At 30.8% G+C, this 56,677-nt stretch carries 67 protein-coding genes, 1 tRNA gene, 1 other RNA gene, 2 pseudogenes and 1 riboswitch (2 of these 72 running past the window's edge); of the genes and pseudogenes, 47 read left to right on the top strand and 24 right to left on the bottom strand.

All coding sequences use genetic code 11. The features are described 5' to 3' along the window. The 10 genes from NSQ15_RS09570 to NSQ15_RS09525 form a co-directional block, all read left to right on the top strand. Nucleotides 1–1,115, top strand: partial view of a phage distal tail protein gene (locus NSQ15_RS09570; RefSeq protein WP_017636887.1) — the 3' portion only. Its footprint begins 376 nt before the window's first position; the window shows 1,115 of its 1,491 coding nt (coding positions 377–1,491); its start codon lies beyond the left edge, outside the window; the stop codon is at nt 1,113–1,115. Between the two features lie 12 nt (nt 1,116–1,127). Then, on the top strand, nt 1,128–4,658 hold the full coding sequence (locus NSQ15_RS09565; protein WP_017636886.1) for a phage tail spike protein: 3,531 nt from the start codon (nt 1,128–1,130) through the stop codon (nt 4,656–4,658). After that, a complete protein-coding gene (locus NSQ15_RS09560) occupies nt 4,648–4,794 on the top strand; it encodes a hypothetical protein (RefSeq protein WP_017636885.1) in 147 nt (48 codons plus the stop codon). The genes NSQ15_RS09565 and NSQ15_RS09560 overlap by 11 nt, the downstream gene beginning before the upstream one ends. Before the next feature lie 43 nt (nt 4,795–4,837). Next, the gene (locus NSQ15_RS09555; protein WP_017636884.1) at nt 4,838–5,125 is read left to right on the top strand and encodes a hypothetical protein; all 288 of its coding nucleotides are present in this window, start codon (nt 4,838–4,840) and stop codon (nt 5,123–5,125) included. Nucleotides 5,126–5,163: 38 nt separating this feature from the next. Continuing rightward, nucleotides 5,164–5,580 (top strand): hypothetical protein, encoded by a 417-nt coding sequence (locus NSQ15_RS09550; protein ID WP_017636883.1) that lies wholly within the window; start codon nt 5,164–5,166, stop codon nt 5,578–5,580. Next, a complete protein-coding gene (locus tag NSQ15_RS09545; RefSeq protein ID WP_340747124.1) occupies nt 5,567–5,968 on the top strand; it encodes a hypothetical protein in 402 nt (133 codons plus the stop codon). The genes NSQ15_RS09550 and NSQ15_RS09545 overlap by 14 nt, the downstream gene beginning before the upstream one ends. Before the next feature lie 51 nt (nt 5,969–6,019). Further along, nucleotides 6,020–6,271 (top strand): phage holin, encoded by a 252-nt coding sequence (locus tag NSQ15_RS09540; protein ID WP_017636881.1) that lies wholly within the window; start codon nt 6,020–6,022, stop codon nt 6,269–6,271. Between the two features lie 11 nt (nt 6,272–6,282). Beyond that, nucleotides 6,283–7,695, top strand: a complete 1,413-nt coding sequence (locus NSQ15_RS09535; protein ID WP_017636880.1) for an N-acetylmuramoyl-L-alanine amidase — start codon at nt 6,283–6,285, stop codon at nt 7,693–7,695. Between the two features lie 219 nt (nt 7,696–7,914). Continuing rightward, nucleotides 7,915–8,046: a hypothetical protein gene (locus NSQ15_RS09530; RefSeq protein ID WP_017636879.1), complete on the top strand. Its 132-nt coding sequence runs from the start codon at nt 7,915–7,917 to the stop codon at nt 8,044–8,046. 189 nt (nt 8,047–8,235) lie between these two features. Next, nucleotides 8,236–8,433, top strand: coding sequence for a hypothetical protein (locus NSQ15_RS09525; protein ID WP_017636877.1), 198 nt, complete (start codon nt 8,236–8,238; stop codon nt 8,431–8,433). A 1,173-nt stretch (nt 8,434–9,606) separates the two neighbouring features. Here NSQ15_RS09525 and NSQ15_RS09520 read toward each other — a convergent pair. Next, nucleotides 9,607–9,678 (bottom strand) — tRNA-Arg (locus NSQ15_RS09520). A gap of 189 nt (nt 9,679–9,867) precedes the next feature. Between NSQ15_RS09520 and clpP the strand changes: the two genes are divergently transcribed. After that, nucleotides 9,868–10,458 (top strand): ATP-dependent Clp endopeptidase proteolytic subunit ClpP, encoded by a 591-nt coding sequence (gene clpP, locus NSQ15_RS09515; RefSeq protein ID WP_017636876.1) that lies wholly within the window; start codon nt 9,868–9,870, stop codon nt 10,456–10,458. A 125-nt stretch (nt 10,459–10,583) separates the two neighbouring features. On the opposite strand, the gene NSQ15_RS09510 is transcribed toward clpP, so the two are convergent. Then, nucleotides 10,584–10,802, bottom strand: a complete 219-nt coding sequence (locus NSQ15_RS09510; protein WP_017636875.1) for a hypothetical protein — start codon at nt 10,800–10,802, stop codon at nt 10,584–10,586. Between the two features lie 16 nt (nt 10,803–10,818). Next, nucleotides 10,819–11,718 carry a TIGR01777 family oxidoreductase gene (locus tag NSQ15_RS09505; RefSeq protein WP_017636874.1) on the bottom strand — a complete coding sequence of 300 codons (900 nt, stop codon included), beginning with the start codon at nt 11,716–11,718 and terminating at the stop codon, nt 10,819–10,821. A gap of 776 nt (nt 11,719–12,494) precedes the next feature. On the opposite strand from NSQ15_RS09505, the gene NSQ15_RS09500 reads away from it, so the two are divergent. Then, the gene (locus NSQ15_RS09500; RefSeq protein ID WP_340747123.1) at nt 12,495–13,181 is read left to right on the top strand and encodes a DUF4887 domain-containing protein; all 687 of its coding nucleotides are present in this window, start codon (nt 12,495–12,497) and stop codon (nt 13,179–13,181) included. A 107-nt stretch (nt 13,182–13,288) separates the two neighbouring features. Here the strand turns inward: NSQ15_RS09500 and NSQ15_RS09495 are convergent, their stop codons facing one another. Next, on the bottom strand, nt 13,289–13,510 hold the full coding sequence (locus tag NSQ15_RS09495) for a hypothetical protein (RefSeq protein WP_017636871.1): 222 nt from the start codon (nt 13,508–13,510) through the stop codon (nt 13,289–13,291). Nucleotides 13,511–13,941: 431 nt separating this feature from the next. Here NSQ15_RS09495 and NSQ15_RS09490 point away from each other — a divergent pair. The 12 genes and pseudogenes from NSQ15_RS09490 (at nt 13,942) to ssrA (ending at nt 26,497) form a co-directional block, all read left to right on the top strand. Then, a pseudogene (locus NSQ15_RS09490) lies at nt 13,942–14,955 on the top strand (sugar-binding transcriptional regulator). Nucleotides 14,956–15,006: 51 nt separating this feature from the next. Further along, a complete protein-coding gene (gap, locus tag NSQ15_RS09485) occupies nt 15,007–16,014 on the top strand; it encodes a type I glyceraldehyde-3-phosphate dehydrogenase (RefSeq protein ID WP_070452423.1) in 1,008 nt (335 codons plus the stop codon). Nucleotides 16,015–16,148: 134 nt separating this feature from the next. Continuing rightward, complete coding sequence (locus tag NSQ15_RS09480; RefSeq protein ID WP_029056542.1) at nt 16,149–17,339, top strand: phosphoglycerate kinase; 1,191 nt, start codon at nt 16,149–16,151, stop codon at nt 17,337–17,339. 104 nt (nt 17,340–17,443) lie between these two features. After that, nucleotides 17,444–18,205, top strand: coding sequence for a triose-phosphate isomerase (gene tpiA, locus NSQ15_RS09475; RefSeq protein WP_017636867.1), 762 nt, complete (start codon nt 17,444–17,446; stop codon nt 18,203–18,205). Nucleotides 18,206–18,207: 2 nt separating this feature from the next. Then, nucleotides 18,208–19,725: a 2,3-bisphosphoglycerate-independent phosphoglycerate mutase gene (gene gpmI / locus NSQ15_RS09470; RefSeq protein WP_070452420.1), complete on the top strand. Its 1,518-nt coding sequence runs from the start codon at nt 18,208–18,210 to the stop codon at nt 19,723–19,725. Nucleotides 19,726–19,865: 140 nt separating this feature from the next. Then, a complete protein-coding gene (gene eno, locus NSQ15_RS09465) occupies nt 19,866–21,170 on the top strand; it encodes a surface-displayed alpha-enolase (RefSeq protein ID WP_017636865.1) in 1,305 nt (434 codons plus the stop codon). A 217-nt stretch (nt 21,171–21,387) separates the two neighbouring features. Then, complete coding sequence (locus NSQ15_RS09460; RefSeq protein WP_029056544.1) at nt 21,388–21,846, top strand: hypothetical protein; 459 nt, start codon at nt 21,388–21,390, stop codon at nt 21,844–21,846. Nucleotides 21,847–21,914: 68 nt separating this feature from the next. Continuing rightward, complete coding sequence (gene secG, locus NSQ15_RS09455) at nt 21,915–22,148, top strand: preprotein translocase subunit SecG (RefSeq protein WP_017636863.1); 234 nt, start codon at nt 21,915–21,917, stop codon at nt 22,146–22,148. A gap of 173 nt (nt 22,149–22,321) precedes the next feature. Next, nucleotides 22,322–23,062: an alpha/beta hydrolase gene (locus NSQ15_RS09450; RefSeq protein ID WP_017636862.1), complete on the top strand. Its 741-nt coding sequence runs from the start codon at nt 22,322–22,324 to the stop codon at nt 23,060–23,062. 34 nt (nt 23,063–23,096) lie between these two features. Further along, nucleotides 23,097–25,472 (top strand): ribonuclease R, encoded by a 2,376-nt coding sequence (gene rnr / locus NSQ15_RS09445; protein WP_070452417.1) that lies wholly within the window; start codon nt 23,097–23,099, stop codon nt 25,470–25,472. Between the two features lie 21 nt (nt 25,473–25,493). Beyond that, on the top strand, nt 25,494–25,958 hold the full coding sequence (smpB, locus tag NSQ15_RS09440; RefSeq protein ID WP_017636860.1) for an SsrA-binding protein SmpB: 465 nt from the start codon (nt 25,494–25,496) through the stop codon (nt 25,956–25,958). Between the two features lie 177 nt (nt 25,959–26,135). Then, nucleotides 26,136–26,497: a transfer-messenger RNA gene (gene ssrA / locus NSQ15_RS09435) on the top strand. Between the two features lie 260 nt (nt 26,498–26,757). Here the strand turns inward: ssrA and NSQ15_RS09430 are convergent. Then, nucleotides 26,758–27,357, bottom strand: coding sequence for a hypothetical protein (locus tag NSQ15_RS09430; RefSeq protein ID WP_340747122.1), 600 nt, complete (start codon nt 27,355–27,357; stop codon nt 26,758–26,760). A 446-nt stretch (nt 27,358–27,803) separates the two neighbouring features. Between NSQ15_RS09430 and NSQ15_RS09425 the strand changes: the two genes are divergently transcribed. After that, the gene (locus tag NSQ15_RS09425; protein ID WP_046466475.1) at nt 27,804–27,974 is read left to right on the top strand and encodes a VraH family peptide resistance protein; all 171 of its coding nucleotides are present in this window, start codon (nt 27,804–27,806) and stop codon (nt 27,972–27,974) included. A gap of 19 nt (nt 27,975–27,993) precedes the next feature. After that, nucleotides 27,994–28,431, top strand: a complete 438-nt coding sequence (locus NSQ15_RS09420; RefSeq protein WP_070452414.1) for a GNAT family N-acetyltransferase — start codon at nt 27,994–27,996, stop codon at nt 28,429–28,431. 341 nt (nt 28,432–28,772) lie between these two features. On the opposite strand, the gene NSQ15_RS09415 is transcribed toward NSQ15_RS09420, so the two are convergent. Then, nucleotides 28,773–29,612, bottom strand: a complete 840-nt coding sequence (locus NSQ15_RS09415; protein WP_217193795.1) for a DegV family protein — start codon at nt 29,610–29,612, stop codon at nt 28,773–28,775. Nucleotides 29,613–29,962: 350 nt separating this feature from the next. On the opposite strand from NSQ15_RS09415, the gene NSQ15_RS09410 reads away from it, so the two are divergent. Next, nucleotides 29,963–31,192: a Fic family protein gene (locus NSQ15_RS09410; RefSeq protein WP_154836062.1), complete on the top strand. Its 1,230-nt coding sequence runs from the start codon at nt 29,963–29,965 to the stop codon at nt 31,190–31,192. 41 nt (nt 31,193–31,233) lie between these two features. Here NSQ15_RS09410 and NSQ15_RS09405 read toward each other — a convergent pair. The 4 genes and pseudogenes from NSQ15_RS09405 to NSQ15_RS09390 all read right to left on the bottom strand — a co-directional run bounded on the left by NSQ15_RS09405 (nt 31,234) and on the right by NSQ15_RS09390 (nt 34,506). Then, nucleotides 31,234–32,036 (bottom strand): annotated as a pseudogene (locus tag NSQ15_RS09405) (DUF1828 domain-containing protein). 13 nt (nt 32,037–32,049) lie between these two features. Continuing rightward, nucleotides 32,050–32,505 carry a DUF6978 family protein gene (locus NSQ15_RS09400; RefSeq protein WP_046466479.1) on the bottom strand — a complete coding sequence of 152 codons (456 nt, stop codon included), beginning with the start codon at nt 32,503–32,505 and terminating at the stop codon, nt 32,050–32,052. 308 nt (nt 32,506–32,813) lie between these two features. Then, nucleotides 32,814–33,419 carry a hypothetical protein gene (locus NSQ15_RS09395; RefSeq protein WP_017637836.1) on the bottom strand — a complete coding sequence of 202 codons (606 nt, stop codon included), beginning with the start codon at nt 33,417–33,419 and terminating at the stop codon, nt 32,814–32,816. A gap of 46 nt (nt 33,420–33,465) precedes the next feature. After that, the gene (locus NSQ15_RS09390; protein ID WP_124760756.1) at nt 33,466–34,506 is read right to left on the bottom strand and encodes a DUF4352 domain-containing protein; all 1,041 of its coding nucleotides are present in this window, start codon (nt 34,504–34,506) and stop codon (nt 33,466–33,468) included. Between the two features lie 341 nt (nt 34,507–34,847). On the opposite strand from NSQ15_RS09390, the gene NSQ15_RS09385 reads away from it, so the two are divergent. The 4 genes from NSQ15_RS09385 to NSQ15_RS09370 all read left to right on the top strand — a co-directional run bounded on the left by NSQ15_RS09385 (nt 34,848) and on the right by NSQ15_RS09370 (nt 38,133). Next, nucleotides 34,848–35,405 (top strand): cysteine hydrolase family protein, encoded by a 558-nt coding sequence (locus tag NSQ15_RS09385; protein WP_017637834.1) that lies wholly within the window; start codon nt 34,848–34,850, stop codon nt 35,403–35,405. A gap of 20 nt (nt 35,406–35,425) precedes the next feature. Further along, entirely contained in the window at nt 35,426–36,790 is a 1,365-nt protein-coding gene (locus NSQ15_RS09380) for an MFS transporter (RefSeq protein WP_070452402.1), read from the top strand. A 118-nt stretch (nt 36,791–36,908) separates the two neighbouring features. Further along, nucleotides 36,909–37,661, top strand: coding sequence for an amidohydrolase family protein (locus tag NSQ15_RS09375; protein ID WP_217193797.1), 753 nt, complete (start codon nt 36,909–36,911; stop codon nt 37,659–37,661). Nucleotides 37,662–37,932: 271 nt separating this feature from the next. After that, nucleotides 37,933–38,133, top strand: a complete 201-nt coding sequence (locus tag NSQ15_RS09370) for a cold-shock protein (RefSeq protein WP_002450876.1) — start codon at nt 37,933–37,935, stop codon at nt 38,131–38,133. A gap of 218 nt (nt 38,134–38,351) precedes the next feature. Here the strand turns inward: NSQ15_RS09370 and NSQ15_RS09365 are convergent, their stop codons facing one another. From NSQ15_RS09365 to NSQ15_RS09345, 5 genes are all read right to left on the bottom strand, one after another. After that, a complete protein-coding gene (locus NSQ15_RS09365) occupies nt 38,352–38,585 on the bottom strand; it encodes a hypothetical protein (RefSeq protein ID WP_029056555.1) in 234 nt (77 codons plus the stop codon). Nucleotides 38,586–38,809: 224 nt separating this feature from the next. Then, nucleotides 38,810–39,043 carry a hypothetical protein gene (locus NSQ15_RS09360; RefSeq protein WP_017637830.1) on the bottom strand — a complete coding sequence of 78 codons (234 nt, stop codon included), beginning with the start codon at nt 39,041–39,043 and terminating at the stop codon, nt 38,810–38,812. 483 nt (nt 39,044–39,526) lie between these two features. Next, on the bottom strand, nt 39,527–39,742 hold the full coding sequence (locus NSQ15_RS09355; RefSeq protein ID WP_124760755.1) for a hypothetical protein: 216 nt from the start codon (nt 39,740–39,742) through the stop codon (nt 39,527–39,529). A 76-nt stretch (nt 39,743–39,818) separates the two neighbouring features. Further along, nucleotides 39,819–40,103 (bottom strand): hypothetical protein, encoded by a 285-nt coding sequence (locus tag NSQ15_RS09350; protein ID WP_029056556.1) that lies wholly within the window; start codon nt 40,101–40,103, stop codon nt 39,819–39,821. Nucleotides 40,104–40,191: 88 nt separating this feature from the next. After that, nucleotides 40,192–40,941: a poly-gamma-glutamate hydrolase family protein gene (locus NSQ15_RS09345; protein ID WP_217193799.1), complete on the bottom strand. Its 750-nt coding sequence runs from the start codon at nt 40,939–40,941 to the stop codon at nt 40,192–40,194. Nucleotides 40,942–41,178: 237 nt separating this feature from the next. On the opposite strand from NSQ15_RS09345, the gene NSQ15_RS09340 reads away from it, so the two are divergent. Next, nucleotides 41,179–41,412, top strand: a complete 234-nt coding sequence (locus tag NSQ15_RS09340; RefSeq protein WP_070452389.1) for a hypothetical protein — start codon at nt 41,179–41,181, stop codon at nt 41,410–41,412. A 59-nt stretch (nt 41,413–41,471) separates the two neighbouring features. On the opposite strand, the gene lnsA is transcribed toward NSQ15_RS09340, so the two are convergent. From lnsA to tsaA, 3 genes are all read right to left on the bottom strand, one after another. After that, complete coding sequence (gene lnsA, locus NSQ15_RS09335) at nt 41,472–42,044, bottom strand: lipoprotein N-acylation protein LnsA (RefSeq protein ID WP_371106438.1); 573 nt, start codon at nt 42,042–42,044, stop codon at nt 41,472–41,474. A gap of 105 nt (nt 42,045–42,149) precedes the next feature. Beyond that, on the bottom strand, nt 42,150–42,335 hold the full coding sequence (tsaT, locus tag NSQ15_RS09330) for a type II toxin-antitoxin system toxin TsaT (protein ID WP_029055618.1): 186 nt from the start codon (nt 42,333–42,335) through the stop codon (nt 42,150–42,152). An 18-nt stretch (nt 42,336–42,353) separates the two neighbouring features. Next, nucleotides 42,354–42,611 (bottom strand): type II toxin-antitoxin system antitoxin TsaA, encoded by a 258-nt coding sequence (tsaA, locus tag NSQ15_RS09325; RefSeq protein WP_072291797.1) that lies wholly within the window; start codon nt 42,609–42,611, stop codon nt 42,354–42,356. 298 nt (nt 42,612–42,909) lie between these two features. On the opposite strand from tsaA, the gene NSQ15_RS09320 reads away from it, so the two are divergent. Then, on the top strand, nt 42,910–43,113 hold the full coding sequence (locus NSQ15_RS09320) for a sterile alpha motif-like domain-containing protein (RefSeq protein ID WP_029055617.1): 204 nt from the start codon (nt 42,910–42,912) through the stop codon (nt 43,111–43,113). Here NSQ15_RS09320 and NSQ15_RS09315 read toward each other — a convergent pair whose 3' ends face one another. Beyond that, nucleotides 43,114–43,338: a hypothetical protein gene (locus NSQ15_RS09315; protein WP_017637487.1), complete on the bottom strand. Its 225-nt coding sequence runs from the start codon at nt 43,336–43,338 to the stop codon at nt 43,114–43,116. Nucleotides 43,339–43,509: 171 nt separating this feature from the next. Here NSQ15_RS09315 and NSQ15_RS09310 point away from each other — a divergent pair, with 171 nt between their 5' ends. Further along, nucleotides 43,510–44,097: a histidine phosphatase family protein gene (locus tag NSQ15_RS09310; protein ID WP_340747121.1), complete on the top strand. Its 588-nt coding sequence runs from the start codon at nt 43,510–43,512 to the stop codon at nt 44,095–44,097. A 158-nt stretch (nt 44,098–44,255) separates the two neighbouring features. On the opposite strand, the gene NSQ15_RS09305 is transcribed toward NSQ15_RS09310, so the two are convergent. Together NSQ15_RS09305 and NSQ15_RS09300 are read right to left on the bottom strand one after the other, a co-directional pair. Then, nucleotides 44,256–44,747, bottom strand: a complete 492-nt coding sequence (locus tag NSQ15_RS09305; protein WP_017637485.1) for a GNAT family N-acetyltransferase — start codon at nt 44,745–44,747, stop codon at nt 44,256–44,258. A 283-nt stretch (nt 44,748–45,030) separates the two neighbouring features. Beyond that, on the bottom strand, nt 45,031–45,453 hold the full coding sequence (locus NSQ15_RS09300) for an organic hydroperoxide resistance protein (RefSeq protein WP_017637484.1): 423 nt from the start codon (nt 45,451–45,453) through the stop codon (nt 45,031–45,033). A gap of 183 nt (nt 45,454–45,636) precedes the next feature. Between NSQ15_RS09300 and aroD the strand changes: the two genes are divergently transcribed. Together aroD and NSQ15_RS09290 are read left to right on the top strand one after the other, a co-directional pair. Further along, a complete protein-coding gene (aroD, locus tag NSQ15_RS09295) occupies nt 45,637–46,353 on the top strand; it encodes a type I 3-dehydroquinate dehydratase (protein WP_340747120.1) in 717 nt (238 codons plus the stop codon). Nucleotides 46,354–46,431: 78 nt separating this feature from the next. Further along, a complete protein-coding gene (locus tag NSQ15_RS09290; protein WP_017637482.1) occupies nt 46,432–46,971 on the top strand; it encodes a nitroreductase family protein in 540 nt (179 codons plus the stop codon). A 108-nt stretch (nt 46,972–47,079) separates the two neighbouring features. Here the strand turns inward: NSQ15_RS09290 and NSQ15_RS09285 are convergent, their stop codons facing one another. After that, the gene (locus NSQ15_RS09285) at nt 47,080–47,403 is read right to left on the bottom strand and encodes a thioredoxin family protein (protein ID WP_017637481.1); all 324 of its coding nucleotides are present in this window, start codon (nt 47,401–47,403) and stop codon (nt 47,080–47,082) included. Between the two features lie 141 nt (nt 47,404–47,544). Between NSQ15_RS09285 and NSQ15_RS09280 the strand changes: the two genes are divergently transcribed. From NSQ15_RS09280 to NSQ15_RS09250, 7 genes are all read left to right on the top strand, one after another. After that, nucleotides 47,545–47,898: an arsenate reductase family protein gene (locus tag NSQ15_RS09280; RefSeq protein ID WP_070452383.1), complete on the top strand. Its 354-nt coding sequence runs from the start codon at nt 47,545–47,547 to the stop codon at nt 47,896–47,898. A 174-nt stretch (nt 47,899–48,072) separates the two neighbouring features. Next, entirely contained in the window at nt 48,073–48,453 is a 381-nt protein-coding gene (gcvH, locus tag NSQ15_RS09275; RefSeq protein ID WP_017637479.1) for a glycine cleavage system protein GcvH, read from the top strand. A gap of 449 nt (nt 48,454–48,902) precedes the next feature. Then, a complete protein-coding gene (locus tag NSQ15_RS09270; protein ID WP_340747119.1) occupies nt 48,903–49,289 on the top strand; it encodes a toprim domain-containing protein in 387 nt (128 codons plus the stop codon). Beyond that, entirely contained in the window at nt 49,282–49,578 is a 297-nt protein-coding gene (locus tag NSQ15_RS09265) for a thioredoxin family protein (protein ID WP_046466487.1), read from the top strand. Before NSQ15_RS09270 ends, NSQ15_RS09265 begins: the two co-directional genes overlap by 8 nt. 57 nt (nt 49,579–49,635) lie before the next feature. Further along, nucleotides 49,636–49,738, top strand: a riboswitch (SAM riboswitch). A gap of 88 nt (nt 49,739–49,826) precedes the next feature. Continuing rightward, entirely contained in the window at nt 49,827–50,852 is a 1,026-nt protein-coding gene (locus tag NSQ15_RS09260; protein WP_340747118.1) for a methionine ABC transporter ATP-binding protein, read from the top strand. Further along, nucleotides 50,845–51,540, top strand: coding sequence for a methionine ABC transporter permease (locus tag NSQ15_RS09255; protein ID WP_029055611.1), 696 nt, complete (start codon nt 50,845–50,847; stop codon nt 51,538–51,540). The genes NSQ15_RS09260 and NSQ15_RS09255 overlap by 8 nt, the downstream gene beginning before the upstream one ends. Before the next feature lie 16 nt (nt 51,541–51,556). Further along, complete coding sequence (locus NSQ15_RS09250; protein WP_029055610.1) at nt 51,557–52,366, top strand: MetQ/NlpA family ABC transporter substrate-binding protein; 810 nt, start codon at nt 51,557–51,559, stop codon at nt 52,364–52,366. Nucleotides 52,367–52,453: 87 nt separating this feature from the next. Here NSQ15_RS09250 and NSQ15_RS09245 read toward each other — a convergent pair whose 3' ends face one another. Next, entirely contained in the window at nt 52,454–52,627 is a 174-nt protein-coding gene (locus NSQ15_RS09245; RefSeq protein ID WP_156156324.1) for a hypothetical protein, read from the bottom strand. Between the two features lie 152 nt (nt 52,628–52,779). Here NSQ15_RS09245 and NSQ15_RS09240 point away from each other — a divergent pair, with 152 nt between their 5' ends. Then, nucleotides 52,780–52,953: a CsbD family protein gene (locus NSQ15_RS09240; protein WP_017637472.1), complete on the top strand. Its 174-nt coding sequence runs from the start codon at nt 52,780–52,782 to the stop codon at nt 52,951–52,953. Between the two features lie 65 nt (nt 52,954–53,018). On the opposite strand, the gene NSQ15_RS09235 is transcribed toward NSQ15_RS09240, so the two are convergent. Then, nucleotides 53,019–53,879, bottom strand: coding sequence for a DUF368 domain-containing protein (locus NSQ15_RS09235; RefSeq protein WP_070452374.1), 861 nt, complete (start codon nt 53,877–53,879; stop codon nt 53,019–53,021). Between the two features lie 320 nt (nt 53,880–54,199). Here NSQ15_RS09235 and sufC point away from each other — a divergent pair, with 320 nt between their 5' ends. The 3 genes from sufC to NSQ15_RS09220 form a co-directional block, all read left to right on the top strand. Beyond that, entirely contained in the window at nt 54,200–54,961 is a 762-nt protein-coding gene (gene sufC / locus NSQ15_RS09230) for a Fe-S cluster assembly ATPase SufC (RefSeq protein WP_017637470.1), read from the top strand. Between the two features lie 105 nt (nt 54,962–55,066). Next, nucleotides 55,067–56,374, top strand: a complete 1,308-nt coding sequence (sufD, locus tag NSQ15_RS09225) for a Fe-S cluster assembly protein SufD (RefSeq protein WP_017637469.1) — start codon at nt 55,067–55,069, stop codon at nt 56,372–56,374. Between the two features lie 35 nt (nt 56,375–56,409). After that, nucleotides 56,410–56,677, top strand: the 5' portion of a protein-coding gene (locus tag NSQ15_RS09220; protein WP_176745282.1) for a cysteine desulfurase. It continues 983 nt past the right edge of the window; only the first 268 of its 1,251 coding nucleotides appear in the window; the start codon lies at nt 56,410–56,412; its stop codon lies off the right edge, out of view.

The following is a 56,677-nucleotide window of genomic DNA, read 5'->3' as shown; positions in this document are numbered from 1 at the left end:
TAGCAGACCCATACAAATATGCAGTAGAAGGTACGAAAAATACTGCTATATCAGACCAAGTCAGTGTGGTTAGTACAGGCACTGCAGATAGCCCAGTTATCGTGCAAGCAACTGCATTACAAAATGCAAGTTACTATATGATCACTAAAAATGATGAAGATTACTTCATGATTGGTGATGATGACTTGGATAAACCAGTCGAAGATTACACGCCAACGCTTTGGGATAATGAAATGCGTAATTTTAAAGGTTGGACAAAACAAACAGCAGGTACAAATATAGATGGATATACAGGAGGCACAACGGGTGGAGGTATGGAGCTTGCAAGTTCTAAAGATTCATTTGTATTGAAACAAGATACAATCACTGCCACATCAGGTTGGAACGGTGCAGAATATAAACACAGTTTCGGTAAATCGGCACAAGATTTTGTTTCTACCATTAAATTGCATGTGAATCAAAAGAAAAAAGGTTCAACACATTGTGCGCAGTATTTATACGATACAGATAATCGCTTAATCGCAAGCATTGGCTATCGGAATACTCGTTCTAGTCAAGCAATTGGTAGCATTGTAATTACATTATTCGACCAATTAGGACAACAAAAGAAGATTTATGAATATGGTAATTTACCTATGTTCTATAAGTGGGATGATTTAGTATTGTATATCCGTTTAGAACGTTCAGGTACAACATTTAAAATTAAAACTTGGAAATATAAAGAAGTTGAGTATCCTAAACGTGTCATTCCGGTTGATGTGCATGAGAAACAATGGGAAGACAGTGGCAAGTTCTACCAACGTCCTATTGCAGCAGTTAGTGTATATACTGCAAAGAATGGTACGAACTACCACATGCCAACTTACATTTTAGGTAGCTACACTCATGAAAAGTTACCTAAACCACCTAAAGCACGTGACATGATTATTAAAAAAGGCGATGTGATAAACATCAATATGCAAGACAAAACAGTAACAATTAATGAAGATCCGTCACTTGATTTAAAAACGTTTGGTAGTGATTTCTTTAATATCAATAGTGGTTATAATGAATGTATTATTTATCCAGAAAAAACTTTTGACACTACTGTTTATTGGCAAGATAGATACTTATAAGGAGGTGACGAGTTGAAACATACAGGCGTTCATATTTTAGACTTCAATGACAAAGTCATTGATTATATTAGTCGTGATGACGGCGCATTATTAAATGCAGTGATGAGTACCAACGCTGAAGAAAAATCAGAAACATTCGATTTCACAATGTTAAATGAACGTGCTGAACATTTGCGTGAACGTAATCGTATTATTGCACAAGATAATAATGGTGTTTATCGTGAGTTCATTATTTCTCATGTGGTGGATAACTTTGATGGTACAACTGATGTAGAAAGTAATGCATCATATTTAGAAGATATCGATAAATCACGACCTATAAAACCTGGTAAATATAGTGCTTATAGCACATCTCAAGCCTTGAATGAGACATTACGTAACACTGGTTGGGAAATGTCAGATGACACTGAACATGGTGGTATGAGAACAACATCATGGACTGCTTATTCAACGCCGTATGAAGTTATTAACATGTTATGCACAACGTATAGTATGGTTGCAGATTATTCAATAGAACTCGGCTCACATACAGTTGAACATAGATATGTAACACTTAAGAAACCAGTTAGCTTATTTAAAGGTAAAGAGATTACTAAAGGTAAAGACTTAACTGGTATGACACGTACCGTTGATATGTCAGAAGTACGGACTGCATTATATGCCATTGGTCCCGAAAGCGACACTGGACAAAGATTAGAAAAAATAGTTACAGATGACGACGCTCAGGCACAGTTTGGATTGCCTGGGCGTTACTTATGGAGTGTGTATGAACCTGAATCAGACGATAGCAATATGACTGATGAACGTTTAACTACACTCGCTAAAACGGAACTCAACAAACGTAATAAATCGGCAATCAGTTATGAAATAACTTCTACAGATATACACAAACACTATCCAGAAATGGTTGTATCCCTGTACGACACAGTACGTATTAAGGATAGAGATTTCAGACCACCACTTTATATTGAAGCAGAAGTTATTGGTGTTGATTATGACTTATTACAAGATGAAAGCACTTATAAATTTGGTAATGTGGTTGAATATGACGAAAGCAATTTAAGAGATATATTCACTAAAAAACTTGCAGATATTAGTAAGAAAATGAACGACAATGTGAATAACGTTAATACGATTGTTAATGATGTTGTTGCAGGTCAATTAGAATATTTTGAACGTAAGATATTTAAAGGTGCTACATCTCCCGATAATCCAGTCAATGATATGCTTTGGTATGACACAAGCAATCCTAATGTTGCAGTATTAAGAAGATACTGGAATGGTGAATGGATTAATGAAACGGCACAAAATGTAAAACAATTAGGTGGAATGAGTAGAGAAGAAACGTTATATAATGCGTTGACTAATACATTCCAAAATTTAAGTATTCAACATGCCCAGTTAATCGAAAATGTGTCTGCATTACAAAACAATGAATATTTAACTGATGAGGATTTAAAAAGTCAGTTAGATATTAAATCTAATGCCGTTATAAATGTATATCAACATATTAAATCAAACCTTGATGGTATGACTGCTGAAACAGCAACTATAGGTAATTTGATTGATACACAAGCATTATTTCTTGATTATCGTGAACAATTACAAGATTTATATAAAGCTATGCGTGACGCTCAAGTTTCGGCAGATAAACGATTACAATTACTACAATCTCAATATACTGATGAGAAATTTAAAAATGCATTGCTTAATGTAGCTGATAAATTCGGATTAGTTGTTAATGAAAATAATCAATTAGTCGGAACACCAAATGCAGTTGAACAAGCCATTCAAGCAGCACGTGAAGATACACAAGAACAGTTAAAGTCTTATGTGAGAAGTATTGATTACGAAAGTGACCAAGAAGGCATTGTAGAACGTTTGGATACATCAGAAACGGAAAGAAAACAATTAAGTAATCAAATTTTAGATAGAGTCACAAAAGAAGAATACGACAACGAAACAACTAAAAGATTATCAACTACTAAAGCTGAAACATTAACTGAAAGTGAACAAATATCTCAACGTGTTTCTAAAGATGTATTTGATGAAAGTAGCAAAACTTTAAATAGTGTTGTTTCACAAATCATTAACAATACAACATCAGGTATTACTCTTTCTTATGACGATAACGGTAATATCCAGTCAAGTACTATTGGTCCAAACGGTATTAATTTAAAAGGCGATAAAGTCGACATCACAGTTAACAAAGATTTTAAAGTTGTCACGCAGAATTTAAATAATAAAGTTGGTAAAGACGAGGTTGTTAACCGATTAAACCTTTCTAATGAAGGTTTAGATATCAATGTAAACAACATGGGCATACGTGGTGGTAACAGTTCAGAATATATAGATATTCGTAATACGTCGATTCTTTCTTACGGCTCATTTACTCGAACATGGGCAAATATCACGGATACCGCAAAACTTAAACTAGGTATGAATAAAGGTACGATACAAGTGTCTAATATCAATACTGGATATAATCTATATCTAACAGAAAAAGGCCTCTCTACTATGTTAGCAGGTGCTGGAGATGAAACTGCCGGTACATTAGAATTCCATTCACAACGATACAATGAAACTTCACGTGGTGTGACATTACATTCCACATATGGTGCGGTTGCATTAGCGAGTGATAACAGTCGTGTTATTTTAGATTCAAACTTAACTGTTAACATAGAAAGTCAAACAAGTTCAGTTTATATCAGACCGATGAAAGATAACCGAACAGGTACAAACGAATTTAGATTTTGGGTTAAAAATAATGATACAGGCGCAGATACCGACGGTGTTTTATCGTACGGTTTAATTACGGGTACAAATAACAGTCCTTATGATTTTGGTTCAGGTATACGTTTTGATAAGTCACCAAAATCTAACTACGTATATGCGACTGATAAAGACGGTAACATTGGTACTGGTGACTTTTATGGTCGTAATTTATTAGGAGATTGGTTTGCTAAAGGCGATAACTGTTATGCAAAAGTAGATAATGAAGTTAGAATTACTGACAAACTTGGATATAATAACGGAAACTATAATTTAAAAGGACTTGCAGCAAACGAAATTAGAGCAGGATCTATTCGCACAGTTAGTGGTAATTTCTATATTGGCGTTTCCACCAATGAATTACGAGTAACGAATAACTTACTTTATAACGGTGGAAATATAGGATATAAAGATGTTCATTGTTATGATGTTATTTCAGAAGGTACTGTATATTACACTAAAGGTTGGGAGAAAAAATCATCTGAAAAATATAAAGAAAATATTGAAAGATGGAATTTCAATGCTATAGCTGCTTTAAAAGAAACTGAATTATACAGTTTTAACTATAAATATGATGAAGATAAAACTTTGCAACACGGTGTAGTAATCGAACGAGAAACACCAGATTTGTTTGTTTCAGATAGTAAAAATTCAGTAAAAAATGATGAGATAATGTATACGACATTAAAAGCAGTAAAAGAATTAATAGAAAAGAACGAAAGTTTAGAAAATAAAATTAAAACATTGGAGGAACAAATCAATGGAAAATAATAATCAAGGATTACAAGCTAATCCACAACTTACAATTAATTATCTTACACAGGAAGTAGCAAAACTTACACAAGAAAATGCAATGTTAAAAGCAATCATACAAGAACAAAATTCAGAAAGTGCCGAAGAAGAGTAATCTTTGGCACTATTTTTATACACAAATATAGGAGGAATCGATCATGACAAACGAAGTAGTAAATAAAAAAGAAAATTATATTTTAGTACAAGTAGATAGTGAAGGTGTGGAGAATGCACTCAGTATTGATTATCGTGGGCAATTCTTCCCAAGCACTAACACATCAGCAGCATATAAACTTGATGAGCAAGAGAAAGCAGAAAAGCTCGCTCAACGTCTTAATAGTTTAAATGAATTGAATTATGAATTTGGTATCGCAAAAGAGTTGTTAACTATTAAAGTAGCAAAGCAAGTTGTTGACGTTACTTATACAGAGGAACCACAAGTTTAATACTTGTGGTTTTATATTGAATAAAATGAGGTGCTAGATTGAAAAAAACATATTTTGATTATATCCACAAAGTGATTCTGTATATGGGGTTTGGAATACTTATGTTCGAAAGAGGCTTCTTTTGGGCAAAAGAACAGGAAGATGTGCTTGATGATTCGCAATTCTATATAGCACTTCATAACATCATGCCTATTTGGGTATGGGGGATTCTTGGTATGGTATTTAGTTTAATGTTGATCATCGCTCCTTTCTTCTTACCTAAAAGAGAAATGAATAATGTATTTAATTATTTAATTTTAATTGGCGGTGCAGGTAATGGTTTGTTTTACTTTTTAATGACATCGGCAAGTATATTTCATGCTATTAATTGGCTTACACCACTGCAATTTTCCACATTGGCAGTGGTAAACATTATGGTTTCTGTACTTGGAGTGATTGGTATTGTCCGAAAATAATGAAAAGTATGTATTACGTCATGAGTGGGAGCGTAATACAGGTAAGATATATGAAAGAATCAACGAGAACGACAGAAAACACACAGAGGCAATTAGTAGCTTAAATAACAAAGTAGATAAACAAACATTAATACAAAAACAAACCTATGAATCACAGAAGAAACAAGAAAGTCATTTAGAAAAGATTAGTGATAAAATGACAGATTTCGTATCAGAAGTTAATGACTTGAGGTATGAAGTTAAAGGTCACGATGAACAAATAAAAAGTTTCAGTCAAATATTGACTAAAAAACAAACTATTAATGTAGGTATAGCTACTGCAATTGTAACAGGTATATTTGGTTTATTATCTGCTGCCGTTGGACTAGCACCTATATTATTTAAGTAAAGTCGTCGCAATGCGTTGGCTTTTTATTTTACACAAAAGGAGCATAAATAAATGACTGCAGATAAATTAAAACAATATATTGGATTATTTGGTGGTATGTTAGGGGCTTTATACCTTGCATTAAAAGCAAGTGGTATCGAGGTTCCTTTTTTAATGCCCGAAAAGTTAGACGCATGGCAAAATTTCGCTACGTCAATAGTGCCTTTTGTAATTGCAGTATACGGTGTCTATAAAAACACGTATGTAATTCACTCGCATTCAAAAGCACAAGAAGAATATTTAAAAGAAAATAATTTAAAATAGGAGTGTTATTAATGGCTACAGAGAATTGGAAAGGTGTTAAAGTAAGATATCAATTACTAACAAAAGGCACGCGACGTTATGGTGAAAAAATGGACGGTGGTAAACCGCAATTCATCGTTGCGCATGATACAGGTAATATCAACACAACTGCACAATCAAATGTAACTTACTATGAGAATACTTATAATATACCTTGGAATAACGTAGCTAGTGCTCATATATTCGTTGACGATAAAGAATGTATCATTTGTATACCAACAACAGAGAAAGCTTGGCATGTACTCTATGACGCGCCTACAGATAACATTTGGTACAACAGAGACGCTAATGATGTAGCGATAGGTGTTGAAATATGTTATTTCAGTGATAGAGAACGTAGTAGAAAAGCGTTAGACAATGGTGCTAGAGTATTAGCATATCTTGCAGAGTATTGGCATATTGATTACAAAACTAGAATGCCAGGACATCAAGATATTCAAGCAGATAAACAAGATCCAGGAAACGCATTAGAAGCGTCTGGTTATGGCAGAAATACATCAAATCTTGATAAGTTAGTCGCTAAATACTACAAACAAAATGTAAAGGTTAAAGCTACACCAGTGAAAGTAGAAAAAGGTGCGACATCATTTACACGTGATGAATTCGTAAAATGGTTAAAATCTACAGTAGATAAACAATATGATTATGATTTATACGCAGCTTTTCAATGTGTCGATTACGCAAATGTAGGTTGGGATAAATTATTTGGTCATGGACTTAAAGGTAATGGAGCGAAAGACATTCCTTTTAATGCTTACAATAAAGATAAATTTAAAAGTGAGGCTACAGTATTCAAAAACACGCCTAGCTTTTTAGCTAAACCAGGTGATTTAGTCGTTTGGGGAGAACAAATGGGCAATGGTTGGGGTCACGTTGCTTGGGTCGTTGAAGCAACGCTTGATTACATCGTTGTACTTGAACAAAACTGGCTCGGTGGTGGTTGGACAAGTGGACCAATCAATAATGGAACCGGTTGGGAAACGGTCACACGTCGTAAACACGAATACGACACGCAAATGTGGTTTATACGTCCTAAATTTAGTAAAAAGAAAACAGAATCTAAATTACTCAAGAAATCGAAAGAGAAAAAGAAAGAAAAACAGATCACATGGAATTGGAAAGGTAGATTTACTACTAATACAACAATCAAAGTAAGACGTAGTCCAAGCGTGAAAGGTTCTGTCGTACCTAGTTCTGATTGGTTGTTATCCAATCAATGGGTAGACTTTGTGAGTATTACTAAAAAAGACGGTTATTGGTGGGCGAAGTTCAAATATCCTACTAATCCATCATCAGGATATTTCTATTGTGCGTTATGTAAAATAACAGACAAACAAGAAAAAATTAAAAATGAGAAGTATTGGGGTTCCATAAACTGGAAATAATATGTTAATATAAACATATAGTTCTGATTAATATAATCACAAAGAACTTTAAAAGTAATTTAACACATTTCCTTTCAATCAAGGGTAGTCCTAGCGACTGCCCTATTTTTTTATGTAAAAATTTAAATAAAACACTTGTAACATAAACAACTGTGCAGTATAATTGTATTTGTAATTTAGTTAATGACTTACAAACCACCATGAGAGGAGGTGGTTGATTTGGACGACATCATAAAAATGCTGATGCTCATCGTACTTGCTACAGTACAAAGAACACCAGCAATTATAAAACAACTAAGAAAATGGCATCTAGATTATCTTAAAGCCAAGAAAGATAATCAGAAAAAATGATTAATCCAACAGGGGCAAAAGCCCCTACCTCTTTTCATGGTTATTATATTACAGATAGGTGATGAATTCAAATGAATATCATTTTTAAAGTAATGCTTTTAATATTTATTTTATTATTGCCCGAGATAATTAAGTTTGCAAGAATCCAACATATGAAAAAATTAGGGTATAGATATGAAGGTGAAGAACTTGTCAGAATACAAGAAAAAAATAATTGAATTGATTGAAAGTGATATAACAGGATATAAAATATATAAAGCTACTGGTGTATCACAATATGTACTATCACAATTAAGGCAAGGCAAACGTGATGTAGATAATTTAACCTTAAACACTACTGAAAAGCTATACGAATATCAAATTAAAATAGAGGAAAATAATCAGTAATATGCTATAATATAACTAATAACGATAACGTCTTTATGACGGTACTATATTCTATTGCCACATTCTAAATGAATGTGGTTTTTTTATGAATTTAATCGAAAAAAAGACAATTTAGGGTTTCTTCACTGTTAAATAAGTGATACATTTAATTTGTGGTATAATTCCCCAATTATCCACACTCATAAAATCACCATTTTAAACGATTATTATCTTTTCTTTATGCTGGGTAGCCCGAAAGGCTACCTTTTTTATTGTACGTATTCAAAAACAAGCTATAATGAGTGTAGGGATTATTTCAATTTGCATTTAAGGTGGTCAATAGACCGCCTTATTTTTTATACATAAATTTAATGTGTACATAAAAAATATTGTGTGATATATTGGAATAGTGTTTTCTTTAGAATATATAACTGTATAAACAACCAACTAATATACTTCGTGTTGTTTTTTTGCATTATATTATTAATTGTTGTATTATATAATATGCATGTATAACCTCATATACTTTGCATTAAAGAGATAATTGTTTTAATTATCTCTTTTTTTTATGTTATTATTTTTTTACATGCAAAGAACTTAGCCTTACGATAATCCCTTTGTAAAACTCAAGCATGTCACTGAGTGTTATTTTCCATGCATTTTAGTAATGCAAAATTTGCGAAATACTCGTAGCCTTTAAGGTGCGAGTATTTTATTTTGCGAATTAATTACCAAAAAACAGTATTTTTATAATGTATTGTCAAAAGTAAAAATATCGTGTATATTAATATTTGAACATTCCAATGTAATTGTAGTGTTCGACTTTAAAGTGTTCTCATAAAATTCTGTTCGTTTAAAGATGCAGTCCAAGGGACTGCTCTTTTTTATATTCAATTATATACATTAATTTTAGATTACTATATTCTATTTCTAGTTAAATTATAAATGTTTTTTTATTCTCAATGTGTTATAATTATTTTCGGAGTTTCAATACTCCATCTCTCACAATAGATCTTCTGTTTAATTTATTTTAACCATACCCTTTTTGGGTGTGGTTTTTTTATTTGGAACTTGGGTCCCTAAAAAGTCCCTAAAAATCTGTTTTATATAGTGTGTTATTAGACGGCAAAATAATAAGAACCCCGTCATTACGGGATTCTTATTTTCAAAAAGTGTTTAATTTTTCGTTATTAGCCCCCTCGAAGGGAATCGAACCCCTATTCTAAGAACCGGAATCTTATGTGTTATCCATTACACTACGAGGGGTAAAGATATAAAGCTTATTTCTGTACTAAATCAATTAAAATAAGTACAATCAAAAATAGTTATTTCTAGTGTACAAAAGTATTTAACTTAACGTCAATGAACAAGTTAAGCTAAAGAGCTTTATTTTTGACCATTTTTGACTTTTAGTTTAAAATTAGGATTAACAGTTATTACAAGGAGGAAATATAAATGAATTTAATTCCTACAGTTATTGAAACAACAAACCGCGGTGAACGTGCGTATGATATTTATTCACGTTTATTAAAAGACCGAATTATTATGTTAGGATCACAAATTGATGATAATGTAGCAAACTCTATCGTGTCACAATTATTATTCTTACAAGCACAAGACTCAGAGAAAGATATTTACTTATATATCAATTCACCAGGTGGTAGTGTAACAGCTGGTTTTGCGATTTATGATACAATCCAACACATCAAACCAGATGTACAAACTATTTGTATTGGTATGGCTGCATCAATGGGTTCATTCCTATTAGCTGCAGGTGCTAAAGGTAAACGTTTTGCTTTACCTAACGCTGAAGTAATGATTCACCAACCATTAGGTGGCGCACAAGGTCAAGCAACTGAAATTGAAATCGCTGCTAACCATATCTTAAAAACACGTGAAAAATTAAACCGTATTTTAGCTGAAAGAACTGGTCAATCTATTGAAAAAATTCAACAAGATACAGATCGTGATAACTTCTTAACTGCAGAAGAAGCTAAAGAATATGGTTTAGTTGATGAAGTAATGGAACCAGAAGGTAAACAATAATTCATTACACAATAACTTTTTAACAAATGATATTCTAAAAGGTGTCAGGACAAATTCAATTGTTCTGACACCTTTTTTAATTAAAAAATACTCAATCAAAGTGCGACTTTGATTGAGTGTCAATTTTATTTATTATAACGTGCTTTGTTGTTGGATTTCTTTGTTTCATTTTTCAATCCACGAATTGAAAAATATAAAACACCTATACCTATAATCATAAAAAGTAAAGAGAGTGATATCATAATAATCGAATGGTCAAACGCAAGTACGCCGTTAATTATACAAATAACGCCTGCTATAATGAGTAAAATATATGTTAATCGATTGTTTTGAGAGTTCTTCATAGATGTACCTCTTATCTTATTTACTAACTAAATCATCAAGTGCACTTTTAAGATTATTATACATGAAATTAAAACCTAGTGCTTGTAGTTTATTTGGTAATACCTTTTGTGTATCTAATACTACAGTTGACATTTCACCTAAAACTAATCTCATAGCAAAACCTGGCACCCATGTTTCATGAGGTTTGTGCATAGCTCGACCTAATGTATAGCCAAATAGATTTTGACGTTCAGGAATTGGGGCAGTTAAATTAAATGGTCCATATGCTTTTTCATTACCAATAGTAAATAGAATAGCACGTGTTAAATCATCGATATGAATCCAAGAATACCATTGATATCCAGAACCAAGTTTACCGCCTACATAGAACTGATAGGGTAATTTCATAGTTTGAAGTGCACCACCATCATTAGATAAAATCATACCAAATCGACCTAATACAACTCTAGTTCCAAAGGATTCAAATTGTTGAGCAAATCTTTCCCATTGATAGACGATATCTGATAAAAAGTCGAAAGGTAGCGTTTTAAATAATTCAGTATAACTATGATGATAGTCAGGAGGGTAATAACCCATTGCACTCGCGTTAAATAATACTTCTGGTTTATGTTTTCTTTCTTTAAACAAATCAACTAGCGCTTGAGTAGATTGAATTCTACTTAACATCAAAGTCTGTTTATAATCTTCAGTCCATCGTTTATTAAGTGTAGCGCCTGCTAAGTTAATGACAATATCTACATCGGGAACGTTATTTTCCCAACCTTCTTTAGCCCAATTTACATAAGAAACCTTAGTATCATTAGATTGTTCATCATGTCTAGTTAAAATTGTTATATGGGCATTTGACTTTTTAATTTCGTTTACTAAATGCGAACCAACCATACCAGTTCCGCCAGTTATTAAATAATTTTTCATTATTTCACCTCAACTTGAAAATTGTAATTCATAAATTACTTAAAGTGATTCTAGTTATTCAAAATTTATCCATTTTTTAGCCAACAATATGTCAAAGACTTTTTTATAATCGTATTTAAAAATTTTTATGTTAAGTTATAATAAATTTGTACCTTCGGAAATTAATTAAACATCTCTTAATTAGTATGAGTATACCCCATAATATACTAGCGAAGGTAAATTTTGACTCCCTTTAGTAGTGGCCCATGCGAGCAGCGTATGGGTCTTTTTCTACCTTCAATCCTATTCTAAATGATAATTACATCTTTTTACAGAAATTAACTTAAAAACGAAAAATATATTATGCAATATAAAAAGACATTTTGAAATTACTAATTAAAAATCCATATAAAGCTAAATAATAGCAACAGGATAATGATATAAAAAAAGCTTTCACGTAGTTTAGGAACATGATCTTGATTATTATCATTTGATATGAGCATCTTTTTTAATGTTATTTTTTGTTTTTCTTCTTTATCAAATTCCAGTGAATCATCAAGTATTTTCTTCATTATTATCACAAACCGTTCTTATTAAATTTATATTAAAATGGTTAAAATTGATGTTTCTTATTCATTATGATGTTATCATAAGTAAGATAAGTTTAAGTATAAATTTATTTGCTAAACTTAATGAACATTTTAACTTATGTTTTTAACGATTGAATCAATTCATCAACTTAAGATAAAGATTTATTTAATATTATAGAATATTCCATGTTTAAAGTGAGGGAGAATATGTCAAAGCAAGATTTTAATGATTATGAAAATCGAGGCAAAAAAGGTATGAGCGGAATCGCTAAAATAATAAGTATTATTATTGTTTTATTACTATTATTTGGACTAGCATTTGCTATATTTTCATTTGTAGATCATTCTAAAAAAGCAAATGAGCGCCTTAATAACCAGACAAAGCAAGAGCAGAAAGACAAAAAAGACAAAAAAGACAAAGACGATAAAGATAAAAAAGAAAAATCTTCTGACGATAAGTCTAAAGAAAATCAAAATACTCAACAACAGACTCAACAAACTCAGCAAACTCAACAAAATACACGTCAACAAACAACACAACAACCTTCAACTCAACAAAGAACGCAACAGCAAAAAACGCAACAAAAATCAAAAGTAGATAATAAAACAAAAGAAAAACAAAGCACACAAGAAAAACAAAGTACAGAAGAGAAGCCAAGTACGCAAGAGAAACAAAGTACTGAAGAAAAGCCAAGTACTCAGGAAAAACCAAGTACCCAAGAAAAGCCAAGTACGCAAGAGAAACAAAGTACTCAAGCTAAACCTAGCACACAACAATCATCACAGAGTAATAATTCAAGCAATAATACGCAACGTAGTAACACACAACAATCTAGTAATTCTCAAAGTTCACAAAGTCAAAGCAGTTCATCTAAAAGTGAATCAGACGATTAAATAAAAAGCCGATTAAGTATGTAGAGCATTTACTATATGTAAACAACTCTATGACTTAATCGGTTTTTTTCTATTAACAAATACTATTAGGAAAATTACCAAACTTATTAAAATAGCCAATAAATTATCATTGTAATAATAAAAGAAATAAACATTAATGTACCACAACCCATTGTGCAACCACAACCTGTGTGTGTACATCCATATGAATATGTTTGATATCTTTTTTTAGAGTCATCTTGTATATTTTGATGAAAATGTTCTTCATCTTTATAACGAGGGTCAGTTGGGTCGATGACCTCAACATTATTTTCTTCATTATTGTTCATTATGGAACAAGCCTTCTTCCTAGTTTAGAAATTGATTTAATTAGATTATAAATTAAAGTGTTAGAAATAGAAATGAATGTCGAATATCGTAGAATATCACCGAATGGTTAGTACACAATATAAAGGGTAATATTATAAATATATTGTTTATTAAAGTAAATTCATTGGATGACATAACAAACTTTCAAAAAAGGATAAATTATTGTAACCAAGTGATTAAATTCACGTAACTGTAGGTACAACGAATGAAATCGCTTTACACAATATTTGGAAAATTTTGAGCGGATTTACTTGCATTTTAATTCGCATAATAGTACTATTGCAATTGTAAAGAGGTTAGATTTTGTCCCACGTGGGACTTTAAACGTCAACCCTCTATGATTCAATAAAATTGACTCATCCTTTAGAAATATATTGAGGAGGAACGAGTAGTGAAAGATTTGATCGAAACTCAACAACAACTTATTCCAGATTTGGTCGAAAAGATGTATCGTCGTTTTTCAATCTTAACTACTATTTCTCAAAATGAGCCAGTTGGACGACGCAGCTTAAGTGAACATATGGATTTGACGGAAAGAGTTCTACGTTCTGAAACAGATTTATTAAAAAAACAAGAACTAATCAATGTTAAATCAACAGGTATGGAAATCACTGAAAAGGGTAAAGAAGTAATCAAACAATTGAATGACTACTTCAACCACTATTCAGATGACCATAAAATGGCAATAGCTATTAAAGAAAAGTACAACATAAAAGAAGTACATGTTGTCCCTGGTGATTCTGACGAGAAACAAACAGTTAAGAGAGAAATGGGGTGACAAGCTGGTCAGTTATTAGAAAGCATATTGTATGAAGATGCAATTGTTTCTGTAACAGGTGGTTCTACAATGGCTTATGTAAGTGAATCCATTCATTTATTACCATTTAATGTATTCTTTGTACCTGCTAGAGGCGGACTTGGTGAGAACATGGTTTATCAAGCAAACACTATCGCATCAAGCATGGCGCAACAAGCAGGTGGTTACTACACAACATTGTATGTACCAGATAACGTAAGCGAATCTACATATAATACATTAATGTTAGAACCTTCAGTTAGTCACACACTCGATAAAATAAAACAAGCAAATGTAACCATACACGGTATCGGTGATGCGCTGAAGATGGCGTATCGACGACAATCACATACAGATGTGATAGAAAAACTTCAACATCACCACGCCGTAGGTGAAGCATTTGGATATTATTTTGATGCTCAAGGCAATGTAGTTCATAAAGTGAAAACGATTGGATTACAATTAGAAGATCTTGAGTCCAAAGACTTTATATTTGCAGTAGCAGGTGGTCAATCTAAAGGAGAAGCAATTAAAGCTTATCTTTCAATTGCACCTGAGAATACAGTGTTAATCACTGACGAAGCTGCGGCGAAAGTAATATTAAATTAGGAATAAAAAGTTCAAAGCTTTTTAAATATCATTTTAAAGGAGGCCATTATAATGGCAGTAAAAGTAGCAATTAATGGTTTTGGAAGAATTGGTCGTTTAGCATTTAGAAGAATTCAAGACGTTGAAGGTTTAGAAGTAGTAGCAGTAAACGACTTAACTGATGACGATATGTTAGCTCATTTATTAAAATATGATACTATGCAAGGACGTTTCACTGGTGAAGTAGAAGTTATCGACGGTGGATTCCGCGTTAACGGTAAAGAAGTTAAATCATTCGACGAACCAGATGCAAGCAAATTACCTTGGAAAGACTTAGATATCGACGTAGTATTAGAATGTACTGGTTTCTATACTGATAAAGATAAAGCACAAGCTCACGTTGACGCAGGTGCTAAAAAAGTATTAATCTCAGCTCCAGCTACAGGCGATTTAAAAACAATCGTTTACAACACTAACCACCAAGAATTAGACGGTTCTGAAACAGTAGTTTCTGGTGCTTCATGTACTACAAACTCATTAGCTCCAGTAGCTAAAGTATTAAATGATGAATTTGGTTTAGTTGAAGGTTTAATGACAACTATCCACGCATACACTGGTGACCAAAATACTCAAGATGCTCCACACAGAAAAGGCGACAAACGTCGTGCTCGTGCTGCAGCAGAAAACATCATCCCTAACTCAACTGGTGCTGCAAAAGCAATCGGTAAAGTTATTCCTGAAATCGACGGAAAATTAGACGGTGGTGCACAACGTGTTCCAGTTGCAACTGGTTCATTAACTGAATTAACAGTAGTATTAGAAAAAGACGTATCAGTAGAAGACGTTAACAAAGCTATGAAACAAGCTTCTGACGAATCATTCGGTTACACTGAAGATGAAATCGTTTCTTCTGACGTTGTAGGTATGACTTACGGTTCATTATTCGATGCAACTCAAACTCGTGTAATGACAGTTGGCGATCGTCAATTAGTTAAAGTAGCTGCTTGGTATGACAATGAAATGTCTTACACTTCTCAATTAGTACGTACTTTAAACAAATTAGCTGAGTTATCTAAATAATTAAAGCATAGTTAATTTAACTAGTGCTCTTAACTGTTAAAATTTATAATAAAGCTTATGAGTAAGCGGGGAGCACAAACGCTTCTCCGCTTATTTTTTAATATATGTTTTCCTAATTAAAGGAGGAAATGAAAATGGCTAAAAAAATAGTTTCTGATTTAGAACTTAAAGACAAAACGGTATTAGTTCGTGCTGACTTTAACGTACCTTTAAAAGATGGTGAAATTACAAACGACAACCGTATTGTTCAAGCATTACCAACAATCAAATACATCATCGAACAAGGTGGTAAAGTAGTATTATTTTCACACTTAGGTAAAGTGAAAGAAGAAAGCGACAAAGAATCATTAACTTTAAAACCTGTTGCTGATGATTTATCTAAAAAATTAAACAAAGACGTAGTATTCGTACCTGAAACTCGTGGAGAAAAATTAGAATCTTCAATTAAAGATTTAAAAGCTGGCGATGTTTTATTAGTACAAAACACTCGTTTTGAAGATTTAGATGGTAAAAAAGAATCTAAAAATGACCCAGAATTAGGTAAATATTGGGCTTCATTAGGTGACGTATTTGTCAATGATGCTTTCGGTACTGCTCACCGTGAACATGCTTCTAACGTAGGTATTTCTACTCATTTAGAAACTGCAGCAGGTTTCTTAATGGAAAAAGAAATTAAATTCATCGGTGGCGTAGTTAATGATCCACACAAACCAGTAGTAGCAATCCTTGGTGGTGCTAAAGTATCTGATAAAATTGGTGTAATCAAAAACTTATTAAATATTGCTGATAAAATTCTTATCGGTGGTGGAATGGCTTATACTTTCCTTAAAGCACAAGGTAAAGAAATTGGTTTATCTCTATTAGAAGAAGATAAAATTGACTTTGCTAAAGAATTATTAGAAAGCAATGGAGACCAAATCGTATTACCTATTGATGCTAAAGTAGCTAAAGAATTTTCAAATGATGCAGAAATTACTGAAGTATCAATTGATGAAATTCCAAAAGATCAAGAATCAATGGATATTGGTCCTAAAACAGTTGAATTATTCAACAAAGAATTACAAGGTGCGCATACAGTAGTATGGAATGGACCTATGGGTGTATTCGAATTTAGTAATTTTGCTAAAGGTACTATTGGTGTATGTAAATCAATCGCTAACTTACAAGATGCTGTAACAATTATCGGTGGTGGTGATTCTGCAGCTGCAGCAATCTCACTTGGATTCGAAGATGACTTCTCTCACATCTCTACAGGTGGCGGTGCATCATTAGAATACCTAGAAGGTAAAGAATTACCAGGTATTAAAGCAATCAATGATAAATAATATAAATGTAACTCTGTGTTTTTCTCGAATATATTTGGGAAAATAAAACACGAAAGACATTTTAAGAATTTTAATAAACATTAAATTATTAAGGAGTGTAATGAATGAGAACACCAATTATCGCAGGTAACTGGAAAATGAACAAAACAGTTCAAGAAGCTAAAGATTTCGTTAACGAATTATCAACATTACCTGATCCAAAAGAAGTTGAATCAGTAATTTGTGCACCAACAATCCAATTAGACGCATTAATTACAGCAGTGAAAGATGGTAAAGCTAAAGGCTTACAAATCGGTGCTCAAAATGCATATTTTGAAGATAATGGTGCTTTCACAGGTGAAACATCTCCTGTAGCATTAGCTGATTTAGGCGTAAAATATGTTGTTATCGGACACTCTGAACGTCGTGATTTATTCCACGAAACTGACGAAGAAGTTAACAAAAAAGCACATGCTATCTTCAATCATGGTATGACACCAATCATTTGTGTTGGTGAATCAGATGAAGAACGTGAAAGTGGAAAAGCAAATGAAGTTGTAGGTAACCAAGTTAAGAAAGCTGTTGAAGGTTTATCAGACGAACAACTTAAACAAGTTGTTATCGCATATGAACCAATTTGGGCTATCGGTACAGGAAAATCATCTACATCTGAAGATGCTAATGAAATGTGTGCACACGTACGTAAAACACTTGCAGACGTTTCAAGTCAAGATGTAGCTGATGCAACTCGTATTCAATATGGTGGTAGTGTTAAACCTAACAACATTAAAGAATACATGGCTCAATCAGACATCGATGGCGCATTAGTAGGCGGCGCTTCATTAAAAGTAGAAGATTTTGAACAATTGTTAGAAGGTGCAAAATAATTATGGCAAAACAACCAACTGCCCTAATCATTTTAGATGGTTTTGCAAATCGTGAAAGTGAACACGGTAACGCTGTGAAATTAGCTAATAAACCTAATTTCGATCGTTATTATAGTAAATATCCAACTACACAAATCGAAGCTAGTGGTTTAGATGTAGGTCTTCCTGAAGGCCAAATGGGTAACTCAGAAGTAGGTCATATGAACATCGGTGCTGGACGTGTTGTTTATCAAAGTTTAACTCGTATTAACAAATCAATTGAAGATGGAGATTTCTTTGAAAATGATGTGTTAAACAACGCAGTTAAACATGTTAAAGATAATAACTCAGCATTACATGTTTTTGGTTTACTTTCTGATGGCGGTGTTCACAGTCATTATCAACACTTGTTCGCTATTTTAGAATTAGCTAAAAAACAAGGTCTTGAAAAAGTATATGTACATGCATTTTTAGATGGACGTGACGTTGATCAAAAATCTGCAATTAAATATATCGAAGACACTGAAGCTAAATTTAAAGAACTAGGTGTTGGTCAATTCGCTTCTGTTTCAGGTCGTTATTATGCAATGGACCGTGACAAACGTTGGGATCGTGAGCAAAAAGCTTATAATGCCATTCGTAATTTTGAAGGTCCAACGTTCTCTACAGCTAAAGAAGGTGTAGAAGCTAACTATGCTAAAGACTTAACTGACGAATTTGTTGAGCCATTTATTGTTGAAGGACAAAATGAAGGTGTTAATGACGGAGATGCAGTTATTTTCTATAACTTCCGTCCTGATAGAGCAGCTCAACTATCTGAAATATTCACTAATAAAGCATTCGAAGGTTTCGAAGTAGAACGTGTAAATGATTTATTCTATGCTACATTCACAAAATACAATGATGATGTTGATGCAGAAGTTGTATTTGAAAAAGTAGACCTTAAAAACACTATCGGTGAAGTAGCTCAAGACAATAATCTTAAACAATTACGTATAGCTGAAACTGAAAAATTCCCACATGTTACTTATTTCATGAGTGGGGGTCGTAATGCTGAATTCGAAGGTGAACGTAGACGACTAATTGATTCACCTAAAGTTGCAACTTATGACTTGAAACCAGAAATGAGTGCATATGAAGTCAAAGATGCTTTATTAGAAGAATTAGACAAAGGTGATTTAGATTTAATCTTATTAAACTTTGCTAATCCTGATATGGTTGGTCACAGTGGTATGTTAGAACCAACAATCAAAGCGATTGAAGCAGTTGACGAATGTTTAGGTGAAGTTGTAGATAAAATTATCGATATGGGTGGTCATGCGATTATCACTGCAGACCATGGAAACTCTGACCAAGTCCTAACAGATGATGATCAACCTATGACAACTCATACAACTAACCCAGTTCCAGTTATTGTTACTAAAGAAGGCGTAACATTAAGAGAAACAGGACGTTTAGGAGATTTAGCTCCAACATTATTAGATTTATTAAATGTTCAACAACCAGAAGATATGACTGGAGAATCTTTAATTAATCATTAATGTTAGGAAAGTTGTTACAAATAAGGGGAAAACACTCCTTATTTGTTAACTTTTCATTAACGACATGTATTATTATTTTATTAATCAAATAAATAAAGCTATAATAGCTTTAAATCATATATTTAAAGGAGAAATTAAACATGCCAATTATTACAGATGTTTACGCTCGCGAAGTCTTAGACTCACGTGGTAACCCAACAGTTGAGGTAGAAGTATTAACTGAAAGTGGCGCTTTCGGCCGTGCATTAGTACCATCAGGTGCTTCTACAGGTGAACACGAAGCAGTAGAATTACGTGACGGTGATAAATCACGTTACTTAGGTAAAGGTGTTACTAAAGCTGTTGAAAACGTAAATGAAATTATCGCACCAGAAATCGTTGAAGGTGAATTTTCAGTATTAGATCAAGTATCTATCGACAAAATGATGATTCAATTAGACGGTACTTCAAATAAAGGTAAATTAGGTGCTAACGCTATTTTAGGTGTATCAATCGCTGTAGCTAGAGCAGCTGCTGACTTATTAGGTCAACCTTTATACAAATATTTAGGCGGATTTAATGGTAAACAATTACCAGTACCTATGATGAACATCGTTAATGGTGGTTCACACTCAGATGCACCAATCGCATTCCAAGAATTCATGATTTTACCAGTAGGTGCTGAATCATTTAAAGAATCATTACGTTGGGGCGCTGAAATCTTCCACAACTTAAAATCAATTTTAAGTAAACGTGGATTAGAAACTGCAGTAGGTGACGAAGGTGGTTTCGCTCCTAAATTTGAAGGTACAGAAGATGCTGTAGAAACTATCATTCAAGCTATTGAAGCTGCTGGATATAAACCAGGCGAAGAAGTATTCTTAGGATTTGACTGTGCTTCATCAGAATTCTACGAAGATGGCGTATATGACTATACTAAATTCGAAGGTGAACATGGTGCTAAACGTAGTGCAGCTGAACAAGTTGACTACTTAGAACAATTAATTAACAAATATCCAATCATCACAATTGAAGATGGTATGGACGAAAACGACTGGGACGGTTGGAAACAACTTACAGATCGTATCGGCGATAAAGTACAATTAGTAGGTGACGATTTATTCGTAACTAACACTGAAATTCTAAATAAAGGTATCGAACAAGGTATCGGTAACTCAATCTTAATTAAAGTTAACCAAATCGGTACATTAACTGAAACATTTGATGCTATCGAAATGGCTCAAAAAGCTGGTTACACTGCAGTAGTTTCTCACCGTTCAGGTGAAACAGAAGATACTACAATCTCTGATATTGCTGTAGCAACTAATGCTGGTCAAATCAAAACTGGTTCATTATCAAGAACTGACCGTATTGCTAAATACAATCAATTATTACGTATTGAAGATGAATTATATGAAACAGCTAAATTTGATGGAATCAAATCATTCTACAATTTAGACAAATAAGTTTGACTTAAATGTTGAGTTCACGCAATAAAGTTCACGCTAAATATCTAGGAAGCGCATCCTAGATGATAACCCGTTACAGAGTTGAGGCTGTAACGGGTTTTTTATATTTAAAAATACATTTAATATTAGAATGTCATTTAAATTAGCATGATTTAACTTATACATTGAAACTGGTATAATAATAGAAGTATTCAATTTCAAAAGGAGAACTAAAATGGCTGAAACTACGAGACGAGAAGTTGTTACAGGTAATGTAATTGCTATCAGTTCACTTATATTTTTTATCCTGTTAATCATTCATAACTTTTTCGTGTTAGATACAACGACTGTGAAATCACTATTATCATTAGCAGGTCAGAAGACAACAACACACTCTGTGAATCAAGTATTAAATAGTTTTAGATTTGATGGTATTATGTATTTATTAGCATATTTAGCAGGCGTTATTGCTTATTGGAATCGCCATCCTTACTTATGGTGGTTTATGTTTGCTGTTTATATTTCTAATGCATTTTTCACTCTTGTTAACCTCTATATGGTCGTACAAGGTATATTAGAAGCTAAAAATGTCATTGCTGCATTTCCAATTTTAATTGTAGTAATTGGGTCACTTATTTTAGCTACTTATATGTTAATCGTTTCAATTAAACGCAAAAGTACATTCAATCGATAGAAGATTGATAATTAATACGAAGATGTGTTATAATTCGTTTCGTATATAATGAATGGAGGACAATTTTTATGCATACATTTTTCATCGTGTTATTAATAATAGATTGTATTGCATTAGTGACTGTTGTATTACTCCAAGAAGGAAAAAGTAATGGACTTTCAGGTGCTATCAGTGGCGGCGCAGAACAGTTATTTGGTAAACAAAAACAACGTGGCGTCGATTTATTCTTGCATAGATTAACAATAATTTTATCTGTAATATTCTTTTTACTTATGATTGGCATAAGTTATCTTGGTATATAAGGTCCGACGATGTTCATGTCGGGCTTTTTTATTTATAATTAAACTTGCAAAATAAATGATATAAAAAGCAATGAAGTTCAAATAATACACTTAGAGTTCAAAATAATACTTAATGTAATTTAAAACTCATATTTAAATAAATCTTATAAATTTTTGGAAGAGGGATGAACATAATGCAAATCAAACTACCTAAGCCTTTCTTTTTTGAAGAAGGTAAACGTGCAGTATTGTTATTACATGGTTTTACTGGTAATTCTTCAGATGTAAGACAATTAGGTCGTTTCTTACAGAAAAAAGGCTATACGTCTTATGCGCCACAATATGAAGGACATGCTGCGCCACCAGAAGAAATTTTGAAATCGAGTCCTTATGTATGGTTTAAAGATGTTTTAGATGGATATGAATATTTAGTAGACCAAGGATATGACGAAATAGCAGTTGCTGGTTTATCATTAGGTGGTGTTTTTGCATTAAAATTAAGCTTAAACAGAGATGTTAAGGGTATTATAACAATGTGTGCGCCAATGGATGATAAATCATCAAGCACGATTTATGAAGGATTTTTAGAATACGCTAGAAATTTCAAGAAATATGAGGGTAAAGACCAAGCAACGATTGATTATGAAATGGAACATTTTCATCCTACAGAAACACTTGAAGAATTAAGTGCTACGATGAAAGGTGTCAAAAATCAAGTTGATGAAGTGATGGACCCAATATTTGTTGTCCAAGCAGAACAAGATAAAATGATTGATCCTCAGTCAGCAAATTATATATATGAAACTGTAGAATCTGATGATAAAGATATCAAATGGTATGCGAATTCAGGACATGTGATTACGATTGATAAAGAAAAAGAACAAGTCTTTGAAGATATATACGATTTTTTAGAATCATTAGATTGGTCAGAATAAAAAATAAACAAGATAGATAGAAAGGAGGGGCATAATGAATTTAAAACAATCCATCGAAGAAATGATTAAACAACCTGATTATGAACCCATGTCAGTATCAGATTTTCAAGATGCATTAGGTTTAAATAGTGCCGACTCATTCAGAGATTTAATAAAGGTGCTTGTTGAACTAGAGCAAACTGGTTTAATAGAACGTACTAAGACAGATAGATATCAAAGAAAGCAATCTAATAAAACAAATTCAAAATTGGTAAGAGGAACATTAAGCCAGAATAAAAAAGGATTTGCTTTTCTTAGACCGGAAGAAGAAGGTGTAGATGACATCTTTATTCCACCAACAAAAATTAATAGAGCATTAGATGGCGATACAGTTATCGTAGAAGTTCATAAAGGTAGAGGCGACTTTAAAGGTAAAACAGAAGGTGAAGTAAAATCTATTGAAAAACATTCTGTCACTCAAGTCGTAGGAACTTATAGTGAAGCGAAACATTTTGGTTTTGTGATTCCAGATGATAAACGTATCATGCAAGATATTTTTATTCCTAAAGGTCAAAGTTTAGGTGCAGTTGATGGGCATAAAGTATTAGTCCAAATTACAAAATATGCAGATGGTTCAGATAATCCAGAAGGACATATTTCAGCTATCTTAGGTCATAAAAATGATCCAGGCGTAGATATTCTATCAATCATCTATCAACATGGTATAGAAATAGAATTTCCTGACAACGTACTTAAAGAAGCTGAAAATGTTCCCGAAGAAATTAAGCCTTCAGAAATAGAAGGCCGACATGATTTAAGAGATGAATTAACAATTACAATTGATGGTGCAGATGCTAAAGATTTAGATGATGCTATCAGTGTTAAAAAGTTAAAAAACGGTAATACTGAACTTACTGTAAGTATTGCAGATGTCAGTTATTATGTGACGGAAGATTCTGCATTAGATAAAGAAGCATATGACAGAGCAACAAGTGTGTACTTAGTAGACAGAGTCATTCCAATGATACCGCATAGATTAAGTAACGGTATTTGTTCTTTAAATCCAGAAGTTGATCGTTTAACGCTAAGTTGTCGTATGGAAATCAACGCTCGTGGTGAAGTAGTCAATCATGAAATTTTCGACAGTGTTATCCATTCTAATTACAGAATGACTTATGATGCGGTCAATCAAATCATCACTGATCAAAATCCAGATGTACGTCGTCAGTACAGTGAAATTACTGAAATGTTAGATTTAGCTCAAGATTTATCTAACCGTTTAGTAAATATGCGTAGACGTCGTGGAGAAATAGACTTTGATATTAGCGAAGCCAAAGTTTTAGTTAATAATGAAGGTATTCCAACTGACGTTCAAATTCGTGAACGTGGTGAAGGTGAACGACTAATAGAATCATTCATGTTAGCAGCTAATGAAACAGTTGCTGAGCACTTTAACAAGTTGGAAGTACCATTTATATATCGTGTCCATGAACAACCTAAATCAGACCGATTAAGACAGTTCTTTGACTTTATTACGAACTTTGGCATTATGATTAAAGGTACTGGAGAAGACATCCATCCAACAACGCTTCAAAGTATTCAAGAAGAAGTTGAAGGTCGTCCAGAACAAATGGTTATTTCTACAATGATGCTTCGTTCTATGCAACAAGCACATTATGATGATGTGAACTTAGGTCACTTTGGTTTATCAGCAGAGTACTATACTCATTTTACATCACCAATTCGTCGTTATCCGGATTTAACTGTTCACCGTTTAATTCGTAAGTATCTAATTGAACATTCAATGGATAAGAAAGAACAACGCAAATGGGAAGATAAACTTCCAGAACTTGCAGAGCATACGTCTCAACGTGAACGTCGTGCTATCGAAGCAGAACGTGATACAGATGATCTGAAAAAATCTGAATACATGGTACAACATATTGGTGAAGAATTTGAGGGTATCATTAGTTCAGTAGCTAACTTCGGCATGTTTGTAGAATTACCAAACACGATTGAAGGTATGGTTCATATGTCTAATATGACAGATGATTATTATCGTTTTGATGAACGACAAATGGCTTTAATTGGTGAACGTCAAGCTAAAGTATTCCGTATTGGTGATGCTGTTAAAGTAAAAGTCACTCATGTTGATGTAGATGAACGCATGATTGATTTCCAAATCGTTGGTATGCCATTACCTAAAAATGATAGAAGTCAAAGACCAGCACGTGGTAAAACAATCCAAGCGAAGACACGTGGTAAATCATTAGATAAATCAAAAACTGATGATAAAGGTAACGGTAAGAATAAACGTAAACAACGTAAAGGTAAAAATGCGCGTCAACAAGATAAAAAAGGAAATACAAAGCATAAACCATTTTACAAAGACAAAAGTGTAAAGAAAAAATCACGTAAAAAGAAAAAATAAGCAGCAAAGAGGTGAGACAGAATGGCTAAGAAAAAATCACCGGGCACACTAGCTGAAAATCGCAAAGCAAGACATGATTATAATATTGAAGATACGATTGAAGCGGGTATTGTGTTACAAGGTACAGAAATTAAATCTATACGTAGAGGTAGTGCCAATTTAAAAGATAGCTATGCTCAAGTTAAACGTGGCGAAATCTATTTAAATAATATGCATATTGCACCTTATGAAGAAGGTAACCGTTTCAATCATGATCCATTACGTTCTCGTAAGTTGCTATTGCATAAACGTGAAATTTTAAAATTAGGTGACCGTACACGTGAAATTGGTTATTCTATCATTCCGTTAAAATTATATTTGAAGCATGGTCAATGTAAAGTATTACTAGGCATTGCTCGCGGTAAGAAAAAATATGATAAACGACAAGCTTTAAAAGAAAAAGCAGTTAAACGTGATATGGATCGAGCTGTAAAAGCCCGTTATTAAGCAATACTATTGCTTACACGGGCTACATTTGATATATTAATAAGTGCTTTGTTAGAAAAGCGCATTGATTTTAGTTCATAAAATTGGTTCGCGACTTGAATGACTTGATGTTGTTTGAGGTCGAGATGTTATGGACTGAAGGATGTGTTTAAATTCTACAAAGTACACTTTTATTACGGGGACGTTTATGGATTCGACAGGGGTCCCCAGAGCTTATTAAGCGTGTCGGAGGGTTGTCTCCGTCACTAACACACTCAGTTTATAATAACTGGCAAATCAAACAATAATTTCGCAGTAGCTGCGTAATAGCACTCTGCATCGCCTAACAGCATTTCCTATGTGCTGTTAACGCGATTCAACCTTAATAGGATATGCTAAACACTGCCGTTTGAAGTCTGTTTAGATGAAACTTAATCAAACTAGCATAATGTTGGTTGTTTATCACCTCTCATTATGCGAAACTCAATGATAAACTACACACGTAGAAAAATTTGTATCAGGACCTCTGGACGCGGGTTCAAATCCCGCCGTCTCCATTATCAAGCCTGCAACCCATGTGGTTGTGGGTTTTTTGTTTATGTTGCCACAGATGTGCCACAACACAAAAAAAAGACACTACCAATTTAAGTAGGTAGTGACTTATAAATATTCAATTATTTCTTTTTTAGTACTAGAGTACAATTGTACTCATCGTTTATATACTTTGTCACTATATGGTTAATCTAGTAAATGTTCATGTAATGATACCAAGGATAACATTTTTTGTATTAATAACTATTATAAACTTCCTCTTGATTAACTATTCAGCACCTGGAGGCTCAACTTTAATTCCTTGTTCTCCTAAACGTCTAATTACTTCTGCTCCTTCTTCAGTGTTGGCTTTTTTATCTATTTCACTTTGTATTTCTTGCTCGCTCAAAGGTTTATTTGAACTAGGAACACCACCAACATCACCATTTGGTATGCCTGTATAACCATTTTGTTTAGCAACTTTGGCATTAGCTTCCATTTGTTCTTGATTTAAGGCGCCATTGTTTTGCTGAGTATTTGCTTGTTGGTTTTGAGCAGTTTGTTGTTGAGGCTGTTGAGCTTGTTGATTGTTCTGATTTGAATTATTCTGTGTATTGTTTTGTTGTGTTTGTTGTTCGTTATTTTGTTCATTAGACTGTTCATTTTGCTGATTATCTTTACTTGATTGTTGTTTGTCCTTGTTATTGTCTTTCTTTTTATTCTCCTCTGACTTTTTATCTTTATTTTTCTTTGGATCGTTTGATTTCTTATCTGATTTACTTTCAGATTTTTTGTCATCGTCCTTTTTAGAATGGTCTTCACTTTGACCACATGCAGTTAAAACTAACGTTGATGATAATATTGCCGTTCCTAATAATTTGAATTTCATTTCGATTTGGCTCCTTAATATACAATTTAATTTAATAATACATTTAAATTTTAATTATTAATATTAACTATAGTTTATTGATAGCTATAATGTTTTGTTATTGTAAAAAATATATCTATAATTAAAAGTATATTTAAAAATGATTGCTTTTACACTTAGTTGCTATGTTTACAAAACATTAAAATATGATATATGTATAGTAGGTAAAAAAGGAGAATTATATGATTATTTTACTATCTATATTACTGATTATTTCGCTATTTGAAACATTTTATCTTTTGATTAAAATTAGAAATCTAAAGAAAAGAAATGCGGCTGATCATGAATACGAAAAAATGGTTAATAAGTATTCACCTATAGGAACTATAACGTTAATTATCTCTATCATTTTATTAGTTATAGCTTTTGTTATTCTGTAATAGAATTTTTTGAAAGGACTATATTATATGAGCTTAAAACAAATATGGAACTATTTATTAAACAAAAAGTGGAATATTGAAGATATAATATTTTTAGCTTTATTCATATTTTTAGGAAGTATATTTACTACACCCATATTAGGAGTTCCTATCGGTGTTATTGCATATTTATTTTTAATGGCTGATGATTTTGATTGAGTTAACTTAGGAGAATATTATGATATTAAAGAAAACTAAATTAAATGAAAAAGATTATGATAAAGCTTTAAAAATTTGGGAAAGATCTGTAATAGAAACACACGATTTTCTTAAAGATGAAGATAGAATAGCGTTAAAACATGAAATTCCAACTTACTTTAAATATGTAGAAGGATATTTATGGTGGAATGACATTGAAGTGATAGGTTTTTCGGGAACAAATGATCAAAATTTAGAAATGTTATTTATAGACCCTCAATATTTTAATAAAGGTTATGGTACACAAATTGTACAGACCCTTATTAAAGACAAGAAAATACAATACGTTGATGTTAACAAAGACAATGAAAATGCTATTCAATTTTATAAGAAGAATGGATTTATAAAATACGATGAATCTGAACAGGATGGACAAGGAAGAGACTATCCTATTTTACATCTTAAGTTATCTAATTAAATATGTATGGAGGACGAACATATGGAATTATTAGGTAAGATCATAAATTTCACAATGGAAACTGTTTCAAATTGGTTAGGTAGTAGTTCATTATTTGATGATGTTAAGAAATTATTTAAGAAAAAGAACGATAATTAACATCTAATTGGATACATTATGCAATACAGTATATACGTTTTGTTATAACAGTTATTGTAAAAGATAATCATAAATATTTTATTGGAATTCTATTTTCTGCTTTGTAAGCCTGCAACTCATTTGGTTGTGGGCTTTTCGTTATTGTTATCACAGATATGCCTCAAAACATAAAAAGACACCCTTTATTAGAGTGTCTTTAAAATTTATACATTAATCCATCCTATTGCAACTGTGCCATATCCTGTATGAACTGCTCCAACATTTATAAGTGGATTTTTTTCAATAATTTTATTTGGAAATTTCTCTTTTAAAAACTTAATAATTGAATCAGCAGTTTCGTGTTCTCCTGTGTATGAAAAACCAACTTTTGATGGATTATCTCTTGTAATTTCATCTTTTAGTTTATTAATTAAATAATTAAAGGCTTTCTTTTTAGTACGTAATTTATCAGCTAATACAATTTTTCCTTTTTGAAATTCAATAATAATTTGTATGTTGAGAATTCCCGCAATAAGTGCTTTTGAACGACTTAAACGGCCACTATTTTTAACCTGATTTAAATTTTTAGGATAAAAAATTAAAGTGGAAGCGTTTTGTAAATCGTTCACTTTATCAATAATGGCTTGATAACTTTCATTATTATTTTTGGCTTTGATACCTTCTTCAACCATTCTTCGGAGCGGGTAATCTCCAGTCATAGAATCTATAATAGTTGATTCAATATCAAAATCACGGCTTACAGATTTTGATTGTTCACACGCACCAGTTAATGCACTCGTTGCATGAATAGCTATAACGTGAGTATAACCATCATCGATGACTTTTTGATAAGTATCTATAAATGATTGTGGTGTAGGTTGAAATGTAGTTGCGCCATTTTCATATTGCTTTAATAATTCAAAAAATTCTTGTGAGCTGATATCAACCATATCTGTATAATCTTTATTATTAATTCTTGTTCCCATAGGTACTACGTAGACATCTGAATACTCATGTAAACCGATACCAGATGAACTATCAGTAATAAATGCAATTTTATTCAAATGATCTCCCCCTTAAAAATGCAAAATTTATTTAATTATTATACTATGTACCCTAAAAGTTATATTATAGTCAATTAAATTAAGCAAAACGCAATGGTCATTATTTAAAATAAACTATAAATTATTTGTATCACTATGTCACTAATACATTCAATGAAACATTTTTGCGTCACATCAAAGATATAGTATCACTAGATATTTTGAATTATGTAATAAGAAGAAGCATTAACACTAAAATATAAAGTTTATTTTTAATTTCTTAATTTAATAATTTTATAGTATAATAATACACATTAAATATGATTAAACGCCAAAATGGAAGAAAAGGATAATAAGAGGTGATTTCATAGATGACTTATAAAACGTTAAAAACAATTTTTCACATGAGTGATGAACAAAACTTTGAAAAAGAGTACCAACAACGATTAAATAATTTCACTACTTATGTCACAGATATTGAAATAAATCCAATTAGAAAGCAGACACAAATTAAAAGTATGATGTTCCCTTTATTTTTTTGTCCAACTAAAACCATAATTATTAAAGCGGAAAAGATATTGATCAATTCAAGTGAAATTAATAAATTGATTAACAGCCAACCAATAGTCGCTACAACTTCATATCTAAAAAAGTTACTAATTAACGAAATGCAAAGTACAAATGAAAAAGAAAATGTAAGGAGTACTAAAAAAGAATTAGCAGATGCGTTAAATAATAATAATTTAAAAAGTAATAAAAGATTTAGAGGATTAGTTTATCAATATAGTTTATTACTTAGTGATGAAGATTTTACATTAAATGAAATATCTGATTTTAGAAAGGCTTATGATTTATTGTTATCTAACGAAATAGCAGATGAAGATTTACCAGATGGGTTAATGTTTAGAAAACAAGGTGTAGGCGTTCGTGATACTTCTAAAGAAAAATGGGTACATAGAAATGAGTATTCTGAATATGAAATTGTTGATTTTTTAAATAAAATGTTAAATTTTATTAGTCACTATGAAGCACCAATACTTCTGAAAATATTAGCTAGTCATTTTATGTTTGAGTATTTACATCCTTTTTATGATGGTAATGGAAGATTAGGACGTTATATTATAGCAAAACTTTTGAAAGATAATTTAGAACATGTTACTGCATTAACTTTTTCTTATGCTGTGAATAGAAATAAAAATAAATACGATAAAGCATTTGCTAGTACTTCTCATTTTCTTAATAAAGGAGAAATGACTTACTTTATAGATGTCATGTTGGATTTAATCATTGAGGGTCAAAAAACTGCAATTGAACAATTTAAAGAAAATATTGCGATGATTGAAACGTTGTATGGAAGACTAGAGAATTTAAACTTGAAAGAGCATGAAAAAAATGTGTTGTTTATATTGCTCCAAGATAAAGTATTTGGTAATGAATATACAAGAATTAGTCTTCGAGAATTAGTTGAATTCTTGCCTTTTGGACGAAAAAAATTAGATAGTATTATCAAGAAACATGAAGATAAATTACATAAAATTAAGCAAAGACCAACAGTATATGAAGTTAAAGATGAATTCATTAGTGATTTGATGAGGGGATAACTAATCTAAATAAAAATAAGGGTATTAATCTACCCTTATTTTTATAAAGTTAGTAACTCTATTCGATTTTCTATGTTACTATATTCAATCGTATTAATATCATTTTCTTGAAGAAAAGTTTTATTTTGAATATTAATCTCTTTGTTTCTATCATTTAAAATGAATATAAATTCATTAGGACGCTGTCTTTTAATTTTTTTAGCTTGTATAACATCTGTTAATTTAGATTTTATAATCATCGCATTGTTAGGGTTTGATATGGCATTAATAAACTTTTCTTTTTGATTTTTTTTAGCACTAATAAAAAAATCAAAATTATGAACTACACCGCTTGAACCCACAATAGGTAAATCTCTACCATATGAAATATTATGTTCATCTAGTTTGGTAGCTACATCATCAGAAAATATATTTTGGACTTTTGGTTTTGAAAGAACATACATATCATTGATGAAAATTAAACATTGCAATAGATTATGTTTGGATTTATTAAAATTTGCGAAATTAGTTTTTATATAAATTTCACCTGTTTTATCATTGTATTTAATACCATATGCAGCAAGGTGTTCTTCAAACATATTCTTACGTTTTTTTGATTGATTTATAAAGATGCCATTATTTTCTAGACCAAATATTGTATATCCATCATCAGTTAGAGTAATAATGTCATCAATTTGATTATATAATGCGTATATAATTAAATTATCTAACGAACTATCTTTAAAGGGAAAGTCTATTCTTACTATATTCTTACTATATTCTTACTGAGATTAGAAAAGGTTAATTCTTGTTTATACCAATCTAAATATTCATTTTTTAACTTCTCTGCGTCTAATATAGTCATACTTATCCCTCCTTTATTTTGTTTCACTAATATTATTATAAGCTAAAAATGATTTATAAACACTGTATATATCATTAAGAATTGGAAAATCTTTTAAATTGATTTCATAAGCAAATCTATCTTTTTTCTCATATGCATTATTATAAATATGAATATGGCTATTTGGAGCTGATGATCCATCTGGATTAAAATGAATGCCACCTCTAATATCAATTCTAACTAAAGTATGGTAGGTTTCTTCAAAAATTATAGAAATAGAAAACCTATCAATTTCTACATTACCTCTATTTATAATAACAATGTATTTTACCCCTAATTTAAAACTTATTACTTTTTGTCTTTGTTTAATTTTTGTAGCAATTAATGTCTTTAATTCACTTTCATTTATATAAGAGTCTGTATATTTTAATTCATTTATTAGTTCTTTAACTTGTCCGTCATCCAAATCGTTTAAATCAAATTTGTTCAATATTGTTCTCCTTATTATAAAATTTATTTCTTCTATAAATTATTTCTATTGATAAAAGATATATAAATTATATTATACATTTTTATGTATAAGTTACACTTTTAGAATGGTGAATTAAAATTATTTTTTTAACTATAAATCTCGAAATGTATGGCGGAAAAATCTAGTTATAATATAAATAAAGTGCATTTAGAGGGAGGGTTAGGATCTTAAGTGGATAAAAAAACTACTAAATCTAAAATGAAAACAAAATAGATTTAGTAGCAATTAAAATAATAATGCAGTTGTTGTTAAGAAATAATACTTAATTAATTTTTATATTGGTCATACTCGCCGTTTTGGATTTTTTGTTCTTCATTTTGAATCTTTTGATAAACTTGATCCGCATTATTGCCATCGTAATACCCTTTTTCGATTGCAGTTTTAGTTTGTAATTCGGCTGATGAAAGACCGCCATGATATTTTTTGCGTAATGCATTATAGTATTCATCTTCCGTTTGTGCAGCATTAATTTCTGAATTAACATCTTTTGTTGTTGATTGATCATCATTAGATTGAGATTCGTCACTAACATCTTTAGGGTTAATCAAACCAGCATCAGTTCCAGGCTTTTCTTGTTTTTGATTATTTATATTCTGCTGATTTTGTTGTTCTGTACTTTGTTGTGTATTAGTATTTTGTCCATTATTTTGTGCAGTTTGTTGATTATCTTCGTTAGATTGTTTGTTATTTTCTTTTTCTTTTTTCTTCTTATCTTCTGATTTTTTATCTTTTTTAGAATCATTGGATTTTTTGTCAGATTTACTTTCTGACTTTTTATCGTCTGTCTTTTTAGAATTATCATCATTTTGCCCACACGCTGTTAATATTAGAGCAGATGATAATAAAATTGTTCCTAATAATTTGATTTTCATTTGTATAAACTCCCGTATAATTATTAATTATATATATATCTAATTTCTATTTTTCTGCATTACTGCTATCACTTGATGAATTTGAAGATGTGCTACTTGATGATGTACTTTCAGCTGGTTTAGCGGCATTATCATTGTTAGTTACTTCTGGCTTCGTTTCTTGTGGTTCACTTTCTTTTGGTGTAGTAGTTGGTGATTTGTCTGCTTTTTCAGCTTGTGAATCATTGCTAAAATTGTTACTTGAACTACTATTACCATTACTATTAGTACTATGGCTCGAATTATTTGATGCATTTGAACTTGAAGAAGATGTACTTTCATTATTAGATGGTGTTGTTGAACCACTTGAACTTGTGTCAGTAGAGGATTCACTATCATCACTATCTGATTCGTCATCATCTTTATCAGAAGTTTTAGCATCAGATAAATCTACAGTAATACTTTTTACGCTAAACAAGCTTGATGTAATTTCTAATTTTTTATCTTTAGTATTTGCTACTTTTTCAGAAACATCGAATACAATTTTTCCTTCTGCAGTACTATCGGGATTAATTTGTTCTAAAAAGAATGAGTTTGTAACACTGCCATCATCACTTTGGTTAGCAGATAGAGATCCAGTAGCATCGGCATCAAATGATTTATTACCAGATTTAAGTTTAAACATTTGGGTGTCGATAGTTAATGATTTGTTGCCTTTATTTTTTACAGAAACGTCTGCTACGACATAAGTGTCTTTAGCATTTGTAGGTGCGATAGACGGGCCAACTGATGTTGTATTTTCAACAGATTTAACTTTTACTTCTAAATCTCCATTTTTGATCGTATCTCCGATTTTATAGTTTTTAGTACCATTAGAATGACTTTTGAAATTATCTTTGATACCACCATTAAAAATCATGGATAGGGCTATAATGCCAATAATAAATAAGATAAAAAACACTAAACAGCTGCTACAGCCCCAAAGCCACCATTTCTTAGTATTAGATTGATTAGATTTTGCTTGTTCTTGTTTGGCTTGTTGTCTTTGAAATTCTTGAAATTGCTCCCATTGTTTCCTTTGTTGTTCCTCATTAAAGTTTTCTTCCATTAAACATATCTCCTTTAAATGTAATTTACATATATATTAATAATACTGTGGTGCCAGGCTAATGAGTAATCATATTATGTTATCAATAATGATAATTAAAATGAAATTTATAAAAGTTATTTTCAAAACAAATTGTCATACAACTAAAAATTCAAAATAAAATATAGTTTAGCATGATTTTAACTTTATTCTTGCGGTTAAAGATTATTAAATAAAAGATCATTAAATAAAAATTGTAAATTTTATCCAATGAAGTATTGATAAACCAATCATTATGAATAAGAACCTTGATGTGGTACGATTTTTGAATGTAAAAAACTAAATTGGAAGTAGGTATAAATATGAATGATAATAAAGCGTTATTAGTAATGGATATGCAAAATGGGATTATTAGCTCATTATCTGATACAAAAGATTTAATTGATAAAACAAATGAAGCAATTACTACAGCTAGACAAATGGAACTACCCATTATCTTTGTAAGAGTTGCTTTTTCGAAAAATTTTATGGAAATTTCATCTAATAACAAGATGTTTAGTAGAATCAAAGAAAGTGGACAACCAATGACAGTTAAGGATAAATCGACTCAAATTATAGATGAGCTTCATATGGATGATGATGACTTATTAGTTACTAAACAACGAATTAGCGCATTTACTGGGAGTAATTTAGAAGTATTGTTAAGAAGTTTACAAATTGATCACTTAGTTTTAACGGGGATAGCCACAAGTGGCGTTGTCCTATCAACAGGAGTAGAAGCTTTTGATAAAGATTTTAAATTAACATTTTTACAAGATGCAATGGCTGATAGATCCTCTGAGACGCACGAATTTTTAACAAATCATATTTTAACTAGATATGGAGATGTATTAACAGTTGCAGACTGGCAAAAACAATAGAATAGTCAAGGGTGACATTTATGTCGAAAAAAGCTATTAGCAATACTTTTAATAAAAAATTATATACACCTATGATTTTAGGTTCGATTTTAAATCCAATTAATTCTTCAATGTTGGCTGTAGCGCTTGTCCCAATTGCTCAGGCATTTGGTGTGCCTTTTTATCAAACTGCTTGGCTTGTGTCGTCTTTATATTTGGCTACAAGTATTGGTCAACCGGTAATAGGAAAGTTAATTGATATTTTTGGTCCAAGAGGTTTATTTTTATTTGCCACGAGTTTAGTTGGATTAGCGAGTATGATTGCGTTAGTGACACCGTCGTTTTATGGATTAATTTTAGCCAGATTTTTAATAGGTATTGGAACATGTGCCGGATACCCTTCGGCAATGTATTTAATTAATTATGAAGCTGAACGTACAGGTGAAGATAGTCCGAGTAAAATATTGACAATTCTATCTATTAGCAATCAAGTTATTGCAGTTATTGGGCCGACTTTAGGTGGAATTTTAGTCGCTAATGGTGGATGGCAATCCATTTTTATAGTTAATTTACCAATGTCTATCTTGGCATTTATCTTTGGTTATTTATATTTTCCTAAGACAGCCACTAAATATAAATTACAGTTATTAAAAAAACGAGTTGATTTTGTAGGAATTATATTATTTTCGATAAGTTTAAGTTCTTGGATGATTTTCTTTATAGAAGCCAAACCATCATATTGGTATTTATTTTTAATTGGGCTTATAAGTTTAATCACATTTATTTTATATGAATTAAAATCTGCTAAACCATTTATAGATTTGAAAATTTTGAGTCATAATATATCGATGAATAATACGTATCTACGTACTTTTTTATCAATGCTTATTTCTTACAGTGTGCTATATGGTTATGTGCAGTGGTTAGAAGAGGTGAAAGGTTTATCACCCATGCATGCAGGAATGATAATGTTACCACAGTTTATTGTGGGTATCTTTTCTGCGCAGTTAATGGGACCACGATTAAATATAAGAACTAAGTTATATATTGGAACAATTGGTGCCTTAATCACAATGATAGGATTTCAAATGATTTCAAGTGACACATCAATTTATTATTTAATCGTCTTATCAGCCATATTTGGATTGCCACAAGGATTATTGAATCTTGCAAATCAAAATGCGCTATATCATCAAACTCCAAAATCAATGATAGGAATGTCTTCTGGTTTATTAAGAACTGCAGGATATTTAGGTGCAATTGTTTCTTCAACACTGATTGGAATATTATTTAAAGGTTCTGATTTAACTACAGCAGTGCATGAACTTGGTTTTGCAGCAACAATTATAGCTATTGTTATTTTATTGCTAACAATGACAGGTGGTAAAACTTTATCAGAAAAGTAACCAATAGTTATGTTAAAAAAACATTATATCTATTGCATATTGGTATTAACATTAGAAAAAGTTAAAATGAATTTGAAAATATTTATAACAATAATCATTAAACAAAGGGGACATTGATATGAAAATGTTTGATTCGCATTTGCATATTATCAACTATGATTTTGAAATAAAAGAAAATAATGGTTACTTACCACCATCATACGGTATTGAGGATTATCAAAAAGAAGTAAAAGAATTAGATGTATTAGGTGGTGCCATTGTGTCCGGATCATTTCAAGGATATGATCAAAACTATTTAATTGATGCTCTAGACAAATTAGATGGTAAGTTTGTAGGTGTTACACAACTTCCTTATACTGTAAAAGATGATGAATTAATTAGGTTGAATAACTGCGGTGTCAGAGGTTTAAGGTTCAATGTAAAACGTGGTGGTTCTGAAGATTTATCTAAACTAGAATATTTGGCTAAAAGAGTATATGAAGTAGTTGGATGGCATACTGAATTATATATAGATTCGAAAAATTTACCTGAAATCTCAACTACAATTAAAAAATTACCTGCAGTATCTATTGATCATTTAGGTTTATCGCAAGAAGGATTATCTGGTTTATTAGAATTAGTAGATAGAAATGTTCGAGTTAAAGCTACAGGGTTTAGTAGAGGCAATTTAGATATTGCAAAAACATTGAAAGAAATATATCAACTAAATCCTAATGCTTTGATGTTTGGTACTGACTTACCATCTGCAAGAGCGCCTCAAAGATTTACTAAAGACGATATTAAAATAATAGAACAACATTTTGATGAGACAGAATGTGAAAAGATATTTTATAAAAATGCTATGAATTGGTATAGGATTCAAGACAATTAATCTATATTTATAATGTATATTTTTATGATAATTACATTTAATAGATATTTTAAAGGTGATTTCAATAAAAGTTGAAAATTTTATTTTGTTAATTATAATAAATTTGAAAGAATTTGGCTAAAAGGGTTTACTTTTCTCAAATATAGCGTATAGTAGTATTTAAGTAATCAAGTACGTGAAGTTAATTGCGAGTTATTATTAAGAATATTCTCCCTTTGATTTATGGATTTGTTACAAATATTATGTGCAAAAGCACGCGGAGGTATTCGATATGAATAACGGTACAGTTAAATGGTTTAATTCAGAAAAAGGTTTTGGTTTCATCGAAAGAGAAGATGGAAGCGACGTATTCGTACATTTCTCAGCAATCGCTGAAGAAGGATACAAATCATTAGAAGAAGGACAAAAAGTTGAATTCGACATCGTTGAAGGTGATCGTGGAGAACAAGCAGCTAATGTCGTAAAAATGTAATAACATTTTCAAAGCAACCTTAATGGTTGCTTTTTTTTATGCTTAAATTTAGTTTATTTTGATAAATGAGATAGATAAGGAATAGATTTCTAAATATTTTATACATAAAAAAAGCACTTACAGATTCAATATGAATCCGTAAGTGCAATATCAATATAATATATAGTATATAAAACATAAATCTATCAAAAATTAATACTGTCTAATAGACATTGATACTAAAATTTTGCGTTTTGCATTACATTTAAATTAAACACTTTAGTTTGACCACAGTTCTCACAAACAGTAGCAAAACCTTCAAGATCGTTTGTTTCATTTCCAGCTGTTGGAATATGAACGATATCTTCTAAGAATGTTAGTTTTGGGTTTGAACAACAAACAGAACGTCTTCTTGAATTATAAAATTGTTTGATTGTTTCTAATTCTTCTTCATTAAATTTTGTGTTTTTCATGTTTCACACATCCTTTCATTTGATATGTATATAAAAAATAAAAATGTTATCAAAAAGATGTTGCAACATGGTTAACGCAAAATATCAATTGTCTATCTATCAGTTTGTAAATTTGATATTAAATAGAGTTTAATATAATTGAGCGAAATTTTGTTGAATATTGCTTAACCGTTTGAAAAAACAGCTTAAATGTAAGAAACATCTAAGCTGTTAATCATTATTTATTACTTATTGGCTTTGTCGCCGTCAACACGTTCTTTATTTCCTTTGTCATCTTGTGACTTAGGATTGTCTTTCTTTTTAGCACTATTTTTTACTTTTTTGACAGTTTTATTGTCATTACTCTTAGAATCTTTTTGCGTTGATTTACTGTCATTTTGTTTTGAATCGTCACTACTATGACTACAAGCACCTAAAACTAAAAAGCTAGATAAGATCAACCAAAATACTTTTTTCATTCTATCTCTCCTAAGATATGTCATTATCTTAAGTTTACTACATATAAATGTTATTTTACATCTATTTCTTTTTAAAAATTGTGAATATTTTTATTAATATTAATAAGTAAAAGTAATTTAAAAAGAAAAGTAGTTAAAAGTAAAAAGAGGGGGATATTAAAAAAGCGCCAACATTAACTTTAATAATGACGAAAATTAAAGTTAAGTTGACGCTAACAAGAAGTAATGTTAAACACTCACAAAGTTTAACAAATTCAGAGTACCACAAAGTTAAGTTTTTTACCACTTTATTATATTGATAATTAGCAAATGAAAATTAAAGTTTAAGTTAAATTATTTTTATAGTTGAAAGAAAAATAAATAAACAAGAATTTTGGTTATGAAAAATATAGTAGTTTAAAACATTTAATGCTGAAATACTTTATAATCCGCTATATCAAGTATTTTAAATGACAATCTCTAGTAGCATAAGGTTTTGAAAAGTTATAATCTATCAAAGATATTTAATTCTTTATTATTTGCATCAAATGAAATATATAAATCATCATCGTATACCTCTGACTTATTATTTTGAATGTCTAGTTCACTTAGTATTTTAAAACTTCCATTGTTTTGTGGTTCAACTATTGAAATTTCATTAGCATTACGTTGTATAGCAAAGTGACGATTTGAATGATTATTGATTTTCCAATCTTCCATAATTAATAATCCTCCCAAGCGCTAAATACATTCATTCCTATATAAGGGGAATGTTTTAAGGTATTGCTCATCATTTCTAACCAAAGCTTTTTTCAATTTCTGTAAATGCTTTAGTAGTTAATTTAATATGATTAACTTTGTCATCTTCAATATCACCGTTAATATAATCATTATTAATCAGTACTTTCAAATTTTCTAAAAAGTCATCGTACTCACGATCACAAAAATAGTCATCTTGTGTAGTAACAGAATCTTTGAAATCATTCGCTTCTTGTTCTGATTGACCTTCGTTAGATCTTTCCATATATAATTTGTAAAATTTAGCAACGGTATATTTTTGTTCTTTAGTTAATTCGTCCATCTTACTTTCCTCCCTAATTCACATTACATATGTATTACCCTTTATTTTTAAATTGCAAAACAATTTATTAGAGTAATTACTGACAAAACTATGACTTTTGAGTATTTTTCACACCTTCTTGTACAGCTTTAGCAAATTTATAGAACATTTTCGTATAATTATCTGGATTTGAGCGGATTTTTTGATTAAATTGGCGTCCTTTAAAAAATTGTTTTCTCAATCGCGTAGTTAGTTCCAACTGCACCCCTGAGTCGCTTTCGTTATCATTAACAAAGTTTTTTGATGATTTAGCATCAATTTCTGTTGGGCTTTCTTTAACGGAAAAGCCTTTTCGACGTAGCGATTTAGCAATTGATTTTGACATTTTTTTATCTTTACCTCCGACAAAGACAATAGGATCATCACCTGAAAAACCATGAATTGATATAGTTTTTTTCGTTGTTTTAAGCATATTACGTAACTTAGGTTCGTCGTAATTGGTAGATGTAATGTGAAGTTGGTCATTATTTTTAGAGCGTAAACCTTCAAAAGTGTAAAAATCATATTTTCCAATATTTGAAATACGACGAGCAAGTTCAGTCGTACCAGGTTCAATACCTCCGCCATGAATTGCTGTTACTAAAATATCATGGTGATTGCGATTTTTTGTAATAACACGCCAATCTTTATTTTCTTTAGTATTTGTTTTAAGTTCTTGAAAATTATTATATCGGTCATTTGATTGGTTCATATTTTTTCTTGTATTATAAAAAATTAAAGCCACAATGATGATGGCAATAACAATTAATAGAATTGAAAAATAATATAATTTTGTATACAGACTTGCATGCTTTTTCATATATTCTCCTAAAAGGTGTTTTTTATCTATAAATCATATCAATTTATTAATACTATCAACAAGCATTTTCCTTTTATTTAGTATATTAATTTAAAATATTATAAGTAATAAATGAAAAGTTTTGGTTAGATTGAAAAGGTGAGTATAAATAAAAAAGTAGAAAATCACTTTAAATATTACAAATTAACAATTCCTTAATATTACTTTGGTAAAATGTAATTAAAGGGATGTGATGATATGGATAAAGAATTATTAAGAAAATATTTAAATGACGATGGTTTTAAAGCAGTAGGGGTAATTTATGGGAATAAACGTATTATTTTAGAAAGTGATATCCATGTTGATTATGAACACGAAGTTATTATTTATCCTATGAAAAATAGCACAAGAATCATTCCGTTTAATGCGATTAGTTACCTTGATCTATTAGATAAGAACGATCAGTACATCAATTATTTTAAAGAAGTATAATTAAATTTAAAAAACGCCTTACTATTCATAATAAATATGACTTATATGAAGTAGGGCGTTTAATAAGTTTTGACAAGTTTTAAACGGTATTCATTTGTGAAATTATCTTTCAATGCATAAGGTGAAATAATATATAATCCATGGTCGCTTATAGCATTTTTGCTTACGCCTTCCTTATATGCTTGGTAGATAATTTTAGTACAGTATGTAAATCGTTTACTTTTTAAGTTTAAAGTCACTAAATATCTATTGTCTGTATTTTCATAGTTTTCTTTTGTCCACTGTGCGGCCTTTTTACCAGCTCCTGGTTTTACGCAGCGATAAATTTTAATCCAGTCATCTTGGCCTTCTCCAAATCGTGATTTGAATGATTCAAATGATTCTGTGATTGGTTTATCACCAGGTCCTTCAATTTGTAAAACAGTATTATGATCAATGGCAATACTAGAATGACCAAAAAAACCATATAAAACTGGTCCTTTCGTAATAATGATATCTCCAGGTTGTAATTGGAAATCTTTATTAGATGCTGAATATGTATGTTCCTGTGACTCTGCGTTTAAATGGTTGGGAGGGAATATACAAGTACTTATCATAAAGAACATAATAGTTATTAATATGTATAATAAAATTTTACGCAATTATCAAAAACTCCTTTAAATAATGTAAGAAGCATAAATATAAGTATTAAAATAAAACGTTCAGCTACTAAAGCAACTGAACGTATTTGTGATGTGTTACAAACCGAATATTAATGTATAAATTAACATGGCTAAACCAAATATAAAGAATACAATTGTGAAGCCAAGATAAGATTCTTTTTTAGATTCTTTTTTAGTTTTAAGCATAGTAACAAGAACGATTGTACCTGCAATTAAAAATATAATTGATAACCAAAAAAGAATAGTGAAATGTAAGCTCATTTTTTAACCTCCCATCTTTTAAAGAAAATCGTAAAAAATTGGATAAATGTAATATAGGGTAAGAATGATATTAATAAAAAAGAGAATTTCACTTAATAAATCCTTATTAGAAATAGCTATAAATAAGCTTATAATAATAATCAAACCACATACTATTAATCCGGGCACTAACCATAAGGTGTCATCTAGGTTGGTGTTATTTGTAATGACGATATTAAAAATTACAAACAATATCGTTAATAAAATATTAATTACGTGTAGAAAATATAATTTCATAGGTGATTCACCTCTGGAAAATGCTTCTTTAGTAAAAAAATCCTTATGTATATCATATCATTTATTATCACTTGGTAAATAATTAAATAGAAGTATATAGCTATAAATTGTGAATAAAAAGAAACGACATTTTAAGCGAACATCCCATTTTTTTGAATAAGTAAATAAAATTGTGAATAAATTTAAAAAAATACAATAAAAATGTGCAAAATTTACACTTTGCACATTTACAATCTCGAGTTTTCTGATAAGATTAATTACAACTTAAATAAAGATAAAATATAAGGGGAATATTGTGATGACATTTTATGATTTTATAATAGGTTTTATAAATGACGATACACCGTTTGGAAATTTAGCTAATTACATCAATAAAGATCATAAATTCCCAAAAAATGAAAAGAATAAGTTTGTAATTCGTACTTATGTTTTATCGAATTATGATGATTCTCAACTCATTGAAAGTGCCAATAGAGCCATTAGTTTATATCAACTAACTTAGTTAGTACCAATTTTGTTGATTCAACGCATACCATACATCTTTTGTTCTAAAATTAATATCATTATTTTTAACACTAAATGGCTTTATAATATCTTTGTCTAACCAAGTATTGATTAACTCATTTGGTACGCCATCTAATAACATATCGCTTTTACTTACAACAAAGCATTCCCATTCAAGTGTTACATTATTCGGATTCACATAACTGTGATCATGAGATTCCATATTGATTAACACTCCTTTAACAAATGTAAACTTAGTGTTAAGTTATACCCACTAAGACAATATATTAATCATCTGTTTATATTATTTTTCATTGATTTGTTGATTTACTATTACTATGTCTAATGATTTAATGTTAGTTATGAGCTTTATATAAGTAATAGAGGTGGAAATATGGCAAAAACTTTATATTTAATGAGACACGGACAAACAGTTTTTAATTTAAAAGGCAAAATTCAGGGCCCTAGTGATTCGCCTTTAACATTATTAGGTGTAGAACAAGCAAAAGCTGCAGCTCGATATTTTGAACATAATCAAATTGAATTTGATAGTTTGTTTTCTTCTTCTCAAGAAAGAGCGTGTGATACTCTAGAAAATGCAGTACCAAACCATCAAAATAGATATATTCGCTCAAAAGGATTAAAAGAGTGGCGTTTTGGTTTGTTTGAAGGCGAAAGTATTGAATTACTTAAACAAATTAAACAACCTAAAACGCTTTACGGTGATTATGTTGTACCTTTTGGGGGAGAATCACGTGAAGATGTAGAAAATAGAATGGTAGAAACATTAACTGATATTATGGAAAATTATAGTCGTCATACAACACTAGCTGTAAGCCATGGAAGTACAATTGGTTTATTTATTAGATACTGCTTAGGCTATGAAGAGGGTAGTACATTTAATATTGGAAATTGTAATATACTAAAATTTAGTTACGACAAAGGGAAATTTACTTTCATAGAATTAATTGACCCTATGTAAAAGAAAGCTCAACCTTGCTATAAATACAAGGTTGAGCTTTTATCATTATATTAGCTTTATCGTTAAATTGAATTAGAGGTCAGATGTTAATGAAATATATAAAATTATTTTGGATGTAATCTTAATCCATTTTTTTCTAACTTAAATATGATAATAACTTAATTTTTTAAATTATAAGTTAACCAATGTTCATCAAAATAATCTTCACCGATTTTAGTAGCATTTTTCTCGAAACCTAGATTTTCAAAACCTAGAGAAGTGAAGAATACTTTTGCACTAATATTATTTGAAGTGACAGAAGTGAGAATGGTTTCTAAATCTTTCTGGCTAGCAATTTCAATAATATAATTGATTAATTCACGATTTATCACTTCATCATTATCTTTAACAAAGTTATTGTTGATGACAGCTTTATGTTGTTTACCTACTTGTCTCATTTGACTTAAGGTTGCAGTAGCTACTAGAACGTCATTTTCAAAGGCACCATATACATTGATGAAAGGGAATTCGGAAGATAAAAGTTTTGTCAAAATGTCATCAGAAACGTGGTCTAAATAATAACGATCCCACGAATAAGTATGATGTTCCCCTGATAATAGTGATTTGTAAATTTCTAAATCATCTAGAGTTAATAAACGGATGTTGTTCATAGTGACCTCCTAATTCAAATCATTAATTGTGTGTCGTTGCTGGGTAAATACATATTAAAATATTTAATAAAAATAATCAATGATTATTTAATAATAAGCAAAAACGTTTTTGAAAAAATAGTTAAAATATATATTTAATTGTATGTATATAATAACTCTTCATATACATTATAACAGAAACTCGATTTTAAAGGTCGGAAATATGAGGTAATTATGTGAACAAAAAAAGAGACCCATTCAATAGAGAATGGGTCATATAAATATATAATATTGTATTTATAACTTAGTCAACAACTTCAACATTTAATTTAACATCAATGTTTCCTCTAGTTGCTTTAGAGTATGGACAGAAGTCATGTGCATCTTGTAAATATTTTTCAGCGTCTTCTTGAGATAATACATTTTTCACTTTAGCATCGATATCTACGCTTAATTTTGGACTTTCAGCGTCTGGATCATCTTCAAGACGTACTGTTAAAGTTACTTCTGGTTCAGCATCTCTAACTTTGTTTTGTTTTAAAATTAAATCAAATGCACCATTAAAACATGAAGCATATCCTGCTGCGAATAATTGTTCAGGATTAGTAGCATTTCCGTCCGCTTGTTGTGGTGGTAATACATCTACATTGATTGCTTTATCGTCAGTTTGAACGTGTCCTTTACGTCCACCTACGTTTGTCGCTTTAGTTTCATATTGAACTGCCATAATTATTACCTCCTAATTAATCATATATATAAAGTGTACCCGTAAATTTTTAGTTCAATCATTCATAATAATTTTTTGGCTATTGATTCAATAAAGGCGATTGGTAGTAATGTATATTTTAGTTTAAAATAAAAGAAAATATACACGTATATAGTTCAAAAAGAGACAGGAAAGAGGGATAGTATGTCAAATGTAAATATAGCTGTTACGATTGCACCTGAAAACACGATAGCAGATGATTTATTTAAAGACATAGAGTTCTATCAAGATAGTATTGATATTATAGAGCTTAGAGTAGATCAGTGGGATAAATTAGATAGGCTCAATCAAGTCATTGAAGAATTAAATCAGTTAACGTTTGATTTTAAAATTTTAATTACATTTCGATCTGCTTCTCAAGGTGGTAAACGTAATGTGAATGAATCCGAATATCTGAATGTGATAGAACATCTAATTAATACAGACGGATATAATATGTTAGATATTGAATGGGATGAGCAAAAGAATAAAGATGATTATTTAAATTTAATCAATTTAGCTCAACAAAAAGGATTAGAAGTAGTATTATCACATCACAATTTTGATGAAACACCTACGTTTGAAGAAATGAAATTCACTTATTATAAAATGAGTCAATTTAACTCGAATTATATAAAGCTAGCAGTTATGCCCCATGATATAAAAGATGTATTGCATTTATTAGAAGCAATGAATGAATCAGCTAATTCATTAAATCAAAAAGTGATTGGAATTTCGATGTCTAAAATAGGGGTCATTAGTCGCACGGCACAAGGTGTTTTTGGTGGTGTAGTATCTTATGGATGTTTAGGTGAACCCCAAGCATCTGGTCAAATTCATGTCGAAGAATTAAAAAAGCAAATTGACTTTTATGAGAAATGATTAGAAGGTTTGAACAATAGTAGATTGTGTCTTATAATTGATAAAGATTATCAACGAATAATAAAGGGAGCGATAGGATTGGAACTACAAGAAGCAATCTCGAATAGAAGAAGTGTTAAAAAGTTTAAGCACGATATGACAATTGATGATAAAGCTTTATATGAAGCTATTGAAAAAGCTACAGATGCTCCTAACCATGGCATGAGAGAACCATGGAGAGTTGTCCATGTTGCTAAAGATAGATTAGGAAATATGAGCGAAGATATTACACGATTTGCTTTTCCAGATAGTCCTGAAAAGCGAGCAGATCATTATGATAAAGTTACTAAACTAGGTGGCATGTTAGTATTAGTTTTAAAAGCTGATCCAAGACAACGTCAAAATAGAGAAAATTACTTTGCATTTGGCGCATTCGCGCAAAATTTAATGTTGTTATTATATGAAGCAGGTATAGGTTCATGTTGGAAATCTCCAGCATATATTTTTGAACCTAAAATACGAAAAGCTTTAAACATTGAAGATGATGAAATTTTAGCAGGTTTCTTATATTTAACTGATTTAGAAGAGCCAATGACAAAAGCCAAACGTAAGAATAGACATCTTATCTCAGAATACTAAATAATTAATCACAAAATGAAAGATATTAAATAAGGTCGAGGTAACAAATAAGAAATAAGCCATTGAATGGTACTCAAATTTCTTTACTTGTATCTCGACCTTTTAATATTATTTGCTAAATGTTTCGTCTAAAAATGATTCAACTTGTTCTGGTGATTTAGCATTAGCTGAATGTAAATGTGCTAATTTATCACCATTTTTAAATACTAAAATACTTGGAATTCCCATTACGTCATTTTCAGCAGTAACGTCTTCTAATTCATCACGGTTAACTGTATACCAATCATAATCTTTATATTTTTCGACGATTGGGTCAATCCACATATCCATAGCTTTACAATCTGGACACCAACCAGCTTCGAATTTAACGATGACAGGTTTGTCATTTTGAACTGTGTTATTAAATTGTTCTGTAGTATTAATACTTTCCATTACAAAAGCCCCTTTTCATTTAATTAGTAAATTTATTATAACGGATGAAATTTCTTAAATAAAAAAATAAGCTTAAAAAGTAGAGCGTTTTATAAAATAACATGATATATTTGTGATAAGAGACAAAGGAGGCAAAACTCTATGATTAAATTTTATCAATATGCAAATTGTACTACTTGTAAAAAAGCAACAAAATTCTTAGATGAGTATGGTGTTAGTTATGAACCAATCGATATCGTTCAACATACACCTACAAAAAACGAGTTTAAAGAAATTGTTGAAAAAACAGGTGTTGATACTAAAAAATTATTTAATACACATGGTGCTAAATACCGTGAATTAGATTTAAAAAATAAATTAGACGACCTAACAGATGATGAACGTTTTGAATTACTTTCATCAGACGGTATGTTAGTTAAACGTCCATTAGCTATATCTGGAAATAAAATCACATTAGGTTTTAAAGAAGAAGAATATAAAAACACTTGGTTGTAACACTTTTTTGAAGTTTATAGAAAGTGAACATTCATAATTATCAAAGACTAAAAAATATTAATTACATATTTAAAGCCGAATTTTAAAAGGTTTAAAATTTTTATATAATAGTTGATTGATAATAGTGGGTATGGCATCATTAAAATGTACTTAAAAATTAGGAGGGGATTTATCGTGGCAGTACCAAACGAATTTAAATACTCTAAAGAACATGAATGGGTTAAAGTTGAAGGAAACGTTGCAACAATCGGTATTACTGAATATGCACAAAACGAATTAGGCGATATCGTATTCGTTGAATTACCTGAAACTGATGATGAATTAAATGAAGGCGACACTTTCGGTAGTGTTGAATCTGTAAAAACTGTATCTGAATTATACGCTCCAATTAATGGTAAAGTATTAGAAGTAAATGAAGAATTAGAAGACAGTCCTGAATTTGTAAATGAATCACCATACGAAAAAGCATGGATGGTTAAAGTTGAAATCAGCGACGAAAGTCAACTTGATGAATTATTATCAGCAGACCAATACTCAGAAATGATTGGTGAATAATAACAATGAACTCCTCGATCTCGTATCAAGGAGTTTTTTAGTGCTTCTTAAATCTTTAGATTTTAGAAGCACTTATGCACTAGTGAAAGCTAGGGCGATCCGCAATCCACTTCTAATTTTCAATTAGATTAGTGGAACTTATGCACTAGCAAAAGCTAGTGCGAACCGAAAAAAGAAAAATCTTTAGATTTTAGAAGCACTTATGCACTAGAGAAAACTAGTGCTACCCAATAATGATTGGTATCTATGCCTATAAATTAAAACTTGAAATAAAGTAAAAGTGTTACTTAATTAAAAACTAATAACACAGTAATACATAAAGTTAGTTTTAATTATGTAAGGAAAATATTAAGAGAAATTAAAGTTTAATGATATATGTTTGATAAATAACACTACAGTGGAAATATATAGTGATAGCTAATTATTGATTTTTCAAAGGGTGAATCATTATGACTATTGTGAATAAGGTAATTATTGTTGAAGGTAAATCAGATAAGAAAAGATTACAACAAGTCATTGCAGAACCAGTTAACATTATTTGTACGCATGGTACTATGAGTATTGATAAAATTGATGATATGATAGAGTCACTTTATGGCAAGCAAGTTTTCGTTTTAGCCGATTCCGATGATGAAGGTGATCGTATTAGAAAATGGTTTAAGCGATACTTGAGTGAGTGTGAACATATATTTGTAGATAAAACCTATCGTGAAGTAGCTAATTGTCCTAAAAATTATTTAGCAAATGTACTTACTAAACATGGTTTTAACTGTAAAAAAGAAAAGCCCCTCATGTCTAATTTAAAAACTGAAAGGTTAGTTTTAGTAAATGAATAAAACAATAGAAGTAGATGATGTAACTGAAAATTTTGGTGAGGAAAAACATTTGATATTTGGGTATACTCCAACTTGTGGAACTTGTAAAGTATCAGAAAGAATGCTGGATATCGCTAATGAAATATTAAATCTTCCAGTTAAAAAAATCGATTTGAATTTTCATCCGAAATTTAGTGAAGACCACCAAATTATGTCAGTACCAGTATTAATGTTAATGAATAAGGATAAAGAATCGAAAAGAATATATGCTTTTAGATCAGTTCCTTATTTGTTAGAAAATTTAAAATGATGATTGACGAATTTCTACCTGGATGGTAGGATTAAATCAAATTAAATAATGCTTACACTCTTATCGAGAGAGGTGGAGGGATGTGCCCTACGAAGCCCGGCAACCGTCTAATATAGAAATGGTGCCAATTCACATAAAGTCAAACTTTAGAAGATGAGAGAAAGATATTTTTCAATGCTTTCTCTAACACCTTAAAGTTTAGAGAAAGCATTTTTTAATTGTTAGAAGTTAAACAAGGAGGCATTAACGTGATTGAGTTAAAACAATTAGTTAAACAATATCATACGAAAAACAAAGACGTACTTGCTGTAGATCACGTTGATTTAAATATTGGATCTGGTTCGATATTTGGCGTTGTCGGTTTTTCTGGAGCAGGAAAAAGTACATTGATTAGAATGTTTAATAATTTAGAAACTCCAACCTCAGGTGATGTTATTATCGATGGCGACAGTATTAGTAAATTAACTAAATCAGATTTACGTAAAAAGCGTCAAAAAGTGAGCATGATTTTCCAACACTTTAATTTATTATGGTCAAGAACCGTACTAAAAAATATCACATTTCCTTTAGAAATTGCTGGCGTTTCAAAAGGCGAAGCAAAAAGGAAGGCTAACGAACTTATTGAACTTGTAGGTTTAAAAGGCCGAGAAAATGCATATCCTTCTGAATTATCTGGAGGTCAAAAGCAAAGAGTAGGTATCGCTAGAGCATTAGCAAACAATCCAACTGTTTTACTTTGTGATGAGGCTACAAGTGCATTGGACCCTCAAACAACAGATGAGATACTTGATTTATTATTAAAAATACGAGAACGACAAAATTTAACTATCGTCTTAATCACACATGAAATGCATGTAATACGACGTATTTGTGATGAAGTTGCAGTAATGGAAAACGGACGTGTTATCGAGCAAGGTCAAGTAAGTCAAGTGTTTGAAAACCCACAACATGAAGTTACTAAACGTTTTGTTAAAGATGATTTAAACGATGATTTTGAAGAATCATTGGATGATTTAGAACCACTTAGTGAAGATTCTTACATAGTTAGATTGAACTTCAATGGCGAGAATACAACACAACCGATTGTTTCATATATTACTAAAAAACATAATGTAGATTTGAATATTTTAGAAGCTGATATCAAAAACACAAGAAATGGTACTTTAGGTTTCTTAGTCGTCCACATACCGCATATAAGTTCTGAAAATTTCGAAGATTTTAAATCTAATCTTGGTGAACAACATGTAAATGTGGAGGTGTTAAGACATGGATAATTCATTTAGTGATATTTTAAAAGAAATGGTCACAATGCCTAATGTGCAATGGCCAGATGTTTGGCAAGCCATAGTTGAAACACTTTATATGACTGTAGTATCAACTATTTTCGCATTTATTTTTGGATTAATTTTAGGTGTATTACTATTTTTATCAGCTAAGAGCGAATCTAAAACAGCAAGAGTCTTTTATTCAATTGTTTCATTCATAGTGAACTTATTTAGAGCAATTCCATTTATCATCTTAATCTTGTTATTAATACCATTTACAAGTGTAGTACTAGGAACTATTAGTGGACCAACGGGTGCATTACCTGCATTAATAATTGGTTCAGCACCATTCTATGCAAGATTAGTAGAAATAGCTTTCAAAGAAATAGACAAAGGGGTTATTGAAGCGGCTTGGTCAATGGGGGCAAATACTTGGACTGTGGTTAGAAAGGTATTACTTCCAGAAGCGATGCCAGCATTAGTATCTGGACTTACTGTCACAGCGATTGCTTTAGTAGGATCTACTGCAATTGCAGGTGTAATTGGCGCAGGAGGTTTAGGTAACTTAGCTTATTTAACTGGTTTTACTCGAAATCAAAATGATGTCATTTTAGTTTCAACAGTATTCATTTTAATTATTGTATTCATCATTCAATTTATTGGTGATTGGATTACAAATAAAATAGATAAACGCTAAAAAAGGGGAGAAATCAATGAAGAAAATCTTAGGTATTTTATTATTATTAACGTTGACTGTAGCACTTGCAGCTTGTGGTGGAAAAGGAAGCGATAAAACAATTAAAGTTGGAGCTTCACCAGCACCACATGCTGAGATTCTAGAAAAAGCTAAACCATTATTAGAGAAAAAAGGGTATAAATTAGATATCAAAACAATTAACGATTATACAACTCCAAACAAATTATTAGATAAAGGCGAATTAGATGCCAACTTCTTCCAACACACGCCTTACCTTAAAACTGAAAGTAAAGAAAAAGGCTATAAAATTGAATCAGCAGGTAACGTTGAGTTAGAACCAATGGCTGTTTATTCTAAAAAATATAAAAGCTTAAAAGATTTACCAAAAGGGGCAACAGTTTACGTTTCTAACAACCCAGCAGAACAAGGACGTTTCTTAAAATTCTTCGTAGATGAAGGTTTAATCAAAATTAAAAAAGGCGTTAAAATTGAAGATGCTAAATTTAGTGACATAACTGAAAATAAAAAAGATATTAAGTTTAATAACAAACAATCAGCAGAATTTTTACCTAAAATTTATCAAAAACAAGATGCTGACGCTGTTATCATCAATTCAAACTATGCACTTGATCAAAAATTAAATCCTAAAAAAGATTCAATCGCATATGAAAAAGCTAAAGACAATCCATATGCTAACTTAATTGCAGTTAAAGATGGACATAAAGACGATAAGAAAATCAAAGCTTTAATGGAAGTATTACAATCTAAAGAAATTAGAGATTACATTAATAAAGAGTACGATGGTGCGGTTGTACCAGCAAAATAATTAGCATAATAATAAATCCTCAAGTCACTTTGACTTGAGGATTTTTGTGTGAATAAGAATTTAAAGATAGACCTAAACTCTTATTTACTATAAACGCATTAAGCCATTGATAAGCAGAATTAATGAAGCAATTAATAATAAAATAGAAGGTACGAATGTACTTTTGTTTTTGGAGTGGCGAGATAGTTGGGCTCTAATAATTAAAATAATAGCGATCAAAATTAAAATAGCACTAATACCATAAATGAAAATAGAAAACACTACAGATACCTCCTCGCCAATAGCGTAACATAACTATATATTTAATATACTCATATAATAAGTTGATAAAAAATAAAAGTATGTTTAATTTTTATAGGTCGTGGTATTTAATAATCATAACAATTGATAAATATTTCAAGGAGGAATTCAAAATGGCTGAAGATAAATTCGAACAAGCAAAAGGTAATGTAAAAGAAACTGTAGGTAACGTTACTGACAATGAAAACCTTGAAAAAGAAGGTAAAGAAGATAAAGCTTCTGGTAAAGTGAAAGAAACAGTTAACAACGTTATTGATAAAGTTAAAGGTAATAAAGAAGATAAATAGATAATATTAAGGCTCTCTTACACATGATGTGTTTGAGAGTCTTTTTTGTTTTAATACTTTTTTGCCTATATACTTTCTTCGTTTTTAGCAGTTATCTGACCAAGAATGTAACTAACGATAAAACCTATAATTAACGTTAGTATAGAGATTATCCATGTTACCAATGATGTTGGTATTCCAGGAAATACAGCATAAATTGATCCGACAACAAATCCAATTATTAATGCGAATGTTACGGTTGTATGATGATGTAATAAATACTGGATGAGTTTACTAGAAATTAAAAATCCAGACAATATACCTAAACCTACTATTAAAAGTATTGGTAAAGCATCGAAATTAAATTTTACTAGTTCTGATATAGCAAACATAACCGTCCCGTATGCTCCGAAAATAAGTAACATAAATGACCCTGATATACCTGGAAGAAGCATTGCACTAGAAGCACATATACCTGCAATATAATATTTAATAATAAGACTAGTATTTAAAGATAATGTCTCTCCTGCGTGTTTGTCTCCACTATTTAATAAGGTCATGATGACTAGTAATGCGATGCCTATTAAAACGACAATATAATGTTTCGTTTTAAAAGTTGTTTTGAAATGTGACACTTTAAGAAGGTAGGGAATGATGCCAATAATTAAACCAGTAAAAAAGAACATAGTAGGAACTTCGTGCGCACTTAAAAGGTAGTTGAATAAATTACTTAAAATACCTATAGCTAATAGCATACCAATTACAATAGGTAATAAAAATTTAAAGCTAGGCCAAAATCTTTTCGAAAATAAACCACTTATTGAACTGATAAAGCCATCATAAATACCTAGCAAAAGTGCAATCGTTCCACCACTGACTCCTGGCACTAAATCACTTGTACCCATGCCAAATCCTTTAATCAAATTTATCCATTTGAAGTTTTTCATTAATGACTCCTTTCTTAACCTGTAAGGTTAAAGTGAATCATATCATAATTATTGATTTAAAGTTAAATAAATCTACTATTTGTCTAAAAAATGGCTATTGAGAAATTAACGGTTTTCGTTATCATTTGAAATAACATTAAACTATAGATAAAAATAATTTTTTTAAAAGAATTACTCTAATTTATCGGTTTAAAAAGTTTATATTAACCTGTAAGTACGTTATAATATAGTAGATTGAAAATTCCAAAGGCTTTTTGACTATAGATTAAAATTATTATAAACTAGTTAAGAAAACTTTATATTTTATGGAGGGAATATAAATGTCATCAACATTAGAAATTAAAGACCTACACGTGTCTATTGAAGATAAAGAAATTTTAAAAGGCGTTAATTTAACAATTAATACTGGGGAAATTCATGCCATTATGGGACCAAATGGTACAGGTAAATCAACATTATCATCTGCAATTATGGGTCATCCAAGCTATGAAGTAACAAAAGGTGAAGTGTTACTTGATGGTGTTAATATTTTAGAACTTGAAGTTGATGAAAGAGCAAAAGCTGGATTATTCCTAGCAATGCAATATCCTTCAGAAATCACTGGTGTAACAAACGCCGATTTCATGCGTTCAGCAATTAATGCAAAACGTGAAGAAGGTCAAGAAATTAACTTAATGCAATTCATCAAAAAATTAGATAAAGAAATGGATTTCTTAGACATTGATCAAGACATGGCTCAACGTTACTTAAATGAAGGTTTCTCAGGCGGAGAGAAAAAACGTAATGAAATCTTACAATTAATGATGTTAGAACCTAAATTTGCTATTTTAGATGAAATTGACTCAGGTTTAGATATTGACGCTTTAAAAGTAGTGTCTAAAGGTATCAATCAAATGCGCGGAGAAGACTTCGGTGCATTAATGATTACGCACTATCAACGTTTATTAAACTACATCACACCTGACAAAGTACATGTTATGTATGGTGGTAAAGTTGTTAAATCTGGTGGACCAGAATTAGCAAAACGCCTTGAAGAAGAAGGTTATGAATGGGTTAAAGAAGAATTTGGTGCTACTGAATAGTCGAGATTAATCTATCGATTTAAAGCTCGTTGAGATGTTCGTATAAATGATGAAACTGAACATTGAATTATTAATACTATTTCATCAAGTGGGAGGATAAGAGTTATGACAACTGAAACTTTGAACATTTCTGAAGAACAACTTGTTGATTATTCAAAAGCGCACAATGAACCTTCTTGGATGACTGAACTACGTAAAGAAGCGTTGAAATTAACAGAAACTTTAGAAATGCCAAAACCTGACAAAACTAAATTAAGAAAATGGGACTTTGATACGTTTAAACAACATCACACAGAAGGTAATGTTTATCAAAGTTTATCAGAATTACCAGAATCAGTTAAAAAAATTATCGATGTTGAAAACACTGAGAATTTAATTATTCAACATAATAATGATTTAGCATACACACAAGTTTCTGAACAAGCCAAAAATGATGGTGTCATCATTGAAGGTTTATCAGAAGCACTTGTTAATCATAGTGAATTAGTACAAAAATATTATATGAAAGATGCTGTAAATGTAGATGAACATCGTATTACAGCATTACACACTGCATTAATGAATGGTGGCGTATTTGTATACGTTCCTAAAAATGTCGTAGTTGAACATCCAGTTCAATATGTTGTTTTACATGACGATGAAAATGCAAGTTTTTATAATCATGTTATTATTGCCACTGAACAAAGTGCTGAAGTAACTTATGTAGAAAACTATTTATCTAATGCAAGTGGTGAAGGAAATCAAATTAATATTGTTTCAGAAGTAATTGCTGGGGCAAATTCTAATATCACATATGGTTCTGTAGATTATTTAGATAAAGGTTTCACTGGACATATCATTAGAAGAGGTACTACTGAAGCAGACGCTGCCATCAATTGGGCATTAGGTTTAATGAACGAAGGTAGCCAAATTATTGATAATACAACTAACTTAATAGGTGATCGTTCTACAAGTGAATTAAAATCAGTTGTAGTCGGTACAGGTGATCAAAAAATCAACTTAACTTCTAAAATTGTTCAATATGGTAAAGAAACAGATGGTTATATTTTAAAACATGGTGTAATGAAAGAAAATGCATCATCAGTATTTAATGGTATCGGTCATATCAAACATGGTGGTACTAAATCAATTGCTAACCAAGAGTCTCGTGTATTAATGTTATCAGAAAATGCTCGTGGAGATGCGAACCCTATTTTACTAATCGATGAAGACGACGTAGAAGCAGGTCACGCAGCATCTGTTGGACGTGTTGATCCAGAACAACTTTACTATTTAATGAGCCGTGGTATTTCTAGAAGAGAAGCTGAACGTTTAGTTATACATGGTTTCTTAGATCCAGTAGTAAGAGAATTACCAATTGAAGACGTAAAACGTCAATTAAGAGAAGTTATCGAACTTAAAGTTTCTAAATAGATTTAAAGTAAGAGATTTTTAATTAAAGAAGGGTCGTGAATAAAGTGGCCGAACATTCATTTGACGTTAATGAAATAATCAAAGATTTTCCGATTTTAGAACAACAAGTTAATGGCAAACGTTTAGCATATCTTGATTCAACAGCGACAAGCCAAACACCAGTACAAGTTTTAAATGTGTTAGATGATTACTATAAACGCTATAACTCTAACGTTCATAGAGGTGTTCATACGTTGGGTTCATTAGCAACTGACGGATATGAAAGTGCACGTGAAACAGTTAGACGTTTTATTAATGCTAAAT

Source organism: Staphylococcus sp. FSL W8-0774, assembly GCF_038006785.1.
GTDB lineage: Bacteria > Bacillota > Bacilli > Staphylococcales > Staphylococcaceae > Staphylococcus > Staphylococcus pasteuri.
Note: the sequence above shows the minus strand (reverse complement) of the source record. Positions and strands in the feature narration are given on the sequence as shown.

What these genes read in the sequence shown, in the direction of transcription:
- NSQ15_RS09360 (WP_017637830.1), bottom strand. Translation starts at nt 39,043, where the DNA reads ATGAAAAAAGTATTTTGGTTGATCTTATCTAGCTTTTTAGTTTTAGGT.
- NSQ15_RS09495 (WP_017636871.1), bottom strand. Translation starts at nt 13,510, where the DNA reads ATGAACAATAATGAAGAAAATAATGTTGAGGTCATCGACCCAACTGAC.
- NSQ15_RS09410 (WP_154836062.1), top strand. Translation starts at nt 29,963, where the DNA reads ATGACTTATAAAACGTTAAAAACAATTTTTCACATGAGTGATGAACAA.
- NSQ15_RS09300 (WP_017637484.1), bottom strand. Translation starts at nt 45,453, where the DNA reads ATGGCAGTTCAATATGAAACTAAAGCGACAAACGTAGGTGGACGTAAA.
- NSQ15_RS09310 (WP_340747121.1), top strand. Translation starts at nt 43,510, where the DNA reads ATGGCAAAAACTTTATATTTAATGAGACACGGACAAACAGTTTTTAAT.
- NSQ15_RS09385 (WP_017637834.1), top strand. Translation starts at nt 34,848, where the DNA reads ATGAATGATAATAAAGCGTTATTAGTAATGGATATGCAAAATGGGATT.
- gap (WP_070452423.1), top strand. Translation starts at nt 15,007, where the DNA reads ATGGCAGTAAAAGTAGCAATTAATGGTTTTGGAAGAATTGGTCGTTTA.
- NSQ15_RS09540 (WP_017636881.1), top strand. Translation starts at nt 6,020, where the DNA reads ATGACTGCAGATAAATTAAAACAATATATTGGATTATTTGGTGGTATG.
- tpiA (WP_017636867.1), top strand. Translation starts at nt 17,444, where the DNA reads ATGAGAACACCAATTATCGCAGGTAACTGGAAAATGAACAAAACAGTT.
- NSQ15_RS09365 (WP_029056555.1), bottom strand. Translation starts at nt 38,585, where the DNA reads ATGAAAAACACAAAATTTAATGAAGAAGAATTAGAAACAATCAAACAA.
- NSQ15_RS09425 (WP_046466475.1), top strand. Translation starts at nt 27,804, where the DNA reads ATGAGCTTAAAACAAATATGGAACTATTTATTAAACAAAAAGTGGAAT.
- gpmI (WP_070452420.1), top strand. Translation starts at nt 18,208, where the DNA reads ATGGCAAAACAACCAACTGCCCTAATCATTTTAGATGGTTTTGCAAAT.
- NSQ15_RS09370 (WP_002450876.1), top strand. Translation starts at nt 37,933, where the DNA reads ATGAATAACGGTACAGTTAAATGGTTTAATTCAGAAAAAGGTTTTGGT.
- NSQ15_RS09480 (WP_029056542.1), top strand. Translation starts at nt 16,149, where the DNA reads ATGGCTAAAAAAATAGTTTCTGATTTAGAACTTAAAGACAAAACGGTA.
- rnr (WP_070452417.1), top strand. Translation starts at nt 23,097, where the DNA reads ATGAATTTAAAACAATCCATCGAAGAAATGATTAAACAACCTGATTAT.
- tsaT (WP_029055618.1), bottom strand. Translation starts at nt 42,335, where the DNA reads ATGAGCTTACATTTCACTATTCTTTTTTGGTTATCAATTATATTTTTA.
- secG (WP_017636863.1), top strand. Translation starts at nt 21,915, where the DNA reads ATGCATACATTTTTCATCGTGTTATTAATAATAGATTGTATTGCATTA.
- NSQ15_RS09430 (WP_340747122.1), bottom strand. Translation starts at nt 27,357, where the DNA reads ATGAAATTCAAATTATTAGGAACGGCAATATTATCATCAACGTTAGTT.
- NSQ15_RS09560 (WP_017636885.1), top strand. Translation starts at nt 4,648, where the DNA reads ATGGAAAATAATAATCAAGGATTACAAGCTAATCCACAACTTACAATT.
- tsaA (WP_072291797.1), bottom strand. Translation starts at nt 42,611, where the DNA reads ATGAAATTATATTTTCTACACGTAATTAATATTTTATTAACGATATTG.
- NSQ15_RS09255 (WP_029055611.1), top strand. Translation starts at nt 50,845, where the DNA reads ATGGATAATTCATTTAGTGATATTTTAAAAGAAATGGTCACAATGCCT.
- NSQ15_RS09350 (WP_029056556.1), bottom strand. Translation starts at nt 40,103, where the DNA reads ATGGACGAATTAACTAAAGAACAAAAATATACCGTTGCTAAATTTTAC.
- NSQ15_RS09250 (WP_029055610.1), top strand. Translation starts at nt 51,557, where the DNA reads ATGAAGAAAATCTTAGGTATTTTATTATTATTAACGTTGACTGTAGCA.
- NSQ15_RS09270 (WP_340747119.1), top strand. Translation starts at nt 48,903, where the DNA reads ATGACTATTGTGAATAAGGTAATTATTGTTGAAGGTAAATCAGATAAG.
- sufD (WP_017637469.1), top strand. Translation starts at nt 55,067, where the DNA reads ATGACAACTGAAACTTTGAACATTTCTGAAGAACAACTTGTTGATTAT.
- NSQ15_RS09355 (WP_124760755.1), bottom strand. Translation starts at nt 39,742, where the DNA reads ATGGAAGATTGGAAAATCAATAATCATTCAAATCGTCACTTTGCTATA.
- NSQ15_RS09340 (WP_070452389.1), top strand. Translation starts at nt 41,179, where the DNA reads ATGGATAAAGAATTATTAAGAAAATATTTAAATGACGATGGTTTTAAA.
- NSQ15_RS09390 (WP_124760756.1), bottom strand. Translation starts at nt 34,506, where the DNA reads ATGGAAGAAAACTTTAATGAGGAACAACAAAGGAAACAATGGGAGCAA.
- NSQ15_RS09500 (WP_340747123.1), top strand. Translation starts at nt 12,495, where the DNA reads ATGTCAAAGCAAGATTTTAATGATTATGAAAATCGAGGCAAAAAAGGT.
- clpP (WP_017636876.1), top strand. Translation starts at nt 9,868, where the DNA reads ATGAATTTAATTCCTACAGTTATTGAAACAACAAACCGCGGTGAACGT.
- NSQ15_RS09460 (WP_029056544.1), top strand. Translation starts at nt 21,388, where the DNA reads ATGGCTGAAACTACGAGACGAGAAGTTGTTACAGGTAATGTAATTGCT.
- eno (WP_017636865.1), top strand. Translation starts at nt 19,866, where the DNA reads ATGCCAATTATTACAGATGTTTACGCTCGCGAAGTCTTAGACTCACGT.
- NSQ15_RS09420 (WP_070452414.1), top strand. Translation starts at nt 27,994, where the DNA reads ATGATATTAAAGAAAACTAAATTAAATGAAAAAGATTATGATAAAGCT.
- NSQ15_RS09285 (WP_017637481.1), bottom strand. Translation starts at nt 47,403, where the DNA reads ATGGAAAGTATTAATACTACAGAACAATTTAATAACACAGTTCAAAAT.
- NSQ15_RS09345 (WP_217193799.1), bottom strand. Translation starts at nt 40,941, where the DNA reads ATGAAAAAGCATGCAAGTCTGTATACAAAATTATATTATTTTTCAATT.
- sufC (WP_017637470.1), top strand. Translation starts at nt 54,200, where the DNA reads ATGTCATCAACATTAGAAATTAAAGACCTACACGTGTCTATTGAAGAT.
- NSQ15_RS09315 (WP_017637487.1), bottom strand. Translation starts at nt 43,338, where the DNA reads ATGGAATCTCATGATCACAGTTATGTGAATCCGAATAATGTAACACTT.
- NSQ15_RS09320 (WP_029055617.1), top strand. Translation starts at nt 42,910, where the DNA reads ATGACATTTTATGATTTTATAATAGGTTTTATAAATGACGATACACCG.
- NSQ15_RS09505 (WP_017636874.1), bottom strand. Translation starts at nt 11,718, where the DNA reads ATGAAAAATTATTTAATAACTGGCGGAACTGGTATGGTTGGTTCGCAT.
- NSQ15_RS09555 (WP_017636884.1), top strand. Translation starts at nt 4,838, where the DNA reads ATGACAAACGAAGTAGTAAATAAAAAAGAAAATTATATTTTAGTACAA.
- NSQ15_RS09450 (WP_017636862.1), top strand. Translation starts at nt 22,322, where the DNA reads ATGCAAATCAAACTACCTAAGCCTTTCTTTTTTGAAGAAGGTAAACGT.
- NSQ15_RS09535 (WP_017636880.1), top strand. Translation starts at nt 6,283, where the DNA reads ATGGCTACAGAGAATTGGAAAGGTGTTAAAGTAAGATATCAATTACTA.
- NSQ15_RS09375 (WP_217193797.1), top strand. Translation starts at nt 36,909, where the DNA reads ATGAAAATGTTTGATTCGCATTTGCATATTATCAACTATGATTTTGAA.
- NSQ15_RS09240 (WP_017637472.1), top strand. Translation starts at nt 52,780, where the DNA reads ATGGCTGAAGATAAATTCGAACAAGCAAAAGGTAATGTAAAAGAAACT.
- smpB (WP_017636860.1), top strand. Translation starts at nt 25,494, where the DNA reads ATGGCTAAGAAAAAATCACCGGGCACACTAGCTGAAAATCGCAAAGCA.
- NSQ15_RS09305 (WP_017637485.1), bottom strand. Translation starts at nt 44,747, where the DNA reads ATGAACAACATCCGTTTATTAACTCTAGATGATTTAGAAATTTACAAA.
- NSQ15_RS09265 (WP_046466487.1), top strand. Translation starts at nt 49,282, where the DNA reads ATGAATAAAACAATAGAAGTAGATGATGTAACTGAAAATTTTGGTGAG.
- NSQ15_RS09395 (WP_017637836.1), bottom strand. Translation starts at nt 33,419, where the DNA reads ATGAAAATCAAATTATTAGGAACAATTTTATTATCATCTGCTCTAATA.
- aroD (WP_340747120.1), top strand. Translation starts at nt 45,637, where the DNA reads ATGTCAAATGTAAATATAGCTGTTACGATTGCACCTGAAAACACGATA.
- NSQ15_RS09235 (WP_070452374.1), bottom strand. Translation starts at nt 53,879, where the DNA reads ATGAAAAACTTCAAATGGATAAATTTGATTAAAGGATTTGGCATGGGT.
- NSQ15_RS09280 (WP_070452383.1), top strand. Translation starts at nt 47,545, where the DNA reads ATGATTAAATTTTATCAATATGCAAATTGTACTACTTGTAAAAAAGCA.
- NSQ15_RS09510 (WP_017636875.1), bottom strand. Translation starts at nt 10,802, where the DNA reads ATGAAGAACTCTCAAAACAATCGATTAACATATATTTTACTCATTATA.
- NSQ15_RS09380 (WP_070452402.1), top strand. Translation starts at nt 35,426, where the DNA reads ATGTCGAAAAAAGCTATTAGCAATACTTTTAATAAAAAATTATATACA.